Consider the following 45306-nt stretch of genomic DNA (forward strand, 5'->3'; position numbering starts at 1 on the left):
CCTGGTAAACACTGTGAGCCAGGGAAACATCCATCAAGATAATATCTGCATCTCCCGCGTGGGCAATTTTCATGACCTCCTCTACATCTTCGGTTCCCTTGACATTCAAGCCACCCCGCTTCGTGAGAATTTTGGAAAAAACGCGAAGATTAATGGGATCGTCTTCTACAATCAGAACGGTTTTCATGGGCGTTGCATCAAGAAAGTCGTCTTTTCAACAAAAGTGCGATTTGATCATCAGTCTGACAGGGACTGGGCAATGTTGCCACAAAAAAAATCAAATTTTCATCTCGTTGTGGTTAGAAATTAGGAAACAGAACTCATGGCAAAACAGTTGAATCTGCTGGCGACCGGTCAAATTATTCCCACGCCCCTCCATGCAGAGATGCAACAGTCATATCTTGAATATGCCATGAGTGTCATCGTTGGGCGTGCCCTGCCAGACGTTTGCGACGGTCTAAAGCCCGTGCATCGGCGTATTTTGTATGCCATGTACGAATTGGGTTTAACACCCGATAGACCCTACCGCAAGTGCGCTCGCGTAGTGGGTGATGTTTTGGGGAAATATCATCCCCATGGGGATCAAGCTGTATACGATGCTATGGTGCGCTTGGTCCAAGACTTTTCCACTCGCTATCCACTATTGGGGGGTCATGGCAATTTTGGGTCGGTGGATAACGACCCACCGGCTGCCATGCGTTACACAGAGACGCGGCTGTCTCCCATTAGTCATGAAGCCCTCCTATCAGAAATTGGCGAGGCAACCGTTGATTTTATCGATAATTTCGACGGCTCTCAACAGGAGCCAGTGGTTTTACCCGCTCAACTACCCATTTTACTGCTCAATGGTTGCTCTGGCATCGCGGTTGGCATGGCAACGAATATTCCGCCTCATAATCTGGGCGAAATTGTGGACGGGTTAATCGCCTTGATTGATCGCCCGGATCTGGCGGATGAAAAATTGTGGAAATTAATTCCCGGACCCGATTTTCCCACGGGGGGTGAAATTATCGACACGTCGGGAATTCGGGATGCCTATCGCAGTGGACGCGGCATTATTCCGGTGCGGGGAATCGCCAAGGTAGAAGAGCTTCAAGTTGGTCGCACTCGCCGTCATCGCCGCACGGCACTCATTGTCACAGAATTACCCTATCAAGTGAATAAAGCGGCTTGGATTGAAAAAATTGCCGATCTGGTTAACCAAGGACGCTTAGAGGGAATTTCTGATTTGCGCGATGAGAGCGATCGCCGGGGGATGCGGGTGGTTGTGGAACTTAAACGGGATGCTCATCCCAGAGATGTTCTCAAACACCTCTACAAACAAACTCCTCTACAAAGTAACTTTGGCGCGATAATGCTGGCATTAGTCAACGGACAGCCCCGCCAGCTACCCCTACGGCAATGTCTGGAAGAATTCTTACGGTTCCGGGAACAAACCCTGACCCGGCAATATACCTATGAACTTGACCAGAAACGACAACGGCGTCATCTGGTGGAAGGATTATTGGTTTGCTTAAATCAACTCACTCGCGTGATTGAAATCCTCACCCATGCGCCTGATGGCACAACCGCCAAGACTCGGTTTCAAGACCAGTTAAACCTGAGTGAGAGTCAAGCTGATGCCATCCTCGCCATGCCGATGCGCCGCCTCACGGGGTTAGAACGGCAAAAACTCCAAACCGAATTTGAGGAACTCACCGCCCGCATTGAAACCCTCCAGGAATTACTCAGTAGCCGACATGAACTCCTCAAAACCCTGAAAAAAGAACTGCGATCGCTCAAACGGAAATATGCTGATCCGCGTCGCACCAAGATCCGGTCAGCGCAATCTCTTAAAGAACCAAAACAACCCAAATCCGAAAAACAAACCCGCAAGAAAACCAAAACCTCAGACACCCCAAAAACCTCAACCTCAAAACCACCATCGCCGAGTCTGATTGACACGGAAGTCGAACAAACGGTTCTGGAGTTTACCTATCAAGGACACGTACAACGCCTACGTTCTGCCCCTGATCCCAAATCCAAACCCTCGATCAAAGATGGGAACGATTTTGTGGTTCAGACCCAGCAAACCAGCACAGCGTCAGAATTTGCCACCCTCACCAGTGGAGGCAAAGCCTACCCCTTGAAAGTACAAGATATCCCGCCAGCCGCCGGACGCAAGCAAGGCATCCCCTTGACTCGTCTCCTTCCTGATGCGGCTCAATCCGAAACCGTTATTGCCCATTTTCGACCCCAAGAACTCACTGAGTCTCTCAGCCTAATTTTGCTCACCCAACAGGGGCGCGTGAAGCGTCTACCTGCTACCGAGTTACTTAACTTAACGGCACGCGGTTTAACCGTAATTAAACTCAAAGAGGAGGATTCACTGGCGTATGTTGCTTTAGCTCAACCCACCGACGATCTGATTATTGCCACCAGTAATGGGCGCTTATTACGCTTTGAAATTAACGACCAAAATTTGCCGATTATGGGGCGTACAGCCCAAGGAAATCAGGCGTTGCGACTGCGGCGTCGGGAGCAATTAGTGGGATGTGTCGCGATCGCTCCCAACGAGAATCTTTTACTGGTATCCGAGCAAGGCTATGGCAAACGCATCGGACTCGGTGTCGTCAGACGCATCAAACGCGGTGATCTTGGCACTCAAGCCCTTCAATTTAAAACCTCAATGGATCGGTTGATAGGAGTCATCAATGCCTCTCAAACCGAGACGGCTGTGTTGCTTACCAGCGATGAGCGAGTCATGACGGTATCGTTAAAATCTGTAAAGTTGTTAGGGAAAGATGGGTGTGGCGATCGCTTGGTCAAACTCAAGTCAGATGAAACAATTATCGCGGTTACAACAATCCTGCCGTGATTACGTAGGTGCACGGCAGTGCATTGGTGTCAACTACAGGCGAGAAAACCAATGCTGGCAAGGTTTTAAGCTGTGTCTATCTACTCCTCGACATTTCCCCCTCATCCCCTAACCCCAACTCCGGACCTGGGGAGAAGGGGGATCGGATTCTCTTATTCCTCTCTTGCTCCCCTCTCCCAAGCTTGGGAGAGGGGCTGGGGGTGAGGGCTGGCGTGGGAGAGGGGCTGGGGGTTAGGGGTTGAGCTTAAGTTGACACGGGTGGGCAGTGCCGTGTCCCTACAGGTGGGTCTGATGTAACCGAAAACTTTTCGATCAGCTAGATATGGTTTTATAGTGGGGGATAAGTGTGAAGTGAATAATATTTAATCCCTAAAGCTTGGGAATTCTGGAAGCACCAGTATAGAAAATCTAACTTAAGTGATAGTTCAACCATCATGACCGATCCCAAACGACCTCCGAGTGCGCCGCCACCCCCTCCACCCCGCGTTCCTCCAGCGCCACCGCCACCGCCCAGGGGAGGAGCATCTCGGAAAGCGCCGCCAGGGGCAACCCAAGCGATGCCCTCTAAAACAATGCCGATGCCGCCTAAAGCGGATCAATCAGCATCAGATCCTACTGCCGTTAAAACAGCACCGAGTTCTCGTCAAGCTTCACCTGGCGTTAAACCCCGGACACCAGCGCCGAGTGCAGGACTTTCTCCCGGACAGCCAACATTAGCCCAATTGATCCGGGAAGCCTATGACAAGGGATTTTCTGACGTTCACGTCGGTGTCGGTGAAGTCCCTCGGATGCGGAACCGAGGGGAAATGGAACATACAGAATATCCTGTAACTGATAAACCCACGTTCATGAATTGGTTGCGGGAAATTCTCACCGATGAAGAAATTCGTCGCTTCCAAAACGAACTCGAATTTGATGGTGCGGCACAGTATGACTTTGCCCGGGTGCGGATTAATATCTTCGACTCCCTGACTGGACCGGCAATAGTTCTGCGCTTGATTCCACTCAAGATTTTGACGATGGAACAGTTGCGACTCCCTTCAATCCTTAGGGATGTCTGTAATTATCACAAGGGTTTAATTCTGGTCACGGGTCCAACTGGTTCAGGTAAGTCAACGACGCTAGCGGCAATGATTGACTACATGAACAAGGAGATGCCGAAGCATATCATTACGATTGAAGACCCGATTGAATTTGTTCACAAAAGCCAAAAAGCCCTAATTAAACAGAGGGAAGTCGGCGCTCATACCCTCCAGTTTGACAATGCTTTAAAAGCCTCCTTGCGGGAAGATCCGGATGTGATTCTGGTGGGGGAAATGCGGGATCGGGGCACCGTTAATACTGCGCTGAAAGCTGCTCAAACAGGTCACTTGGTTATGGGAACGCTGCACACGAACAGTGCGGTGAAGACTATTGAACGGATTCTCAATCTTTATAATCCAGAAGAACAACACGCCATCCGTGTGGCTTTTGCTGAATCAATGGTGGCAATCATTGCCCAAGGGTTATGTCGCACCACTGATGGCAAACGTGCCGCCTTCCACGACATTCTGATTAATACAGAAGCGATTCGGGATTATATCCGCAAGGGTGAATATGAGGAAGTTCACGAACTGATGGCGGCTAATGAATTTGACGGCATGATGACGATGAATAAGTCCTTGTTTAACCTTTATCAGGAAGGACGTATCACTGAAGAAACTGCCCTAGAACAGTCGCCGACTCAAAATGAAATGGCGATGATGTTACGGGGTCGTATTTAATTGTCATTTGTCATTTGTCATTTGTCATTTGTCATTCGTCATACTCGCTTCCCGAAAAGAAGCAAGCTACGTCTTATGTTAAGACAACAAGGCGGCAGCAAGGAAAATCTTATCTTATGATCTGCCGCCTTGATTTACTAGAAAAAACTCTAATTTGTGACGATCAACAATCAACAATCAGCAATCAGCAATGAACGAGACTCAACGCTCGTTTCCTCAGTTATTTAAGGGCATTGCCCTATTTACACCAGGGGGAGATTTAATTTATAGCGTTGACCCTAGTAAACAAGAGCATTGGCATTTGCATCTGTGTGCGAGTTTACAAGAAATTCTCGGATTACCGGAACCGCCCCATTTTTTAGTGCCGGGATATACTGGCACAATTGATCGTTGGCTCGATCCTTATACCCAGCAGATGCGAACGTCAGCAGAACTTTATCCCCCCATCCAACACCATCAGGCTTTGCTGAATGCGGTGTTTGGCGTTAGAAATCTGGTCTGGCAAGTCACTCCTTGGCGGGAAGAGTCTTGTGATCCAATGGTTTTGGAGACGTATCGCGATCGCTTTCCCCAATTGTGGCAGGATCATGATTTGATTATCCGCTGCGATCGCCCGGATGAATGTCTAGAACAGTTGTCTGATGCTAATCCTAGGCATGATCACGATTCAAGTCTGATCCAATCTCCCCAGAGTTATGCTTGGTCTTTTCCAGAACGTTGGACGATTCAACAAACACCGTGGCGAGAATCGTCCCACCTACCGTCTACAGGCATTAATACTCTAGACTCCCCGAACTCCGAGAGAGAATCGAATCCGAATCAGCCTGAATCTACACCCTTAACTACTTCTAGTTATGTCCTACGCTTATTTGTATCGGGACATAGTGGATCAACTGAACATATCCTGAAAAAACTGCATCAGTTACTCGAACAATCCCTACAACATCCTTATACTCTAAAAGTAATTGATGTATTTAAGCATCCTGAACAAGCAGAAGCTAATCAAATTTCAGCGACTCCCACACTGCTGCGAGTGTGGCCCCCCCCCGTCCGACGTATTGTTGGCGATTTGAATGACTTGGAAAATCTTTTACGTATACTTATTGCTCCTGAGGCTCAACGATAAAAGTAAGCCTAGAACTAAAGTTCTGGCTCAAAGCTTAAACCCGTTAAAACGGGTTCAAAGACTTACCAATTCAGCGATATTCTGCTTAAGTCGAATAGCACTGAAATAAGCATTTGGGGAGCGCCAAAACCCTTTATCTATCGTAGTGGCGTGGCACACCTTATTTGGTGGATTAGAATTGTAGGGGCGCAAGCCTTGCGCCCAGTTTAAATGTCAAATCTATTCCACAATTTTAGCTGTGTCAGTCCGCCATCGTGGGTTTCGACTTCGCAAGGGCCCACCAGCCTTAAGTCAACGTCATTCGATTAAGTTGAGCGACTTGAGGAGTGCGTCCTTTTAAACCTGTCATTAATTGCAGAGCATAACACTTAACAGGATACAGATGACGCAACATCCATAATCCTAGGCGACGTAGGGTAACGATGGGCAACCAGTTATTAGAAAATATTCGATCTAGGAAATCAGTAAAGCCTAAAATGACGAGATTTTCGTGTTTGCGCCACCGTTCGTAGCGCTTGAGTATCCGTTCGTCTCCGATATCTTCACCCTGTTGATGGGCGTCTTGGATGACTTGGGCAAGGGCGGCAGCGTCTCGGATGCCCATATTTAGCCCTTGTCCACCCACAGGATGGCAACAATGGGCGGCGTCGCCAATCAGGGCGAGGCGGTGTTGAGTGTAGCGATCGCTTTGCATTAACTGCACGGGAAAAACGATGCGATCGCTATCGAGTTCTAAATGCCCTAAAAGTCCACCTGTGCGGTATTCTAGGAGTTCTAGGAATTCCTTTTCATCTAAGTCTTTTAACTGGTGGGCTTCGGCGTGAGGGGCTGTCCACACTACCTGACAGCGATTTTCAGCCAGAGGGAGTACACCCATCGGACCACTCTCCCAGAAGCGTTCAAAGGCGGTATCGTTATGGGATTTCTCCGTTTTGATGCGGGCGGTGACGCAAGATTGCCAATATTTCCAGCCTTTTGTCCCGATTCCGGCGGCTGTACGAATGCGCGATCGCGAACCATCAGCCGCGACAACTAAGCGCGATCGCAAGTGCTGAGATGTTCCATCCACGTTTACCGTAACCTCTACCCCAGAGGCTTGATACTCCACATCCACCACTTCCGCTGGAGATAACCAGCTTACAGTCGGACAATCTGCCAAAAACTCATACAGCGACGTAAGCAGGGGACGATGTTCGCCCACATACCCCAAATCCTGCGTGCCTAAATCGCTGGGGTGAAATTGCACAAATTGGGGATAATCGCCATCAGAGAGGCGAATTTGCCGATAGGTGGCAATTTGCGGCTGAATAGTCTGCCAAACCCCAATTCCTTGGAAAATGCGCCCAGAAAGCAGTGATAGGGCGTAAGCTTGCCGTCTGGCTACGGCGACTGACTGAGGTTTTGCCTCAATTAATCCGATCCGTAACCCGGACTTTTTCAACGCACAGGCGAAGGTTGCACCGACAATACCGCCGCCAACGATGACCAGATCGTAGTCAAAGGTTTGATTGTATGCCTGTTCTTGCGTCATTTTCAGAGAATGTATCGAAATGATAAGCATTTTTACTTTTCTTCATTTTGACGCGGATAGCTGAAGAGGGCAAGGACTTGTCACGTCTGTAAACCAATCCACCCTTACCAGCTTCTGATACCAAATCAGGGTCATTGGTGACAAGTTAAGCTGGTACGCTAGTTGTCAAGGGAGTAGGGAAAAATATATACCGAAAGTAGTTCGCGAGAATTAGCTGCGAACAAATTCCTTTAAGTTTCCATCTGAGTTATAAATATTTCTTGAGAAAAATGTTGAGAGACATAGGCTAATAAGATGAACATATCGCTAATATGTCCTAGTCCCGAAGAAAAATTTGCCCAATTTCCGATTACTTGTTGCAAATAAACCCATTAACTTGCATCATTGATGAATAGATAGCAAAAAAACTTAATAGAGGATTCACAATGAGTACCTACGCACAAGAACTCAGAGCGACGGCACAGGCAATGGTTGCCCCCGGCAAGGGTGTCTTGGCGATGGATGAAAGTAATGGCACTTGTAATAAGCGATTAGGGAAGGTTGGTATCGACCAAACCGAAGAGATGCGTCGCACCTATCGCGAGTTAATTTTAACCACGCCTAATTTGGAGAATTACATCAGTGGCGCGATTCTCTATGATGAAACGATTCGCCAATCGACCAAAGACGGGACACCGTTTCTCAAGGTGATGACCGATGCGGGGATAATCCCTGGAATTAAAGTGGATACTGGCGCCAAAGACATGGCAGGTTTCCCTGGGGAAAAAGTAACCGAAGGACTCGATGGTCTGCGCGATCGCATTGCGGAGTATTATCAAATGGGCGCTCGCTTTGCCAAATGGCGGGCAGTGATCACGATTGGTGATGGCATTCCCAGCCGGGGTTGTATCGAGGCAAATGCCCATGGATTAGCCCGGTATGCCAAACTCTGTCAGGAAGGGGGTTTGGTTCCCATTGTGGAACCGGAAGTGCTGATTGATGGGGATCATACTCTGGAACGCTGTTATCAGGTAACGGAGGAAACCCTACGCACTGTCTTCAATCAGCTTTACACTCAGCGGGTAGCTTTCGACCAAATGATCCTTAAACCCAGTATGGTCATTTCTGGGAAGGATTGCCCCAACCAAGCCAGTGTGAATGAAGTGGCAGATGCAACGGTGCAATGTTTGATGAATTCAGTTCCAGCATCTGTGGCGGGTGTAGCATTCCTGTCTGGGGGTCAAAGTAATCAGCAGGCATCGGCTCACTTGAATGCAATGAATGTAAAATATGCAGACCAAGCGCCTTGGACATTAACCTTCTCTTATGCCCGTGCTATCCAGCAACCTGCTTTGGAAGCGTGGAAGGGGAAAGAATCAAATCTGTCTTTAGCCCAAAAACTGCTGCTACATCGGGCGAAGTGCAATGGTGCTGCCCATGAGGGTCAGTATACACCTGAGGTGGAGAAAGAACTGGAACCTGTGACGGCTTAGGTTTATTCTCAGGACTGACTCAGGTTTAACTGTTAAACCATCATCTGTAGGGGCGATTCATGAATTGCCCCTACTATGCTTAATTCCCAAATGAGTTATTCTGAAACAAAGCCTGCCTTCCCAGGCTTTCTCTTATTCAACTGGTCAAGAGGAAATACGATGACAGCGCTGGAAGCTTTGCAATCTGTCCAATTTGTCACTGTAAAAGGCAAGCGTTTAGCCGTTATCAGCGCCGATGAATGGAAAGCGCTAATTGAATGGTTAGAAACCCTCGAAGATGTACAAATTACCCGGACAGCATTTGCCGACTTAAAAGCAGCAGGGGGCAATCGCGCGGTTGCAGGTTGGTTGAAGTGGGATGAGGTGGAGAAAGAGTTGGAGTGAGTCGTTACACAGTCTATGTCACTCCTGATGCCTTTGGCGAAATCAAAAACCTTCCAGGGAATATTAAACAGCGCATCAGACGAGTAATTGGGGAATTAGCCGACAATCCCCGCCCACCTCAAAGCAAAATGCTTAACCTCCCCGATGTGGAAGCAGAGGTATGGCGGCTAGGGTTAGACAATTGGCGACTATTGTACGCGATCGCAGAAACGGACAAAATTATCGATGTATTGGCTATCCGTAAACGCCCCCCTTACGATTATGGCGATTTGGAAACCTTGCTGGAAGAGTTAGAGTAGCGATCGCGATCCCCCTTATTTAGGTTGTAGGTTGGGTTTCGACTTCGCTCAACCCAACAGAATATCGGGCTAAGGTTCCCTACTACAAGCCGAAACTAATTCATCAAATAAGGTGTGCCACGCCACTATGGTGGGTAATTAACAAATTCTGGGGAGTTGATCCCCCACTAGCATATCGACAATACGTTCCGCCCCAAACGCCGTTTGCAGTAATACTACACCCGCAGGGGAATCAATCACTTCACCAATAATAGAGGAATCCTCTCCGGCTGGGTGAGACTTCATCGCCGATAATACAGATTCGGCGTGCGATCGCGGTACAATAACCACCAGTTTCCCTTCATTAGCTAGATATAGCGGATCTAATCCCAGAATTTCACAAACTCCATTCACCTCTTCCCGAATCGGAATCGACGCCTCATCTAAACGAATCCCCACTTCAGAACTTTGGGCAAATTCATTTAATACTGTAGCGACACCACCGCGAGTTGCATCCCGCATCGCATGAATGTGGGGACAAACCTCAAGAATCGCATCCACTAACCCATTTAACGGTTGACAATCGCTTTTTATATCCGTTGATAATGCCAATTCCCCACGGGCAATTAAAATAGCTGCACCATGATTTCCCAATTGACCATTAATAATTACTGCATCACCGGGTTGAATATGATGGGCGGAAATAGAAACATTTTCTCTAATAACACCAATTCCGGCTGTATTAATAAACAGTTTATCCGCCGAACCCCGATGAACGACTTTGGTATCCCCAGTCACCACCTGCACCCCAGCAGCATCGGCGGCGTTTTTCATACTGAGAACGACTTTCCGCAAGGTTTCGACAGATAGTCCTTCTTCCATAATCATGCTACAGGTTAGATACAGGGGTTTTGCCCCACTGACGGCTAAATCGTTGACGGTTCCATTGATGGCTAATTCCCCAATATTACTACCAGGAAAAAAGAGGGGATCAACGACATAAGAATCCGTGGTAAAGGCTAATCGATCGCCCTGACTGATGAGTTGGGCGAGGGGAATCGTGGCTTGATCTTCCAGTTGGGAGAGGATGGGGTTATCGAAACTCCCGACAAAAATATCATCGATTAAATCCCGCATGGCTTTGCCACCACTACCATGGGCGAGGGTAATGGCGGTATCTTTAACTTTATTAGGGCGGCGTCGAATTTTTTCGATTTTTTGGAAGAGAGGATTTTGGTTATTTGTCATTTGTCATTTGTCATTTGTTATGTAGTCGGGGCGGGTGTAGGGTGCGTTAGCGTAAGCGTAACGCACCATTTCAAAAGATAGTAGTGAAACCCGCCTTTACACAATTTTTCCTATCTTTCTCATCTCCCCCACCTCCTTTATGTGTGATGTTTACCTCCTTTACCGGGTTTATCGGAATGTAATTCACCACCAACTGCCCAATTTTCTCGATCAAATTCATCAATGTGAATTGTTACCCATTCGGGTTTCGTGCCTAAGGTGGAAACAAGGGTATCCGTGAGGGCTTTGGCAAGTTCACGTTTTTGATCAACAGAGTGACCTTGGGCAATCTGAACTGTGACAAATGGCATAACCGTTTATTCTCCACTCTAAAACTGTGTTTTAACAGCATTGTATGAGGGAAAACAGACGGATTTTGTAGTTGAATTATCGGTTTGGTGGATAAAGTTTGGGGGCTAAACCCACCTTGACAAATGTTCTCCCGCGACTGTTTAAACTCTCAAGAAACACGTTCTGATACAGGGGGTTGAGGAGAGGGTGACCTGATGCAATTGAGTAAAGGGCGACCCGATGTCATTGAGTGGAATGGTGTTGTTAATTTATGCAGGCGGGTCGCCCCTACAGGGGGTTAATTGATGCCGACGGCGGTTTTGGTGACTTTGGATAGGCGTCCATATTTGTAATAGGCAGCACAAGCCCCCTCTGAAGATACCATACAAGTTCCGATTGGGTTTTCTGGTGTGCAAGCTGTACCAAAAACTTTACATTGCCAAGGTTTCATGACACCTTTGAGGATTTCTCCACATTGACAGGCTTTGTGATCGGCGACTTGACGATTGGGAAGGGTAAATTTAACTTCGGCATCAAATTGGGCGTAGTCGGGGCGAATTTTAAACCCCGAATTGGCAATATCACCGAGTCCTCGCCATTCAAATTTTTGCCGCACTTCAAATACGGTATTCATCGCGTCTAAGGCGACACGATTTCCTTGGGGTTGAACGATGCGATCATATTGATTTTCTACCTCGCAGCGTCCTTGAATCAGTTGCTGCAAAATCATCCACAGGGATTGCAAAATATCTAAAGGTTCAAATCCGGAAACCACTAGCGGTTTTTGGTACTGTTGGGCAATAAAGTGATAGGGTTCTGTACCAATAACCATGCTGACATGACCCGGACCAATAAAGGCATCCAGTTGTAAATCGGGATTGTCTAATAAGGCTTGTAAGGCGGGAATAACTAGAACGTGATTGCAGAACATACTGAAGTTTTGCAGTCCTTCAGCATCGGCTTGCAGGATGGTTAATGCGGTACTGGGGGCAGTGGTTTCAAAGCCCAGTCCGAAGAAAACCACTTCTTTATCCGGGTTATCTTTGGCAATTTGCAGGCTATCTAGGGGAGAATACACCATACGAATATCCGCCCCGGCTGCTTTGGCTTGGAGGAGGCTTTTCTGGGAACCGGGAACCCGCATGGCGTCACCAAAGGTGGTGAGGATAACATTAGGATAGTCTGCGATCGCGATCGCGTCATCTAGGCGTCCCCTTGGCATTACGCAGACGGGACAACCGGGACCATGGATTAATTCGATGCTATCGGGTAAGATTTCTTCGAGTCCATATTTAAAGATGGAATGGGTATGACCGCCACAGACTTCCATCACTTTTAGCGGTTGGCTGGGAGTTTTGCCTAATTGAGTGGTTAAGGTTTGGATTTCTCGCAGTAGGGCTTTGGCTTTTTGGGGATCGCGAAATTCGTCAACGTATTTCATAATTTGTCATTCGTCATTCGTCATTTGTCATTTGTCATTTGTCATTCGGCTAAGGCGAGTTCTTGGAGTAATTGTAAGGTTTCAGCGGCTTCTTGTTCGTCGAGGCGATTCATGGCGAAGCCGACGTGAACTAATACCCAATCGTTAATACAGGTGTCGATGGGATGATTTTCATCAATAATACAGGCAATATTAACTTGGCGTTGGACGCCGCCAATATTGACCATGGCGAGTTGATGTTCTCTATTCGTTATTTCAGTAATTTGACCGGGAATGCCTAAACACATTTTTCTGTTGTCCTTTGTGGGTTGTTGGTTGTTTTGGGTAAGCTGAGGGTTGAATTTGGAGGAGGGCGGGTTTTGTTGAAAGGTTATCGGTAGGGAGGGCGGGTTTTGTTGAAAGGTTATTGGTGACATCTAATTGAGTCCCTAAACCCGCCCCTACAAATTGTCCCTAAACCCGCCCCTACATCTTGCGGCGATTACGGCTTGTCCTAATGATAATCCTCCATCATTGGGTGGAACTAAGCTGTGTGTCAATACTCTCATCCCCATTCTCTCTAAATTTTCCCTAACTTGGGTCAATAAAATCCGGTTTTGAAACACACCTCCAGTGAGGATCACTTGATTGCTGATTAAATCAGGACGTAACTGCTGAACCATATTCGTGATCGCGTCGGCTAATCCTTGGTGAAATTTGGCAGCAATGAGGGACTTTGGCATAGTTTGCTGTAAATCGTCCAATAATGCAAGCCATAGGGGATAAGAGTCTAAAATTAATTCTGTTTCCTGATCTAGTTTGCCAATGTTAAAGGGATATGCCCCGACTTCTTTAACATAATTTAAGCTATCTGGGGTAACTAGGGCTTCCATTTCAATCGCCGCTTGCCCTTCATAGCTACAGTTTGTCCGACAAATCCCCAATGCTGCGGCTACTGCATCAAATAATCGTCCAGCAGATGAGGCGAGGGGTGAGTTAATTCCTTTTTCGATGAGTTGATTCAGTAAGGGATGAGGTTTTTGATCCAGAAATTGAATTAGATCTAACTCCCCATACTCTTGTTTTAACTTGTTCCAGTCCAATGCTGCCATTAAATGGGCATAGGTATTGCGCCAGGGTTGATAAATTGCCTGTTCTCCGCCAATCATGGCGATGGGTTTAAATCTGCCTAATCGTTTAAATCCCTGATAATCGGCTAAGAGGAATTCTCCACCCCAAATTGTGCCATCTTCTCCATAGCCTAATCCATCTAAGGCAATTCCTAATAGGGGAGGAGTTGTAAGTGGAATGTCATTTTCTGCCATACAAGCGGCAATATGGGCATGATGATGTTGGATAGAATGTAAGGTAAGATTATTCGCGGTAGCGAGTTCTTGTCCGAGTTTAGTCGAGAGGTATTCGGGATGTTTGTCTGTGGCGATCGCACTCGGTTTATGGTCAAATAGGTTTAGGTATAGATTTAGGGTAGTCTGGTAAGCGTTAAAGGAGGCAGCATTCTCTAAGTCTCCTAAATGTTGAGATAAAATTGCTTGTCCGTCTCGCAATAAACAGAACGTATTTTTCAGTTCACTCCCCATCGCCAGAATCGGCGGACATTTTTCAAATCCTGGGGGTAAAGGAATGGGTTTGGGGGCATATCCACGGGCGCGGCGTAGGATTTGGGTGTGGAGGGTGTGTCTTGCCATAGTTCCTTTGTAGGGGCGGGTTTCACAATTATCGTTTTTTGTCACCCTGATGTGACTAAACCCGCCCCCATCAAAGTTTTGAGGTTGTCGTTTAGAGGGAATAACTCGCACCACCGAATCATCGACACGATTGACAATATCACGGTTATGCAGCAGCAAATAATCCGCGATTTTGCCTAATTTTAAACGGGCGTCTTGATTATCGATACATTGTGGTTCATCAGAGAGATTACCACTGGTTAAAATAATCGGATAATCCAGTCGTTGCATGACTAGATGGTGTAAAGGAGTATAGGGTAGCATAAACCCCAACGTTGTTTGTCCTGGTGCGACTGAATCCGCAATTTTGGCTGTAGAGACGCGCCATGGCGCGTCTCTACAATTGGCGCGATTCGGGATAACATCAATTAAAACAATAGGTGCGGCGGGACTTTGGAATAATTCCTTTTCCTGAGCATTCAGAGTACAATACTGTTCAATCACCCCTAAATCTCGCGCCATCAACGCAAAAGGTTTATGATACCGTTGCTTGCGCGATCGCAACTGTTGTACTGTGGTTTCATTGGTGGCATCACAGGCTAAATGAATCCCGCCTAATCCTTTAATCGCCACAATTTCCCCCTGTTGCAGCAGAGTACAAACGGTATCGATGGGGTTAGATGTATCAATTTTTTCACCATTTGCCCCTTCTAACCATACCCTTGGTCCACAAACCGGACAAGCAATGGGTTGGGCGTGGAAGCGGCGATTTTCGATATCGTGGTATTCCCTATCGCAATCGGGACACATCGCAAACTCTGCCATGCTAGTCTGCTTACGGTCATAGGGAATCGAGCGAATAATGCTTAGACGGGGACCACAATGGGTACAATTAGTAAACGGGTAATTGTACCAGCGCGATCGCGAATCAAAGGTTTCGGCTTGACATTGGGGACAGGTGGCGGCGTCAGCAGGTATTTGAGTTTGAACGGTACTATTGACACTCTGGGCAATGGTAAAGTCATGGAACGTGCGATCGCCTTGATAAAAAGTACGGTCAATCGATTCAATCTTGGCAAGGGGAGGGCAGTCTGTTTGTAAGCGTTGCACAAAATCTGCGATCGCGTCTGTTGTTCCTGATACGTAAATTAAGACACCTTGACCATCATTACAGACTTCTCCTTTCAGATTACACGTCTTTGCCAAACGATACACCGTTGGGCGAAATCCCACCCCTTGTACCATACCGCGCACGCGAATTTCTTCCTGGCTGATTGGGGATAGATGATTGTTTATTGCCATGTGCCTTACGCCCTTAACGTTTCTGGGCGCAAGCCTTGCGCCCCTACCAGGGTAATGTATCAATTTCAGCTTACCAAGAAGCCGTGGTTTTATAGCAGTAGACACATTGATGAGGACGTTCGTCACCATTGTAGAGACGTTGCATGCAACGTCTCTACATCAATGATGTGTCCTAACCGCTATGTCGGTTACTATAATTTGGTTTGTCGTCAGGTAATCTTAGCCTAAATTATAGAGAAATCAGGACTGTAAAGCAAATTTATCGTATTCTAAAACACTCGTTCACCGTAATCATACAATTAGGAAAAGCCAGAATATCAATCGACTGTTGCCCTTTTAGAATTAACTGACGTTGGTAACCATCTACTTGAGGATCTCTAAAAACGTGAAGTTGCTGGGTTGTCACATTAAACACCCAATAGTCAACAATACCTGCGGCGGCGTAAAGATTGGCTTTACTTCCTAAATCTCGATTGATTGTGGTATCAGCAATTTCGACAATCAGGTAAACTTCCTCTGGGCGAGGATGATAGTCAGCATAAAAGTTAGCATTGGGATGGACGACGGCAATGTCAGGTTCTGGTTCTGAGTAGGTATCGAGTTGAATCGGATCTTGCAGTCGTACTAAGACTTGATCCCCCAGAAGCTTTTCCAAACATTTTTCAAGACGTTTACAAAGTGCGCTATGGGCAGGACCTTTGGGCATTTTCTGAATTATTTGTCCGGCGATGAGTTCAACTTTTTCATCCGCTGCTAAAATACCGACCTCTGCCATTCGATGGTAATCAGCCGTAGTAATCAGGCGAATATTGGTGAGTGGAAGGGGGGTTACGGTCATAGGTTGGATATCAGCTTAGAGCTTCATTTTATTATAAATTCTCAGTCATGAGTTAAAGTAGATTAAATGACTAATCGATCCATGTTGTGAATGTTAACACTTCGCCTCACTCAACAGGTTGAAAACCCACCCGACTCTTACCGAGTAGATGTTGTTCTAGACGACAAAGTAACGAGTCAGAGTACAAGAGTCTATTTTAAGTTCAACATCAACGAACAAGACCAAGAAAAAATCCGCTGGTATCTGGAAGACTTCCTTGAATACCCGCAAATCCCCGCGCCGACAATTGCAGCAACTATTGAACAGCAAATGGTAGCCATTGGGGTGGAACTGTTCGAGAAATTATTTCAAGCCAACGACGACACCCGCCAAATTTGGTCACAATTGCGCCACCGACTGAATCATACTCGTGTAGAAATTGTCACGGGTGTTACCGATGCGGCGGCTATTCCCTGGGAACTCATTCGTAATCCTGATCATAATTTGCCATTGGTGTTACAGACGGGGGCGTTTGTCCGCACGCACCCTAATCCCCAACAGCCTCCCCAGCTTCCCGAAACAGACAGCAGTAAAATGCGGATTCTGCTGGTCATTTGTCGCCCCCAAGGTGGCAATGATGTACCATTTCGCTCTGTCGCCACCCAATTAATTCGGGGATTGACAGATAGCGCCCGTGAGATATTTCAACTCGATGTTTTGCGTCCCCCAACTTTTCAACGGTTGGAGGAAGTGCTGCGACAAGCCAAAGCCGAGGGAAAGCCTTATCATATCGTTCATTTTGATGGACATGGGGTGTATGAAGACCCCTATGCCAAGGATTCGGGAAAGCCAGCAAATCCGAAACGGATGCGGGGCTATTTATTATTTGAGAAACCTGACTATCGGAAGAATCGAGAACCAGTACATGGCAAGCGAATTGGTCAATTGCTAGCAGAGACAGAAGTCTCGTTGTTAGTTCTCAATGCTTGTCGTTCAGCTTACACAGAAGCACCCACTCAACCGGGCAAAACTCTGGCAGATAACCAGACAAGTGCTTATGGTTCCCTCGCGCAGGAGGTGATGAAAGCGGGAGTAGTGGGAGTGGTGGCAATGCGCTACAAAGTCTATGTGATTACGGCTGCCGAGTTTGTGGCTCAACTATACGCGGCACTTGCCCAAGGTCAAACCCTTGGTGAAGCTGTCACCCAAGGACGCCAGCAATTATACGCCCAACCCCTGCGGGAAATTTCTGATGAGGCACAAACGCTACAAGATTGGTTAGTGCCAGTGGTATATGAGACTGTACCCAATGCGATTCGATTAACCTCTCCCCCAGACTCTCTCTTGCAAGGAGAGGGAAGTCTAGCTTATCTGAGTAGTAGGGGACTTGATGGGCAATTGCCCAAACATCCAGAAGCGGGTTTTTTGGGACGCGATGAAACACTGCTAGGGATTGACCGCGCTTTCGATACCCAATCTATCGTTTTGCTACACGCTTATGCAGGGAGTGGCAAAACCTCCACGGTGGCTGAGTTTGGGCGCTGGTATGCTTTGACTGGCGGTGTGAAGGGATTGGTTTTGTTTACCTCCTTTGAGCGGTATCTGCCTTTAGCGCGAGTGCTGGATAAGATGGGTCAGGTGTTTGAACGTCAGTTAGAAGCGCTGGGAGTTCACTGGCTAACATTGAGTGATGAACAACGGCGGGATACCGCCCTGCAACTGTTGCAGCAAGTACCTGTGCTGTGGATTTGGGATAATGTTGAGCCAGTCGCAGGCTTTCCTACGGGTACAGAGTCGGCGTGGAGTGCGGTTGAACAACAAGAACTGGTAGATTTTTTACGAGAGGCGCAGCAAACAAAGGCAAAATTCTTGTTAACCTCCCGCCGGGATGAGCAAGGGTGGCTGGGTGATTTGCCGCACCGAATTACTATCCTACCAATGCCGATGCGGGAACGAGTGCAGTTAGCCAAGGCGGTGGCGAAGAAATACGGACATCAGCTAACGGAGGTGGAAGACTGGCGACCTTTGTTGCGATACAGTCACGGTAACCCGATGACTATTACCGTTGTGGTCGGTCAGGCGCTACGGAATGGGTTGAGAAGTAGAGAACAGATTGAAGATTTTGTCCTTCAGTTACGTTTTGGTGAGGCTGAAATTGATGATGATGAGCGTGAAGGGCGATCAAAATCTTTGGGAGCATCCTTGAGTTACGGCTTTAGGAATGCTTTCACTGAGAAGGAACGCAAGCAGTTAGCTTTACTGTACTTCTTCCAAGGATTTGTGAATGTGGGAGCTTTGTGTCTAATGGGTCTCCCTGAAGCAGAGTGGTGCGTGTCAACTGTGCGCGGCTTGACATTTGAGGCTGGTATAGCCTTACTGGATCGAGCTGTCGAAGTTGGTATGCTTATCAGGCTTGTTGAAAACTGGTATCGTATCCACCCAGTTCTACCATGGTACTTCAAGAAACTCTTCGACCAATACTATCTATCAGATGAGGGCAATAATCCTACATTAGCTTCCCATGCTTACGTCGAAGCAATAGGTGTGTTGGCGAACTACTCCAACAATCAATATGATGGAGGCAATCGCGATCTCGTGATCCTTCTGAATCTTGAGGAAGCTAACCTACTATACGCTCGAAAGCTAGCACAAGCCAATGGTTGGTGGCTTGCGCTGATGAAGACGGTGCAGGGTTTACGAACACTCTACGAACATACAGGTCGCCGATTAGAGTGGGCAAGGTTGGTGGAGGAGCTTATTCCACACTTCGTTGAGCCATCTACTGACGGCTCACTGCCTGGACGTGAAGAAGAATGGGCACTCATTACTGAGTATCGCGTGGAACTTGCCCGCGAAGGTCAGCAGTGGGAAGAGGCAGAGCGACTGCATCGCGCTAGAATGGAATGGGCGTGTCAACAGGCTTCTTCTGCTCTCGCTGCGCCTCCAGAGACGTTAAACAGTATAGATTGCAGGACTATTCGCACACTGAGCTGCTCGTTGCATGAACTGGGGCAAATTCTGCGAGAACAAGGTAAATCTGATTGTGTTACCGCTTACGAAAAAGCACTCGCCTTGTTAGAGCGAATCGACGACAAAGCTGCTGCTGCCGTCTGCTCCCTCAATCTGGGTCATGCCTACACACAAATACCTGCTATCCGTAACCTACACAAAGCAGAGCAGTGGTATCAGCGCAGCCTAGAACTCCGCGATCAGCAGGATCGCTTGGGACGTAGCAAGTGTTTCAATGAGTTGGGGAGAGTTGCCCACGAACGCTTTCAAGAAGCTCAAACAACCAGCCAGCCAGATGAAAAATTGCGTCACCTTAATGAAGCCTTGCATTACTGCGCTCAGGCGCTTAATCTATTGCCCCAGAATGCCGTGAAAGATTTGGCGGTGGCGCATAATCAAATCGGTAACATTTGCAGAAGTGCGGGCGACTTAAATCGTGCCTTTTGGAACTATCGGGAGACCATTCGTTACGAAGAAGCGCAGAGAAATGTCTACGGTGCTGCCAACACCCGCTTCAATGTTGCCCTTGTCTTAACGCAAGCTAGTCGTTTCGATGAGGCATTGCGATACGCCCAAGCAGCCCTTTGTAACTTTCAAACCTTCGGTGATAGGGCAGCAGCGGATATACAAGATACAAAGCAGTTGATTACGTTGATTGAGCAGTCTCTGAAACCTAGAAGAGGTTAAGTGGATAGCGCTCTTATACCAAAGTCTTATTACTCTATTACTTGACAATAAATGACAAAACAAGGTTAAACATGACTACAGACAATTGGTTCGACGACTTACCCACAATTGGTGAATTACCACCGCAGGAAGCTACTGCTAAATTACGGGAGGTAGGTGAGGATGAACTTGCCGATGCTCTAGAAGCTGCCCAATACTGCCCAATACAAAGTAACGGCAGATCGACAAAGTTTGGTATTCTAGAAGATCTAAGGTTACGACCTCAACCCTGGTTGCACCCACATATTTTTGGATATTCAGTTCCTGAATTAAATAACGCAGAACTATCTATCCAATCAGCCAGCGATATTAATGCTGACCACACGCTACAGAATACCCCCATTCAAATCATACTCAAGCAGATGTATGTAGAAGCTTATCCTGGTGGCGGAACGCACCAAATATTATTTAATTTTGAGGCGACTCATCAACTCAACGATCATGTAGAATCGCTGAACTTTCCAACGACTCAGCGAGTCCGTGAGAAATCAGTAGCCAATATAAATCAACCGATTTTTACAGCACTGAATGTAGGCGTCCAAGGTGCGGCATTTCGTTGTGCCGCTGTTAACGTCAAGAATGAAGAAGATGAACGTATACTTAAACGTCTAGAGTCTCCTTTATTTCAGCCAGGACTTACCTTATTTACAATGATTGCCAACCCAGCAATTGCCCTTTTCTCTGAGCTAGGTATTGCTTTCATCAACTCATTGGCTAATCACTACAAAAATTATACAGCTCAAAAGTTTGACCTGGGACTTGACTTTAGCAAAGACAGCAGCCGCGCACGCCTTGCTGAAGGTTACTATCTGGCTATACAAATTCCTGAATCTCTACAAACTAGCTGGGATTGGGAAGACTGGGTATACAATCCAACTAACGGTCAAATAGTCAGCCAATTCGACTCCACAGAGGTAATTCCCTACAACTACCTTGTATTCAGTGTCAGCCGCCACCAAGAAAAATAAAGGGTAATAATGCTGTCCAGTTACTGAGAAATAATTACGCGATCGCAATCAACTCTAACCTGACTAAATAGGACAAGAAATAATGGTAAATAGTCTCCAAGAACTGATTAACGAGCCAGAATTTACTCAAATTGATGACCCGGAGGAGAGATTCACAACCAGTGAGGTAAGCTGGAATCAATACGAAGCCCTCCTAGTAAAACTGGGAGACAACTCTCATTACCACATCACCTATTTGGATGGAGTGTTAGAAATCGTGTCACCGTCTTTGAGACATGAAAAACTCAAAAAGCGTCTAGCCACTCTGATCGAGTTTTATTTGATAAAAAAGCGAATCAAGCACACGCCAATGGGAAGCCCCAGAGTCAAGAATCAAGTTAAAAAAGTGGGCGCTGAACCGGATGAATTTTACTGCATCGGAGAGGAGAAAGATATCCCAGATTTAGCGGTGGAAGTGATTATTATCAGTGGGAGTATTGACAAGCTAGATATCTATCGGCGCTTGAGAGTCACTGAGGTATGGCTTGGGAAAACGAATCGACTCAAATTTTACCATTTACGAGAAGCAACGCCATCTATATTTGAGGAAACCTATGGATATGAACAAATCGTAACTAGCCAATTATTGCCAGAATTAAATATAGCTTTGCTAGAACAGTGTGTTTTCATTTCTGACCAAATTGAAGCGATTGACGCTTTTGAACAAGGACTCAATGCTTAGTGAATAAAAATGTTAACACCTGTCGCAACAACCAGCCAGGGATTCAAATCCCTGGCTAAAAGCTTAAGTCGTCTAAAGACGACTAAACACGAGTTTTAAGTAGTCGGACAAAAGTTTTGGGAATTGTATAAACTTTTGTAAATGTGACTTTAATTGCCTTGAGGCAAAGGTTACAAGCATTTTTGGCTTTTGGGTACAGTGCTGTTTATTTATGTCCGACTACTTAGTCCACTTCAGTGGACTTAAGCTATAAGCCAAGAACTTGAGTTCTTGGCGGGTGAAGGGGGGTTACTAATAATTATGATGCTGACAGATTTAAGAGGAATGGTTGTCGGTTGGGTTGACCCAGGAAACCCAACATCAAAGGTTAATGTTCCTACGGCAAACTTGGAAAGGCTAAGGTTCCCTTACTACGAAGGAACCTAGATACGTTTTCCGCCACGTTGCATCAGCTTTGCGATTTGTGGGTATTTCTAATACTCGAATTCCTTTACTCGGTAATGGATTCAGTAATTGCTGTAATTGTTGCCACGATTCAATACGTTGATGTTCTACCCTGTATGTTAAACATAATTGTGCAAAGTCTATATGTTGGGGGGTGGCAAAGAATTCTTCAAAGGGTGGCTCAAAACTTGAAATGGGTAACATTTCAAAAATACCACCGCCGTTATTGTTGATTAAGATAATGGTGAGATGACCGATAAGTTTATTGTTGAGTAAAAAGCCATTGGTATCATGTAATAAGGCTAAGTCTCCGGTTAGCATTACGGCACTCTGATTCCGGTGAGCAATCCCTAACGCCGTTGATAAGGTTCCATCAATGCCATTCGCACCGCGATTAAACCAGGGCTGAATTTCTGTATTCCCTGGCGACCAAAAGAATTCGACATCCCGCACGGGCATACTATTGGCAATAAATAAAGGTGTCCCTGTGGGTAAGGATTGAGAGAGTATCCATGCGGCTTTTCCTTCAAATAATTGAGGCATTTCTGCCATTGTCTGATCAACGGCTTCCCTTACTTGCGTTTCTGCGTCACACCATTTTTTGAGGTAATTTGAGATGGAAAATGATTTGGTATTTGAGGCAATTCTCCCCGGTTCATCCATCGGGGCGGGTTTAGTTCCGTTATCAGTTTTACCAACAACGTTATCGGTAAAACCCGCCCCTACATCCCTAACTTCTCTGGGATTCGTTGTTATCCATTGTCCAATTTCTTCGATAGAAATCCGCAGATGCGTGGTTTTCCCGTGCAGGGCATCTAAGTTATGATGACTGGGGTCAATGATCCAGCGTTGGGGTTGACAAGTATTTAACCAAGCGCGTAGTTCTTTACTGGTGGGAAGTTCGCCAATTTGAATAACAATAGTCGGTTTTAGTTGTTGCGCGAGTTGGCGATTCCGGAGGATTAAATCATAAGTAGAAATGAGATAAGGATTTAGGTTGGCGTAGTTTCTCAGGGGGGAAAGCCCTTCTGCTAATAGGGGAAAGTTTAGGGCTTGCGAAAGTTGGGCAACAGCCTGACAATAGGCTTGGGGGTTTTGGGGTTGGGCTAAACCTGCAATAATTAAACCGCGATCGCACGTTTGCCAGTCTGAGTAGGGAATCGTTTGCCCAGATACAGGAGAGAGGGGATGCACAGATGCGGGAGTAACCGCCCCAAAGAAATCGTCAGCCTGGAATTGGGATTGTAACCTAGTAGCGGCTGGATCAGGAATAGGTGCTAGAGGATCACGAAAGGGGCAATTTAAATGTACTGCACCGGGAGTAGGAAAGCGCGATCGCTCCCAGGCGTGAATTACAGTTTGTCGCAGATATCTCAACATCCCGATTTCCAGAGACGGTACGGCTAATTCGGTTTGCCAGTTGGGATAATTGCCATAGAGTTTTACTTGATCAATCGTTTGCCCTGAATGACAATCACGCAGTTCTGGCGGACGGTCTGCGGTTAAAATTAATAGGGGGACACGGCTTTCTCGTGCCTCAATAATCGCCGGATAGAAATTCGCCCCGGCGGTTCCTGAGGTACAAACCAACGCCACAGGTAGCCCTGATTTTCGGGCAACTCCCAAGGCGAAAAACGCAGCCGAACGTTCATCGAGAATCGGAATTGCTTCAACTTGGCTGTGTTGGGCAAAGGCAACAGTAAGCGGGGTGGAACGTGAACCAGGACATAAGACGGCTGTGGTTAAGCCCAACCGCGTTAACGTTTCCACCAGTATAGAAGCCCAGACGGTATTGGTATTACGAAAGTCAATTAGCATCGCATCCAATACTATAGGGTCTACTGAATAAGTCTTGTGGTGAGGGGGAGCGGGGGAAGCCGGGGAAGACTTCGGCGTGAGCGCGGCAACTGAGCCTGTCGAAGTTCAGTCGAACGCTGGGGGAGCTGGGGGAGCAAGGGTACATTTTTCCTGAGCAAGGTGATGCCATACTTATGAAGAATACTACCCGATTTCCTTGAATCAAACCCTCTGTCAATAAAGCTTAAAGTATTGATGGGCTAAGGGTTTTGGCTTTGTGCAGCAAGCCCTACTATAGCAGAAGCGTTTGGTTGTTGAGATCTCAAGTTCCGTAGGGGTACGACATGTCGTACCCCTACGATTCAGCATCTGTGGGTCAGTCCTAACTATAAACGAATCTCGGCTTGGACTAAATCATTACCTGCCCGTTCCAGATGAAACCCCACTTTTTCCGCCACCTTCTGCATCGGCACATTTTCTGCCAGAATATCAGCAGTAATCCGCGTCAGTTTCTCTTGGCGACCCACTTGAATAATGCGTTTCAGTAATTCCGTCCCTAATCCGCGACGCTGATAGGGGTCACTAATTAACATAGCGAATTCCCCTTCATTAATCCCATGCATCTTACTCAATCGCGCCACACCCAAGATTTCGTGTTCTCCGGTTTGCGGATTTTTATAGTCCGCCACCAGTGCCATTTCCCGATCGTAGTCGATAAAGCAGATGCGGGTTAATCGTTCATGGGCAATCCGCCGACTCAGCTTCATTAAGCTGAAATAACGCAAATAGACACTTTCCTCCGATAGCGTTTGGTGGAATTGCACGATTAAAGGTTCATCCTCTGGACGAATCGGACGAATTGTTATCGGCGTGCCATCATTAAGCTGCCATGGGGTGACGTACTGCCGAGGATAGGGGCAAACCGCCGTTTTGGGCAGTTGGTTTTCCTCAACATCTAAGTCGTGGAGGATAATCCGGGCATCTAAGGCGATGAGTCGATCTGAAGACGCTTGCAGGGGATTAATATCAATTTCCTTGATCCAACGCTGTTCAATCACCAACTGACTAAAGCGAACCATAATCTGCTCAAGTTCGGCTAAATCAATGGCTTGACGCCCCCGCACCCCTTTGAGTGCCTTATAGATTTGCGTCTGTTCGATCATCCGTCGCGCCAGGGTGGTATTCAGAGGTGGGAGTGCGATCGCCCGATCCTTGAATACCTCAACTAACTGTCCCCCAGACCCAAAGACTAACACGGGTCCAAACTGCGGATCAACGATGCTGCCGATAATCAGTTCATAAGCACCATCCTGGCGCACCATTTGCTGAACCGTAACACCCAAGAAATGTTCAGCGCCGACTTTCTCCGTCACCGTTGATTTAATCGTGTTATACGCCCAACGCACCGCTTCTTCATCGGTAAGATTTAACTGAACCCCACCTACATCAGTTTTATGGGTAATCGTTTCCGAGAAGAGTTTCAACACCACCGGGTATCCCAGGGAATTTGCCCAATTCACCGCATCCTCTTCTGTTTTTGCCACCCCAGTATGCACAATCGGGATATTATAGGCAGCGAGTAGTTGTTTCGATTCCAACTCCGTCAGAATCGTCCGTCCCGCCTTGCGTGCCGTTTCAATCATCTGCTGCGCCAAAGCGCGATCGGGTCCGGTTTCTGCGGATGAGGGTAAAATCGGCGTTTCGTATATCCCACTCAGGTTGTAGCTGTACTGCCACATTAAATTAAATAACCGCGCCGCATCATCAGGGTAGGGATAGGTGGGAATGCTGGCACGGTTGAGTAAGGTTTCCCCAGTTTTGGTTTCTGATCCTCCCATCCAACTAGCAAACACGGGTTTACCAGCTTTCTGGGCATAAGGTTTTAACTGTTCGGCAATTTGGGTAGGATCAGTCATGGCTTGGGGTGTGAGAATCACCAGCAAGCCATCGCTGTTGGGATCTTCAACTGCAATGTCGAGGGCTTTGGTATAGCGATCGGGATCAGCATCACCGAGAATATCAATGGGGTTACCATGACTCCAATGGCGGGGCAGGATTTCGTTGAGGGCAGTTACCGTATCCTCCGAGAGTTCTGCTAATGCACCACCCGCGCTAATTAGGGCGTCTGTCGCCAAAACCCCTGGTCCCCCAGCATTAGTAATAATGGTTAAGCGGGGTCCTTTGGGACGACGGGGCTGTTTCGCCCACACCTCCGCCATATCAAACAGTTCGGAGATAGCATTCACGCGAACTACACCACAGCGGCGGAAGGCGGCATCGAGGACATCATCGCTACCTGCCAAAGAACCGGTATGGGAGGCTGATGCTTTGGCGGCGGCTTCGGTTCGCCCGGTTTTAATTACGATAATCGGCTTAGTTAATGCGACTTCCCGCGCCGCTGAAAGGAAGGATCGGGCATCGCCAATGGATTCCATATAAATAACGATGCTATGGGTGTGGGGATCATCACCGAGATAGTAAATCAGATCACCCCAACTTACATCCATCATCGAACCAATGGAAATAAAGGCGCTAAAGCCGACATTTTCCCAGAAACTCCAATCGAGGACAGCGGTACATAATGCCCCACTCTGACTAATAAACGCCAAATTCCCCGGACGCGCCATGGTACTGGCAAAGGTAGCATTTAACCCACTGCGCGGACTCATTAAACCCAGGCAATTCGGACCAATAATTCGCATCTTGCCCCGGGCGGTTTCCAGGATTTGCTTTTCTAATTCAACTCCCTTAGACCCTGTTTCTTTAAATCCCGCTGAAATAATAATCGCACTTTTGACGCCAACATCAACGCACTCTTGGACGACTCCGGGTACCAAAGGGGCGGGTATGGCAATGATCGCCAGATCCACGGGATCAGGTATGTCTTTAATACTCGAATAAGCAGGAATTCCCAAGACACTATGGCGTTTGGGATTCACTGGAAAAATGGTTCCCCCGAAGGGATTACTCATTAAATTCCATAGCAGGGTTCGCCCCACACTGCCCTCTTTATCCGTCGCCCCAATCACAGCAACGGTATCGGGGGCGAAGAAGGAGTGCAGGGGTTGACGTTCCGAACGCAGAATATCATACGCTGGATCGGTGGTTGGTTTAAGTGGCTTAACCATTGTTTTTTCCTTTCTTTATTAATACGTCTGGGGAAAAATTGAAACGGAACGGTTAACACTGAACACACAAGGATTAAAACCTAGGGTTCTCCCTGATAATCTGCCATCTCAGTTGGGGAAGGTGGGGAAGGTGGGGAAGATGGGAAGATGAGGAAGGTGGGGAAGATGAGGAAGGTGGGGAAGATAATAGTTTGAAGTTTTACCCTTCACTTCGGAAAGAGGGCGTGGCGCTTTCTTTAACTCACCATCTCCCCTATCTCCCCCGGCTCCCCCTGCTGCCCCAGCTCCCCCTGCTGCCCCAGCTGCCCCGGCTGCCCCAGCTCCCCCGGCTGCCCCATCTCGGTGCAACCTGATGATAATTGAGTCGGCGATTCCGCTTGTATTGCCAACAGGCGATGAATATGAAGCAGGGCGTCGGTAACTCCCTGTTGGGCAATGGGTGAGAGGGTTTCGCCAAACTCGAAGTCAACAGCGGGAATGGTAACCAGCCAAGCGGAGGGAGAATGATCATAAAGGGCTTGGGCTAACGCTAACAGCGATCGCGGATCACAATGATGCCCGACCGAGATTGTATCAGCATCCTCCGATCGCAGGGGAAAGACTTGCACTGTGGCTGTCTCTCCAGATACCGGATAAGCATCCACAAAAATCGCCCCCTCCACAGTGGCTAAGGTTTGTGCCAATTCTGGAGTCAGTTGGTGCAGGGAAAGCGATCGCACCCCCAGGCATCCCCACTCTTGTACCTCCATTGCCACAACTTGACCCACACCGTCATCCCGCCGCAGCGTATTCCCATAGCCAATCACCACCCATTGGTCATTTGTCATTGGTTGTATGTCCTTTGTCCTTCGTCAGGCTTGACTGGATGTTTACAGAACCTAACATCATTCCCCTTGATCTCCACTGACCTAACTTAGCAGTATTCTAACTGGACTTCTTTTTTGTGATTTTGCAAATACTTCACTACCTCTTCTACTAAATTTCGGCGGATGGAAATGTTTTTGGGTAACAGCGGATTTTGGTAAAATTCGTTAATTTTCTGCCCCACCAAGAAAAGTACCGAATCCGCCATCAAGATTTCCTTAGCTAGAAGCGCCGCACCATTGCGATCACTCGGTAAGCGATCGATATCACATTTACATTTTTTTAAGATTTCTAGGCTTTTGGAGATCGTTAATATCCCTTCAGTTACCAAGTCAATTTGGCTTAACTTCCCAATCGGTGGCAAATCTGGTCGCATCGTGGCAATATCCATTTCTACCTCTTCACCCAGATATTTGCCCACAATATTTCCCGTGGTTCCACCACAGATCACTTTTCTGCCCTCAAAGTTTAATAAGCGTTCCACATAAACCTGATCGTGACGTTGATCTAGAGGGGGTCCGGTAAAAATCATTAACTCATTACGCTTCCGCACACAGACGCCCACAAACGTGGCATCATCCCCAATTTTCCCTTGATAGAGGTTATGCGTTTCGCCAATCACTTTACGGACAATATTACGAGCAGTGTAGGTATCCCGAATATATAGGCTTTCAATGTATTTGGCAATATTTTCCCAGCCCCAGCCAAAATTTAAGACCGCACCCAGCCCCGCATACAAGACGCCATCACTAATCGCCCCCAGGAAATCTCCCCGTTCTAAATGCCCTTCTGAAATAACAATATCTTTCTCCAGAATTTTCTCGGTTCGGGTTTCAACCGGGACAGGTTTTCCTTTCCTAAAATGAAAAATGGGGGGGTTGTCAAAGTTTATAACTTTAAATTTATTAGTTTTATGATTAATCCGAATTATAGTAAACGTGGCGTAAGCAATTTTCCGGACACTACAAATTGGCAACGTACCAATCACCGTTTCAATTACCTCGGTTAGAGGCAGATCGGCATTCAACATGGTGATCAAGATTTCCGTCGTCAGCGTTGCCAGGATATTCGCCTTGACACCACTGCCCAACCCATCCGATAAAACAATCGTGGTTTTATCCTTCGTCTTGATAAACTTAACCTGGTCGCCACACAGTTCCTCTCCCTTTTTATTTAAGCTTAAATCATAGATATCTAGAAAGTGATCACGACTCATAAGCTTTTATATTATAGTGTTAAACGACATTTTAACTGTCTAGTGTATCGGCGCAAATATTGCGACTATCGTTTCTTCTCTCACCCAGATGCGCCTAAACCCGTCCCAAGTTGATGCTGCGCCCCCTCAATTTATGACAAATGACGAATGACAAATGACGAATGACAAATAACTACTACCCCATATCCTGTTCCACCATTTGAATAATCTTCAATAGACTCACCTTCGTCGTTGCCGTTGTTTCTCCCAATATTCCCGCAATTTCTTGGACAACTTTCATTTGATTATCCACCACCTCATTAACCTTTTCCACCGTTTCTCGCTTAACTTTTATCAATTCTCGCTTACGCTGTAATTCATAACTCATATTCACCAAAATAGCTGCAATTATATTTTCCTCTTTAATCGGAAAAATAACTTCTCTGACATAAAGTTGGTGATTAGCGTACTCTTTTTCCTTCCCCTGAATCACCTCATCATTATCCCAGACTCGTTGAAAATCACTGACATCTGTCAAAATAGTGGAGGCGGACTCACCCATAGCCGCCTCCTGTTCCACATTAAACATTTTGCAAAAGGCAGGATTTACCAGCTTGATTGTCATATCTTTATCCACGACAATCAAACCGTTGGGATCATACCGCCACAATAATTCCCACAAACTCTTATCATTACTTGCCATAGTATTTATTGATCAAGGTGCTATTGCCAGGTTAAGTGAAACTTATTGTTCCCTGTTCCCTGTTCCCTGTTCCCTGTTCCCTGTTCCCTGTTCCCTGTTCCCTGTTCCCTCTCCCTCTCCCTATACATCATTGAATACAAGGCAGAATCTCTTGTTTAAACTTTTGCTCAACATTGTTAGCATTGATATTGACAAAAAATTTATCCTTAAACTTCATCACAATACCAGCGCTACAAGTTTCCAAACAAAAGGAACCCTTTAATTCAACCTTATCCTCCAAATTGTAGGTGCTAATCAACTGCTGAATTTTGGGTAATACTTCATAAACACCCAATTGATGACACGCTGAACCCATACATAAATAGAGATTTTCTTTCCCGTCCATGGTCTACACCTCAATCTTACTGCACGTTCAGCCCCTGTCTTTGAAAGATGTCCATAACCTGCTGTACCTGTTGGGGCGTTGGCGAGGGTGTGTCTTTAAGCTGATAGTCATACCCTAGCTGTTGCCATTTATACTCTCCCATTTTGTGAAATGGCAGAACTTCGACTTTTTCCACATTGCCCAAGCTAGAGACAAACTGTGCTAATCCCTCGATACTCTCTAGGTTATCGGATAAATTGGGAACGAGGACAAAGCGAATCCAGGTTGGCTTTTTAATCTCACTCAGATACTGGGCAAACGCGAGTGTCGGTTCTAGGGAAACGTTGGTAATCTTAAAATAAATTTTGGGATCAAAGGATTTGATGTCCAACAAGACCAAATCGGCATGATCCAGTACAGGTTTAGCGACATCCAAGTTGACATAACCCGACGTATCTAGGGCGGTATGAATCCCTTGGTCTTGGCAACGTCGGAAAATTTCGCGGACAAATTCCGGCTGCATCAAGGGTTCACCCCCTGTTATGGTAACGCCGCCGCCAGAAAAGCGCATGTAGGAACGATACTTTGGGATCTGGGTCATCAGTTCATCAACCGTAACCTCCTGACCTTCACGAATACAGCGACTATCCGGATTGTGACAATAAAGACAACGCAGTGGACAACCCTGGGTAAAAATAACAAAGCGGATACCCGGACCATCCACCGTACCGCAGCTTTCTAAGGAGTGAATGCGTCCTTTTACAGAGGTTTTAGGAGTGGCGATTGGGGATTGAGAAATTGATGATTGCTTTACCATAGTTCAAATGTTGAGTGTTCCAAACGTGGCATTATTCGTCGGTAGGGGCAGATTTGATGACTATCGTTTACGAAAGCACCTAGATGTAACTAAACCCGCCCGTGTGTAGGGGCGGGTTTCACAACTATCGTTTACGAAAGCACCCAGATGTAACTAAACCCGCCCCGACTTGGCTTTATTCGAGGAAACCTGGTGCGTGATCCTTCGCTTTGTCGTTTTAGCTGGTGGGCAATGCCCACCCTACGCTATATCTAGGATTTCGGCGAACCAGAACTATTGCACCTAAATCCGTTCGTGGAATGTGCGATTAATCACATCCAGTTGCTGTTCGCGGGTTAACTTAATAAAGTTCACCGCATAACCCGATACCCGAATCGTTAACTGCGGGTATTTCTCTGGATGATCCATCGCATCTAGCAGAGTATCGCGATTGAAGACATTGATATTGATATGATGACCCTCATCATGGAAATACCCATCCAGCATTCCCACCAAATTAGTCACCTTCGCATCATCCGTCTTACCCAATGCTTGCGGCACAATGGAGAACGTATAAGAAATCCCATCTTGGGCATGTTCATAGGGCAGTTTCGCCACTGAAGCCAAGGCTGCGATCGCGCCATTGCTATCACGACCATGCATCGGGTTCGCACCCGGGGCAAAGGGTTCCCCAGCTTTGCGCCCATCAGGGGTACTTCCGGTCTTCTTCCCGTACACTACATTGGAGGTAATCGTGAGAATCGACTGGGTAGGAACAGCGCCGCGATAAGTCTTATTCTTGCGGACTTTATCCATAAACGCTTTCACCAAGTTGGCAGTAATCTCATCTGCTTGATCATCGTTATTGCCAAACTTGGGATAATCTCCTTCCACCTGATAGTCTACGGCGAGACCCTGGTCATTGCGAATAACTTTCACCTTGGTATATTTAATCGCCGATAACGCATCGCCAACCACCGACAAGCCAGCAATCCCACATGCCATTGTCCGATAAACATCCCGGTCATGCAGCGCCATTTCCAAACGCTCATAACAATATTTATCGTGCATATAGTGGATTACGTTGAGGGTATTGACGTAGAGTTTCGCCAACCACTCGATCATTTGGTCGAATTTCCCCATCACCTCGTCATAATCAAGGTACTCTGAGGTAATCGCTGCCAGTTCCGGACCGATTTGTTCGCCCGCTTTTTCATCCTTACCGCCATTAATCGCATAGAGTAAGGCTTTCGCTAGGTTAACCCGTGCGCCAAAGAACTGCATCTGTTTGCCAATCGGCATTCCCGATACACAGCAGGCAATGCCATAATCATCACCATAGTGCGATCGCATCAGGTCATCGTTCTCGTACTGAATCGAACTGGTTTCTACGGATACCTTGGCGCAGAACCGCTTAAAGTTCATCGGTAGCCGTTCTGACCACAAAACCGTTAAATTTGGTTCTGGTGCAGGACCTAAGTTATAAAGCGTATGCAAGAAACGGAAACTCGTCTTCGTCACCAACGGACGACCATCTTCACCCATTCCGCCAATGGCTTCGGTTACCCAAACCGGGTCACCAGAGAACAGTTCATTATAAGCCGGTGCCCGCAGGAAACGCACCATCCGCAGTTTCATCACGAAATGGTCAATTAATTCCTGCGCCTCGGATTCGTTCAGCGTGCCGTTATTTAAGTCCCGTTCAACATAAATATCTAGGAACGTAGACACCCGTCCCAAGGACATCGCCGCACCATTTTGTTCCTTCACCGCACCCAGATAGCCAAAGTACGTCCACTGTACGGCTTCTTGGGCAGTTGCCGCCGGACGGCTAATATCACAGCCATAGCTAGCTGCCATGTCTTGCAGTTCTTTTAGCGCCCGAATTTGTTCAGAAATTTCTTCCCGTTGCTGGATAACGGACTCATCAATCGCATCGAATTCCAGGGAATCTTGCTGCTGTTTTTTATCCGCAATTAAACGGGTGATTCCATACAATGCAACTCGGCGATAGTCACCAATAATTCGACCCCGACCATAGGCATCCGGTAACCCCGTAATAATCCCAGAATGTCGCGCCTTCCGCATTTCCCGCGTATAGGCATCAAACACCCCATCATTATGGGTTTTGCGATAGTTGGTGAAAATCTCTTCCGTTTGGGGATCAAGCTGATAGCCGTAAGCTTCCAGGGATTTCTTGACAACTCGGATACCACCCAAGGGCATAATTGCCCGTTTTAACGGTTTATCGGTTTGGACGCCGACAATTTGTTCCAGGTTTTGATCAATATAACCCGGTGCATGGGCAGTGATACTGGTGGGGACTTTGGTATCGACATCTAAAATACCCTTTTCCCGCTCTTGCTGCATTAAATCGCAGACGTTTTGCCAGAGTGTTTTAGTCCGTTCCGTTGCTCCGGCAAGGAAAGAGTCGTTTTGTGTGTATGGGGTATAATTCTTTTGGATGAAATCCCGGACATTAATTTCATTCGTCCATTTACCGGGATTAAAATTCTGCCATTGTTCGCATAAAACACTAGCTGTCTCATGCTTTTGTGTAGATGTGTTAGGTGCAACTGTCCCAACCATAGGCATTATTTACCTCTTTTTTTGTGCAAACTTTTGAACGTTAGACGTAGCCCTGACCATTCTTGTTTAGAAGGTTTGGTCAACAGTCTAAGGGGGTTGTGGTTCTGCTAAAAACTCGTAGCGTTTTATTTGTACCTCAGGCTCTTGACTCTAGTCATGGGTCTCTAGTAAGAACAGTAAGGTTTATCCTAACTAAATCTATTCCTTGCGGTCTATTTAGCCTGGACGTTTACCGCTCTCTCTAACTGTCTATCTCTATCGTAACTCCATGGATATTAAATCAGCAAATTTTGGAGAAGTCAATCTAATTCTTTACAAATATTTTTAATGTCAAGGTTGGGTGATTTTTCTAGAAACTGTGGGGATAATACCTACCCATTCAAATCAGTTTGGTGTTAAAATAGAAAAATATTTTTAAAAAGAATCTCCCTATATCCGGATCACCCCATCACCTTACGGATACTGCTGGCGAGTTGGAAAAACCTAACCCCCCTCATTCCCCTTATAGATCCCCCTCCCGTCCCCCTTCAAAAGGGGGAAGCCAGAGGATGCTTTGCTTTTGTTCCATGGGGGAGGACAGAGGCAGTATCTTTACGGTTTCCGGGCGTATGACCAATGACCAATGACAAATGACCAATGACGAATGACGAATGACCAATGACCAATGACAAATGACGATTACCAAGGATTACCCACCAGCGTGAAACCAGACCAGTAGTAGGGATGGGTAAAATCAATATCCTCTTGGTTCAATAAGTCTGGAGGTAAGGGAATGACGAGTTCAGGCGTAATTAATTGTCCGTTTTCAATCCGCACCTGACCCTGTTGCAACGCTAGTTGGGTGCGCCGCAAGGCTTCAGCTTTAATCGGGACTTGCTTGAGTTGTCGATAAAATTCAGCCATCAATCCTGTAGTTCCCCGATCATCCACATACCAAAGACTGGCTAATGCAGACTTGACACCAACTTGTACCGCTAACCCCGCAAACCCTAACTCCGCTTGTTCATTTCCCAAGGCGGTACGACAGGCGGATAGGACTAATAATTCCACCGGGGGTTTATTCCATCCCAACGTCCGTACCTGATCCAATCTTAATTTAGTATCACTCAGTTGAATGAACGAGTTCGAGGGATCGCCAGGAAGAAACTCCGCATGAGTAGCCAGGTGAATAATGCCAAAGGGAGTTTGCTGACGTTGAGATTTCAGGTTATCTAGGGTAAACTTTTCCGTGACAAAGGATTGGGCTGACCACAGTTGGTCAATCGTAGACAACTCTATCGGCACAAAGGGTAGCGGATCGAGTTCGGTAAACTCACTCGCCCCCATTGCCAAAACTTTCAGGCTGGTGATATCTCGGTAACGGGTATCCGTGAGGCTGATACTGGGCATTAAGCCAACACTATACCGTTCAATAATAAAGTCATTGCCGTCATGCAACGCCGCTAGGGGAACATGGCGTAACCCGGCGTCAAGAATAAAGCTTAAGGTTTCGATATTGAGTTGCTGCAAGTCCTTTTCTAGGGGACTAACTAGCCATTGATAGACTTGTTGCGCGGGAATACGATAGGCTGTAGGTCGTCTAGCATTCGTCACCGTGGCGTGAAAGTCTCGGACAGCAGAGAGGACTTGGCGACGGGTGACATTTAGGGATTTACGAATCGGCGGTTGGTCAGCCGTCACCAAAATTAATTCTAAGCGATCGCTATCTTGGGGAATCTGCGATCGCAACAGTGACAGCGAGGTATTTTCCCTCCCTTGCTTCTGAGGAATCGGCGTAATCACTTGGGGTGCAAAGATGACATAGATCACCGCTGGTTTGACACCCGTGGCGCTGTTTATCTCTTGCAATAGGCTTTGGGCTTGGTTTAGGGTAATGTCTGAGGTGTTGTCTAAGCCCAAATAATCGGCATACTCTTGACTGATTGATTGGTCAAGTTCTCCCAGTCCACTGGATTCCAGTTTGGGATTAGATACCACCAGTGGTTTGGGTCGTGTCAACGGGTTGGTTAGGTCTACGGGATTAACATCGCCAAGGGTAATAATTTGAATATTACCTTCACCATAGCTTCTAGAAAACAATTGAACGGGTTCAATGGTAAACTCACCACTGGTCAGAGAACCCGCCGTCCCATTCTCCTCAGCATCACCCACGGTAAAGGGAATATCCCGCAATCCCCCTTGATGTGAAATCGTAATCGCACCCCCACCGCTTCCGCCAGATGTAGAGATACTCGCCTCTTTATCTAAGGTATCGGGTATTTCCTCTGGTTCCAGTCCCCCCGCTGGAATCTGCGACAAGGCGTCTTGAGTCACATCGGTAGCCGTGAAAAGACCCGTGGCTGTCGCCTCAACATCCCCCCCTGTACCGATATCCAAGGCTTGAGAATTAATGATGGAGACCTGAATATCACTTTCATTTTCCGTCACCGTCAACTCCACAGTCCCCGCATCTCCATTGAGAGAACTGGACACCAGAGGACCGGTAATAATATCTTGACCCGCCTGGAGGGTAATATTGCCACCCTTACCCGTTCCCGCTGAACCGGATAGTAAGACTCCAGGATTAGCAATAGTGTCCCCTAAAAATCGCACCTCACCCCCAGACGTATCAATCATACCCCTAGTGCTGGTTAGGCGAATATCTCCGCCATCCCCCATCGCCGACCCAGAACCCAGAGACCCTGTGGTAATATTTCCCTCAGCATTCATGGTAATATCTCCCCCTCGACCCATTCCCCCCGCAAAGGTAAACACCGCCCCATCCACCGCCAGTAAACCACTCCCGGTTTCCAGGGTTAATTCTCCCCGCATTGGATCAATAAAAATGTTTCCTGTGATACTGGTTAGCGTAACCGAACCCCCATCCCCATGGGTCGAACCGGAATCAATCCCGCCTGTGATAATATCTCCCTGTGCCTGTAAACGGATATCTCCGCCTTGACCTTCAGAGGCTAAGGAGAAGAGAGTTTGAGTGCTAATCTGGTCAGCCGTGGCGGTGAGATTAATCGCACCTGCATCAAAATCACTAGACGTATCAATTGTCCCCACGGTGACAGACGCGCCGGAAATGGTCACATCTCTACCCTCAGCCGTAATCGATTGACTTTGATCCATCAAAAAAGACCCCGCCAAATCCCCATCTGAGTCAGCAGTAAATGTAATTGACCCACCACCGGGACTAAAGTTTAGGGATACGCCATCAGCTAGGGTAATATTGTTTGTCGCCTCTAATCTGACATTCCCAGTTTGATTTCCTAGGATGGCACTGGATAGGGTAAAGTCTACATTACCCCCATCACTGGCGAAAATCGTCCCGGCTGCATCACCACTACTGGGACTATTGGGATTCAGTCGGTTATCGTCTGCACCTGTCTCCACAATCATAATATTGGTGGGATCAAGGAGAACTGTGCCATTCACGCCATTGGTAGCCCCAACATTCACCACTCCCGAAAATGCCAAGTTATTCTTCCCAGAGACTTCCACAAAGCCGCCATCTCCAGCATTAATACCGCCACGGGCGCTAATCGTGCCATAAAATGCAGTGGTATCATCCGCCCCGACCATCACCTCACCGCCATCCCCTGTGATTCCTGCATCAGCCCGAATTAGCGAATCCTGACTAATAAACGTGTGAGTTGCATTGGGTATCATTCCTTGACCCTGAACATTCCCACCAATTCGCACCTGACCCCCGCCATTCATCCCAGAGGCGTTAATGTCTGCACCGAAGAGTCCAATGCGATCGCCAATTATCGTGATTGATGGAGGATTCGCTGTTGGCGCATCAGCAAATACATCCAGGGTTCCAGAGACAATCGTTGTATCCTGAGTGGGAATTGCAGAATTAGAGTCCGTTAAGGTGACAGTTCCATCCGGTTGAACCGCTAACCCGGTTTCCATTCCCTCCCCTGAACCCGTCAGCAATACGGCTAAATCCAGGGGAGTAATAGGGAGAAGCTGTCCGGAACTATCAGTGAGGAGTTCGAGTTCCAAACTCAGGACATGCCCAGGTTGACTGATTCTAACTCGATTCTGTCCCGGTATTGACGCGATCGCAATCTGTCCACCGGAGGCTATTAGGTTCCCGGTATTAATCACCGGATTCCCCAGTAAGATTAAATTCCCCTCGGTTACAGCTAAGTTTCCAGCGTTGACAATTGCCCCCGGTTGTGCTAAATCAAACCTGAAAAGATTGGGTGTACCAATCAAATCCTGGTAATAATTGTCACCCCAAGCCTTAAACCAAAGCGTTTCGCCAAAGCCAATTCCCGTAGCCGTTGTCGCGGTAAAGTCAGCCGGAGCATTCAGTTGAGCATTCGTACCAAAAATAAACCCGGCGGGATTCATTAAAAATAGATTCGAGGTTCCCCCGGTGACTTGCAGCAAACCATTAATCACAGAAGCGTCACCACTAACAATTCGCCCCAGGATATTCTCAATCGTAGGTGAACTGATAAAATTAGCAACTTGGTCAGCATTCAAATTTAATTGCTCAAAACTCTGAAAGAGATTCGCGCCATCTCCGGAATAGCTACCCCCGGTAATCGTAAACTCATTTCCCGTTTGCGTGACTTGGGTTCCAGTCCCATCGTTAGCAGGTGTCACCCCTTCAGTATTGGCGGGTGCTGAATAAAAGACACTCAGCCAAAAAACAGAACTACAAAGCCAGTACAGAGAAAATCGACTCGATTGCATGGTTGGTATAGCACTTGTCTTTCAGCATTGTGGCACAATTTTTGACCTGAAACTGACACATCTGCATCAGACTGAACGGTTATAATCTGAATGACGCAACCCTTCGACTTCGCTCAGGGTATCAGGAAGAGGAACCAAGGACGTATGACATGGACGCCGGGACACCCGTTAAAAAAGCGCCCCTTTGTGGTGGATTGTGTCCTAGGGGAGGGCGGATTCGGAATCACCTACAAAGTCCATCATCAGTGCCTCGACCAGGATTTTGTGATTAAAACGCCCAACGCCCGTTTGATAAATGACCCCGATTATCCAAAATATCTGAACCGCTTTATTAAAGAAGGACAGATAGTCGCTAAAATTTGTCATGACCCCCATCCCCATATTGTCCGGGTGACGGATTTGTTTGAAGAAGCGGGGATTCACTGTCTGGTGATGGATTATGTCCCTGGGGAGAGTTTATGGAAATACGTGCAGAATCAAGGCGCGTTGTCAGAAGCCCAGGCGGTGCGATACATTCGCCAGATTGGGGAGGCGCTGCGTGTGGTGCATCAAGCAGGATTAGTGCATCGGGATGCGACACCTTTGAATATTATGGTGCGGAGTCCGGAAAAAGCGGTATTAATTGATTTTGGCATTGCCAAGGGATTAATCCCCACCACGAGTACAACCACGGATAAAGCTGGGAATCGGGGATTTGCCCCCTATGAACAGATGGTGCGCGGAAGTCGTAAGATTACGGTTGATGTGTATACCTTAGCGGCATCCTTATATTATGCGGTGACAGGTCAACGTCCGATGGATTCCTTTTCTCGCAAGTTAGATGATGCCGAATTAATACCACCGCAACAGCTTATTTCTGGGTTAAGTGATGCCACAAACCAGGCTATTTTATCGGGAATGGCATTAGAAGCCAAAAACCGCCCCCAATCAATCGAAGCGTGGTTGGCATTATTAACGTTTGAACCGCCAATTATCTTGTCGGTGACATCTCCATCCGTTGAGAGTTCAGCCACGGTTCAGCCGGCAAAAACTGCCAAAACCCTACCCGTGTCAGCATTTGACTTCCAGGTGGTGACGGTAGAGGTTAAACCGGGGGTGTTGGGGAAGGAAAGAAAACTAACGCTGAATCGTCGCCCCCATCAGGCGTACCACTACATAGAAACCCTTGGCGATGTCCCTCTGGAAATGGTGGCGATTCCGGGGGGTACATTCCTAATGGGTTCGCCAGAGACTGAGGACGAACGCCGTAATAATGAAAGTCCTCAGCATTGGGTGACGATTAAACCCTTCTTCCTGGGGAAATATCCTATCACTCAAGCGCAATGGCAAGCCGTGGCTCATTTTCCGAAGGTTGAGCGAGAACTTGACCCTGACCCCTCTTACTTCAAAGGAGAAAACCGCCCTGTAGAGCAGGTATCATGGTTTGATTGTATGGAGTTTTGTGCGCGATTGTCGCAGTACACAGGTTGGAACTACCGACTTCCTAGCGAAGCGGAATGGGAATATGCCTGTCGTGCTGGAACAACAACACCGTTTCATTTTGGCGAGACGATTACCACCGATTTAACCAACTATGACGGGAATTATACCTATGGTGCAGGTGCGAAGGGTAAGTATCGTAAGGAAACCACTCCGGTGGGCAGTTTCCAGGTAGCGAATGCCTTTGGCTTGTACGATATGCATGGAAATGTGTGGGAATGGTGTTTTGACCAGGGGCATGATAGCTATGAAGGTGCGCCGTCAGATGGTCAAGCTTGGATAATTAATGATAATGATAATCATTCTCGGCTGTTGCGCGGTGGTTCGTGGCGCCTCGATCCCAGGAACTGTCGTTGTGCCATTCGCAACAGGCATACCCCAGGCAACTGGGGCAGCCGCAGCGGGTTTCGGGTTGTCTGTGGTGCGGCGTGGACTCTTTAGCACTTGACACTTTTGCCCTTTTGCCCTATGCCCTATTCTCTTTTCCCTCTTCCCGCCGTAGGCGGGTCGATTTTTTTTCAACAGCTAAGTTCGTAGTTGCGCTGTCTTCGCCATCAGCGCTTGTATCGCTTACTACTAGCATTGTACAGATAAAATCGTAATATAGATATTACCATAAAATCGGGCGCACGTCAGATGTAGGTTGGGTAGAGCGTAAGCGTTACCCAACAGGTTCTATGGGGAGTTGGGTAAGTAGTCGGACTTTCATTAAAGTTAACGGTTGAGATTAGGCAATAAGCTGTTTGGCATTTAAACCTTAATGTCAATAATGGTGAAAGCCGTGTAGTGCGTTAAGCGAAGCCATGCCGCAGGCTTTGCATCTTGCTCGCTACTAATACCCCATTTAAATGCATGACAGCTTAAACTAGAAAAACTCTGCTAGAAACCGGATTAAAAACTACTTGGCTAAATCGAGGAAACCCCCATGTCTAGTAACATCCAAATCCATCCCCTAATCACCACCAATAAACCGCAAATTCTAGCCATTTCTGCAAAGTATGGAGCGTATAACATACGACTATTTGGTTCCTATGCTAGAGGGGAAGCAACAAACAATAGTGATATTGATTTTTTGATGGATATTGAAACAGGAAAAAGCTTATTGAATCGCATTGCCCTTAAACAAGAACTCGAAGACCTACTCGGTAAAAAAGTAGACATCGCCAAGCCAGAAAACCTGCATGAATCAATACAATCCCAAATCCTTAAAGAAGCTATTCCTTTATGAAAAATCAAATTCTTTACCTAACCAATATCCAAGACTGTATTCAAGCCATTGAGAATTACACCCATGAAGGTAAACAAGCATTTTTCACCAATAAAATGATGCAAGATGCCGTGATTCGTAATTTGGAAATCATTGGCGAAGCGACAAAACGACTTTCCGAAGAAATTATTACAAACTATCCGAATGTTCCCTGGCGACAAATGGCAGGGTTAAGAGATGTATTAATCCATGACTACCTTAAAGTAGATTTGGAAGAAGTTTGGCTAGTAGTAGAAACAGATATTCCACCTCTAAAAGTCCAAATTCAACAAATTCTCGACACTCTCACTACCTAAATGAATAGGGACATGAATTATAGTAATCGCCATAGCGGTTAGGACGCATCATTTGGTAGAGATGTTCCGGCGGAACGTCTCTACACGCTATATTTTTGGGAAAGTTATACTATCAAGTTTAGAGGTGTTAAATCGGGCGCACGTCGGTGCGCCCCTACTGTTCTGAATCCGGGTCAATACCCATCGCTCTTAATCGTTCTGCCAATCTTGCCGCTTTTTGCTCGGCTTGTTCAGCGCGTTGGCGTTCTTGTTCGGCACGTTGACGTTCTAATTGGGCGCGTTCTTCACCAATTAACAAAAGATTGCCTTCATTATCCCACCAACGCAGCCAAAATTGGGTTTGATTTTGATAAGTCCCCTGCCAAAGTCCCAGTTCTACTCCTAAGGGCGTAATCGGATAGTGACCCCGTTCATTGGGTTGTAATTTTTGATAGGAAAAATTCAGTAAATTATAAACTTCTAGCTTTCTAGTTTTGATTTCAAAAATGCCATAGTAGGGAATGCGGATAATCCGTTCATAAACCCAGAATTTACCCGGTTTCGTAGTTTCTCCTTCAGCGGAAACCGATAAGGGTGTCGTATCCCGTTCCTCATCTCCATTCCCACTGGCAAATTCTAAAGCAATCATCGGTGCCATTAATTCCCGCCAGAGGACATAAGAACGGCGAATTTCACCATTCAGTAATGGGGGAACATTAGGAACATAGAACCAATCGGGCGCTTCTGCACCTTTTTCTGGGGGGTCAGTTTCGCGCCAATAAATACCGCAGTCTTGTCCAATGGCGTATTCTCCATCGGGATGGAGTTGCTGCAAAACTGAACCAATGGAATCGGTCAAAATGATACTTTGAGGATGTTCTTGAAAGTTTTTCACAAATGTACCATCGGACTCAGGGAGTTGGGTATGGTCAGGAAAGGGAGGGGGTAAGTCAATTTTAGTTTGGGTCATTTGTTATTGGTCATTGGTCATTTGTCATTAGTCATTAGTCATTAGTCATTAGTCATTTGTCATTTGTCTTATGGTCGGGGCGGGTGTAGTGGCGTGGCACACCTAAAATGGTAGATTAGAATTGTAGGGGCGCAAGGCTTGCGCCCAGTTTAAACGTAAAATCTATTCCACAATTTTAGCTGTGTCAGTCCAGTAGGGTAGCGTAACGCACCATTTCAAAAGATAGTAGTGAAACCCGCCCCTACACATAGACGCGCCATGGCACGTCTCTACATGATTCTATCTCCCTACCTTGATATCAACCTGTCACCACAAAATTAACCAGCTTTCCAGGTACAACAATCACCTTTTTCACCGTCTTACCCGTGATATAACGCTGGGCAACCTCTGACTCCCTGGCGTACTGTTCCAACGCTGATTTATCAGAATCAGCGGGAACCTGAATTGTGCCACGGGTTTTGCCCATGATTTGAATGACCAACGTAATCTCATCAGCGACTAATGCTTCTGGTTCAAAGGTAGACCAAGGTTGTAGGTGTACTGAATCGGTATGACCAATTCCATGCCATAACTCTTCAGCAATATGGGGGGCAAAGGGGGCTAATAATAGAATCAGGGTCTCGATTCCTTCGGCGTAAACGGGGGAGTCTTTACACTTAGTATCACCGAGGGCGTTGCTGAGTTTCATTAACTCGGAAACCGCCGTATTAAATTGATACTCCCCATCTAAATCATCGGTGACTTCTTTAATCGCCGTGTGAACTGCCCGCCGCAAGTCTTTTTCCGGTTTACTTAACTCAGGGGGAGTGGTAGTGGAACGGTTAGTTCCTTTTGCGGTAAACTCCTCCACCAACCGCCAAACCCGATTCAGGAAACGGAATTGTCCTTCCACATCTGCATCATCCCATTCCAGGTCTTTTTCTGGAGGGGCTTTAAATAGGATAAACATCCGGGCGGTATCCGCACCATATTTGTTAATTACCTCTTCGGGTGCGACACCGTTATATTTAGATTTGGACATGGTTTTGTAGGACACCTCCAGGGTTTCCCCGGTTTCTGGGTCTTTGGGGTCACTGGGGTTGACGTCCACCGAGGGAACCCATTTCCCGGTTCTGGGGTTCATATAGGTTAACCCCTGTACCATTCCCTGAGTTAACAGACGCTGGAACGGTTCATCAAAATTGAGTAAACCGCGATCGCGCAAAACTTTGGTGAAGAAACGGGAGTACAATAGGTGCAAAATCGCGTGTTCGATGCCACCGACGTACTGGTCTACAGGCATCCAGTCATTAGTTTTACTAGAGTCAAACACCTGCTGGTCATTATTCGCATCCGGATAACGCAGGAAATACCAGGACGAATCAATAAACGTATCCATCGTATCCGTTTCCCGTTTCGCCGCTGTACCACAGGTGGGACAAGGCACATCCGCCCATCCCTCCACCTGGGATAACGAGGCGACTCGCCCCCCACTCATGGCTACATTCTCCGGTAATGCTACAGGCAAATCCTGCTCCGGAACCGGAACAATGCCACAATCAGGACAGTAAATTACCGGAATCGGTGCGCCCCAATAGCGTTGGCGCGAAATTAACCAATCCCGCAGGCGGTACTGTATCCGGGCTTTCCCCCATCCTTTCCGTTCGGCGTATTTAACAATCTCTTCTTTGGCGGAAATAGATTCCATCCCATTAAACAGGTCAGAATTTACCACCACACCGGGTTCAGTATACGCCTGTTTCGGTTCAGCTTTCGGGTCAGCCGCATCTGCTGCTACAATCACCGTCTTGATGGGTAACTTCTGTTCCGTGGCAAATTGGAAATCTCGCGCATCATGGGCGGGAACCCCCATCACCGCCCCTGTGCCATATTCATAGAGGACGTAATCGGCAATCCAAATCGGGATTTCTTCCCCCGTAAACGGATTAATCGCCTTACCGCCAGTGGGAATCCCGCGTTTCGGCTTATCCTCAGCCGTGCGTTCCAGTTCGCTTTCCTGAGTTACCTCCTGAATAAAGGCGTCAACCGCAGCTTTGCGGTCAGAAGTCGTCACCTTTGGGGTTAAGGGATGTTCCGGCGCTAACACCACATAGGTGACGCCATAAACCGTATCGGGGCGAGTGGTAAACACACCGATTTTTTCATCCAAGTCGATTATGGGAAACTCTAAATAAGCGCCGACGGATTTGCCAATCCAGTTGGCTTGCATCAACTTCACCCGTTCGGGCCATCCCTCCAGCTTATCTAAGTCGTTGAGTAATTGTTCGGCATAATCAGTAATTTTCAGGAACCACTGGCGCAAGAGTTTCCGTTCCACTTTCGCACCAGAACGCCAGGAACGCCCCTCACTATCCACCTGTTCATTTGCCAGTACGGTTTGGTCAATCGGGTCCCAGTTGACGGCGGCTTCTTTCTGATAAGCTAATCCGGCGTGGAGAAACTGCAAGAAAATCCACTGCGTCCACTTGTAATAATCTGGCGCACAGGTTGCCAATTCCCGGTTCCAGTCGTAGGACAAGCCCAGACGCTTTAACTCAGACCGCATCTGAGTAATATTTTGGTACGTCCACTTAGCGGGATGGACACCGCGTTGAATCGCGGCATTTTCCGCAGGTAACCCAAACGCATCCCACCCCATCGGATGAAGGACGCGATAGCCCTGCATCCGGCTTTTGCGGGCAATAACATCAGTAATCGTATAGTTACGGACGTGACCCATGTGCAGGTTGCCCGATGGATAGGGAAACATCGACAGGGCATAGAATTTGGGCTTATCTGCCTTGTCCTGGGTTTGGTCTAAGTTGTGGTGTGACCAACGGGTTTGCCACTTTTCCTCTATCTCGACGGGGTTATAACGCGACTCCACAAAAGAATCTCCTACAGGGTTGAACTCTATCCGTTTTAACAATTTTGGCACATCATCAGGGGAGATGAGGAGTTTGTATGTAGTAAGGGCTTTACCCGCATTTCTCACGAAAGGCGCGATTGCGAATAGCAGAAACCTTACCAGACAAGGATTTAAGCCCATTTATTCACCCCCAGTTGCACAGAACAGTGTGTTGCGCCTTCAAGCCTCTGAATAATCATTTTTCTCAACCTA

General features: G+C 47.1%; 31 protein-coding genes. 12 read left to right on the forward strand and 19 right to left on the reverse strand.

Features of this window, described 5'->3' with window-relative positions:
- A partial coding sequence (locus tag RIG66_RS11260) for a response regulator (RefSeq protein WP_446374458.1) occupies nt 1-187 on the reverse strand: 187 nt, incomplete at its 3' end.
- A 135-nt stretch (nt 188-322) separates the two neighbouring features.
- Between RIG66_RS11260 and RIG66_RS11265 the strand changes: the two genes are divergently transcribed.
- The 3 genes from RIG66_RS11265 to RIG66_RS11275 all read left to right on the forward strand — a co-directional run bounded on the left by RIG66_RS11265 (nt 323) and on the right by RIG66_RS11275 (nt 5746).
- On the forward strand, nt 323-2857 hold the full coding sequence (locus tag RIG66_RS11265) for a DNA gyrase/topoisomerase IV subunit A (protein ID WP_446378030.1): 2535 nt from the start codon (nt 323-325) through the stop codon (nt 2855-2857).
- Between the two features lie 434 nt (nt 2858-3291).
- The gene (locus RIG66_RS11270; RefSeq protein ID WP_446378032.1) at nt 3292-4620 is read left to right on the forward strand and encodes a type IV pilus twitching motility protein PilT; all 1329 of its coding nucleotides are present in this window, start codon (nt 3292-3294) and stop codon (nt 4618-4620) included.
- 190 nt (nt 4621-4810) lie between these two features.
- Nucleotides 4811-5746 carry a circadian clock KaiB family protein gene (locus RIG66_RS11275; protein ID WP_446378034.1) on the forward strand — a complete coding sequence of 312 codons (936 nt, stop codon included), beginning with the start codon at nt 4811-4813 and terminating at the stop codon, nt 5744-5746.
- A gap of 286 nt (nt 5747-6032) precedes the next feature.
- Here the strand turns inward: RIG66_RS11275 and RIG66_RS11280 are convergent, their stop codons facing one another.
- Entirely contained in the window at nt 6033-7307 is a 1275-nt protein-coding gene (locus RIG66_RS11280; RefSeq protein WP_446378036.1) for an FAD-dependent hydroxylase, read from the reverse strand.
- Nucleotides 7308-7702: 395 nt separating this feature from the next.
- Between RIG66_RS11280 and RIG66_RS11285 the strand changes: the two genes are divergently transcribed.
- The 3 genes from RIG66_RS11285 to RIG66_RS11295 all read left to right on the forward strand — a co-directional run bounded on the left by RIG66_RS11285 (nt 7703) and on the right by RIG66_RS11295 (nt 9432).
- Nucleotides 7703-8749: a class I fructose-bisphosphate aldolase gene (locus RIG66_RS11285; protein WP_446378038.1), complete on the forward strand. Its 1047-nt coding sequence runs from the start codon at nt 7703-7705 to the stop codon at nt 8747-8749.
- A 159-nt stretch (nt 8750-8908) separates the two neighbouring features.
- A complete protein-coding gene (locus RIG66_RS11290; RefSeq protein ID WP_446378040.1) occupies nt 8909-9133 on the forward strand; it encodes a hypothetical protein in 225 nt (74 codons plus the stop codon).
- Nucleotides 9130-9432, forward strand: a complete 303-nt coding sequence (locus tag RIG66_RS11295) for a type II toxin-antitoxin system RelE family toxin (RefSeq protein WP_446378042.1) — start codon at nt 9130-9132, stop codon at nt 9430-9432. Before RIG66_RS11290 ends, RIG66_RS11295 begins: the two co-directional genes overlap by 4 nt.
- A gap of 138 nt (nt 9433-9570) precedes the next feature.
- Here the strand turns inward: RIG66_RS11295 and hypE are convergent, their stop codons facing one another.
- The 6 genes from hypE to RIG66_RS11325 form a co-directional block, all read right to left on the reverse strand.
- Nucleotides 9571-10659 (reverse strand): hydrogenase expression/formation protein HypE, encoded by a 1089-nt coding sequence (hypE, locus tag RIG66_RS11300; RefSeq protein ID WP_446378044.1) that lies wholly within the window; start codon nt 10657-10659, stop codon nt 9571-9573.
- A 137-nt stretch (nt 10660-10796) separates the two neighbouring features.
- Nucleotides 10797-11009 (reverse strand): tautomerase family protein, encoded by a 213-nt coding sequence (locus tag RIG66_RS11305; RefSeq protein ID WP_446378046.1) that lies wholly within the window; start codon nt 11007-11009, stop codon nt 10797-10799.
- A 278-nt stretch (nt 11010-11287) separates the two neighbouring features.
- Nucleotides 11288-12430: a hydrogenase formation protein HypD gene (gene hypD, locus RIG66_RS11310; RefSeq protein WP_446378048.1), complete on the reverse strand. Its 1143-nt coding sequence runs from the start codon at nt 12428-12430 to the stop codon at nt 11288-11290.
- Between the two features lie 41 nt (nt 12431-12471).
- Complete coding sequence (locus tag RIG66_RS11315; protein WP_446378083.1) at nt 12472-12717, reverse strand: HypC/HybG/HupF family hydrogenase formation chaperone; 246 nt, start codon at nt 12715-12717, stop codon at nt 12472-12474.
- A gap of 153 nt (nt 12718-12870) precedes the next feature.
- The gene (hypF, locus tag RIG66_RS11320; RefSeq protein ID WP_446378050.1) at nt 12871-15396 is read right to left on the reverse strand and encodes a carbamoyltransferase HypF; all 2526 of its coding nucleotides are present in this window, start codon (nt 15394-15396) and stop codon (nt 12871-12873) included.
- Nucleotides 15397-15655: 259 nt separating this feature from the next.
- Nucleotides 15656-16234 (reverse strand): Uma2 family endonuclease, encoded by a 579-nt coding sequence (locus RIG66_RS11325; protein WP_446378052.1) that lies wholly within the window; start codon nt 16232-16234, stop codon nt 15656-15658.
- Between the two features lie 90 nt (nt 16235-16324).
- On the opposite strand from RIG66_RS11325, the gene RIG66_RS11330 reads away from it, so the two are divergent.
- From RIG66_RS11330 to RIG66_RS11340, 3 genes are all read left to right on the forward strand, one after another.
- On the forward strand, nt 16325-19909 hold the full coding sequence (locus tag RIG66_RS11330) for a CHAT domain-containing protein (RefSeq protein ID WP_446378054.1): 3585 nt from the start codon (nt 16325-16327) through the stop codon (nt 19907-19909).
- 71 nt (nt 19910-19980) lie between these two features.
- The gene (locus RIG66_RS11335) at nt 19981-20916 is read left to right on the forward strand and encodes a hypothetical protein (RefSeq protein ID WP_446378056.1); all 936 of its coding nucleotides are present in this window, start codon (nt 19981-19983) and stop codon (nt 20914-20916) included.
- 82 nt (nt 20917-20998) lie between these two features.
- On the forward strand, nt 20999-21637 hold the full coding sequence (locus tag RIG66_RS11340; RefSeq protein WP_446378058.1) for a Uma2 family endonuclease: 639 nt from the start codon (nt 20999-21001) through the stop codon (nt 21635-21637).
- Nucleotides 21638-22033: 396 nt separating this feature from the next.
- Here the strand turns inward: RIG66_RS11340 and menD are convergent, their stop codons facing one another.
- The 9 genes from menD to RIG66_RS11385 form a co-directional block, all read right to left on the reverse strand.
- Entirely contained in the window at nt 22034-23899 is a 1866-nt protein-coding gene (menD, locus tag RIG66_RS11345) for a 2-succinyl-5-enolpyruvyl-6-hydroxy-3-cyclohexene-1-carboxylic-acid synthase (protein WP_446378060.1), read from the reverse strand.
- Between the two features lie 365 nt (nt 23900-24264).
- Nucleotides 24265-27006: a bifunctional acetate--CoA ligase family protein/GNAT family N-acetyltransferase gene (locus tag RIG66_RS11350; RefSeq protein WP_446378062.1), complete on the reverse strand. Its 2742-nt coding sequence runs from the start codon at nt 27004-27006 to the stop codon at nt 24265-24267.
- 236 nt (nt 27007-27242) lie between these two features.
- On the reverse strand, nt 27243-27833 hold the full coding sequence (locus tag RIG66_RS11355; RefSeq protein WP_446378064.1) for a hydrogenase maturation protease: 591 nt from the start codon (nt 27831-27833) through the stop codon (nt 27243-27245).
- 86 nt (nt 27834-27919) lie between these two features.
- Nucleotides 27920-29086, reverse strand: a complete 1167-nt coding sequence (locus RIG66_RS11360) for a SpoIIE family protein phosphatase (protein ID WP_006106165.1) — start codon at nt 29084-29086, stop codon at nt 27920-27922.
- A gap of 175 nt (nt 29087-29261) precedes the next feature.
- A complete protein-coding gene (locus tag RIG66_RS11365) occupies nt 29262-29768 on the reverse strand; it encodes a PAS domain-containing protein (protein WP_446378067.1) in 507 nt (168 codons plus the stop codon).
- Between the two features lie 127 nt (nt 29769-29895).
- The gene (locus RIG66_RS11370; protein WP_006106178.1) at nt 29896-30153 is read right to left on the reverse strand and encodes a (2Fe-2S) ferredoxin domain-containing protein; all 258 of its coding nucleotides are present in this window, start codon (nt 30151-30153) and stop codon (nt 29896-29898) included.
- Nucleotides 30154-30169: 16 nt separating this feature from the next.
- Nucleotides 30170-30949 carry a pyruvate formate-lyase-activating protein gene (gene pflA, locus RIG66_RS11375; RefSeq protein WP_446378069.1) on the reverse strand — a complete coding sequence of 260 codons (780 nt, stop codon included), beginning with the start codon at nt 30947-30949 and terminating at the stop codon, nt 30170-30172.
- A gap of 282 nt (nt 30950-31231) precedes the next feature.
- Nucleotides 31232-33517: a formate C-acetyltransferase gene (gene pflB, locus RIG66_RS11380; protein ID WP_446378071.1), complete on the reverse strand. Its 2286-nt coding sequence runs from the start codon at nt 33515-33517 to the stop codon at nt 31232-31234.
- Nucleotides 33518-34195: 678 nt separating this feature from the next.
- Nucleotides 34196-38215: a CHAT domain-containing protein gene (locus RIG66_RS11385; RefSeq protein WP_446378073.1), complete on the reverse strand. Its 4020-nt coding sequence runs from the start codon at nt 38213-38215 to the stop codon at nt 34196-34198.
- Between the two features lie 144 nt (nt 38216-38359).
- Between RIG66_RS11385 and RIG66_RS11390 the strand changes: the two genes are divergently transcribed.
- From RIG66_RS11390 to RIG66_RS11400, 3 genes are all read left to right on the forward strand, one after another.
- Nucleotides 38360-40135 carry an SUMF1/EgtB/PvdO family nonheme iron enzyme gene (locus RIG66_RS11390; RefSeq protein ID WP_446378075.1) on the forward strand — a complete coding sequence of 592 codons (1776 nt, stop codon included), beginning with the start codon at nt 38360-38362 and terminating at the stop codon, nt 40133-40135.
- A gap of 484 nt (nt 40136-40619) precedes the next feature.
- Nucleotides 40620-40922 carry a nucleotidyltransferase family protein gene (locus tag RIG66_RS11395; RefSeq protein ID WP_446378077.1) on the forward strand — a complete coding sequence of 101 codons (303 nt, stop codon included), beginning with the start codon at nt 40620-40622 and terminating at the stop codon, nt 40920-40922.
- A complete protein-coding gene (locus RIG66_RS11400; RefSeq protein ID WP_446378079.1) occupies nt 40919-41257 on the forward strand; it encodes a HepT-like ribonuclease domain-containing protein in 339 nt (112 codons plus the stop codon). Before RIG66_RS11395 ends, RIG66_RS11400 begins: the two co-directional genes overlap by 4 nt.
- Nucleotides 41258-41411: 154 nt before the next feature.
- Here the strand turns inward: RIG66_RS11400 and RIG66_RS11405 are convergent, their stop codons facing one another.
- The gene (locus RIG66_RS11405; RefSeq protein WP_446378081.1) at nt 41412-42206 is read right to left on the reverse strand and encodes a Uma2 family endonuclease; all 795 of its coding nucleotides are present in this window, start codon (nt 42204-42206) and stop codon (nt 41412-41414) included.
- Nucleotides 42207-42504: 298 nt separating this feature from the next.
- Nucleotides 42505-45072: a leucine--tRNA ligase gene (gene leuS, locus RIG66_RS11410; RefSeq protein ID WP_446378085.1), complete on the reverse strand. Its 2568-nt coding sequence runs from the start codon at nt 45070-45072 to the stop codon at nt 42505-42507.
- Nucleotides 45073-45306: the final 234 nt, after the last annotated feature.

This window comes from Coleofasciculus sp. E2-BRE-01 (assembly GCF_040221695.1).
GTDB lineage: Bacteria > Cyanobacteriota > Cyanobacteriia > Cyanobacteriales > Coleofasciculaceae > Coleofasciculus.

Excerpts from the sequence above, each read along its gene's own strand:
- RIG66_RS11265 (WP_446378030.1), top strand. The coding sequence starts at position 323 with ATGGCAAAACAGTTGAATCTGCTGGCGACCGGTCAAATTATTCCCACG.
- RIG66_RS11270 (WP_446378032.1), top strand. The coding sequence starts at position 3,292 with ATGACCGATCCCAAACGACCTCCGAGTGCGCCGCCACCCCCTCCACCC.
- RIG66_RS11275 (WP_446378034.1), top strand. The coding sequence starts at position 4,811 with ATGAACGAGACTCAACGCTCGTTTCCTCAGTTATTTAAGGGCATTGCC.
- RIG66_RS11280 (WP_446378036.1), bottom strand. The coding sequence starts at position 7,307 with ATGCTTATCATTTCGATACATTCTCTGAAAATGACGCAAGAACAGGCA.
- RIG66_RS11285 (WP_446378038.1), top strand. The coding sequence starts at position 7,703 with ATGAGTACCTACGCACAAGAACTCAGAGCGACGGCACAGGCAATGGTT.
- RIG66_RS11290 (WP_446378040.1), top strand. The coding sequence starts at position 8,909 with ATGACAGCGCTGGAAGCTTTGCAATCTGTCCAATTTGTCACTGTAAAA.
- hypE (WP_446378044.1), bottom strand. The coding sequence starts at position 10,659 with ATGACAAATAACCAAAATCCTCTCTTCCAAAAAATCGAAAAAATTCGA.
- RIG66_RS11305 (WP_446378046.1), bottom strand. The coding sequence starts at position 11,009 with ATGCCATTTGTCACAGTTCAGATTGCCCAAGGTCACTCTGTTGATCAA.
- hypD (WP_446378048.1), bottom strand. The coding sequence starts at position 12,430 with ATGAAATACGTTGACGAATTTCGCGATCCCCAAAAAGCCAAAGCCCTA.
- RIG66_RS11315 (WP_446378083.1), bottom strand. The coding sequence starts at position 12,717 with ATGTGTTTAGGCATTCCCGGTCAAATTACTGAAATAACGAATAGAGAA.
- hypF (WP_446378050.1), bottom strand. The coding sequence starts at position 15,396 with ATGGCAATAAACAATCATCTATCCCCAATCAGCCAGGAAGAAATTCGC.
- RIG66_RS11325 (WP_446378052.1), bottom strand. The coding sequence starts at position 16,234 with ATGACCGTAACCCCCCTTCCACTCACCAATATTCGCCTGATTACTACG.
- RIG66_RS11330 (WP_446378054.1), top strand. The coding sequence starts at position 16,325 with ATGTTAACACTTCGCCTCACTCAACAGGTTGAAAACCCACCCGACTCT.
- RIG66_RS11335 (WP_446378056.1), top strand. The coding sequence starts at position 19,981 with ATGACTACAGACAATTGGTTCGACGACTTACCCACAATTGGTGAATTA.
- RIG66_RS11340 (WP_446378058.1), top strand. The coding sequence starts at position 20,999 with ATGGTAAATAGTCTCCAAGAACTGATTAACGAGCCAGAATTTACTCAA.
- menD (WP_446378060.1), bottom strand. The coding sequence starts at position 23,899 with ATGCTAATTGACTTTCGTAATACCAATACCGTCTGGGCTTCTATACTG.
- RIG66_RS11350 (WP_446378062.1), bottom strand. The coding sequence starts at position 27,006 with ATGGTTAAGCCACTTAAACCAACCACCGATCCAGCGTATGATATTCTG.
- RIG66_RS11355 (WP_446378064.1), bottom strand. The coding sequence starts at position 27,833 with ATGACAAATGACCAATGGGTGGTGATTGGCTATGGGAATACGCTGCGG.
- RIG66_RS11360 (WP_006106165.1), bottom strand. The coding sequence starts at position 29,086 with ATGAGTCGTGATCACTTTCTAGATATCTATGATTTAAGCTTAAATAAA.
- RIG66_RS11365 (WP_446378067.1), bottom strand. The coding sequence starts at position 29,768 with ATGGCAAGTAATGATAAGAGTTTGTGGGAATTATTGTGGCGGTATGAT.
- RIG66_RS11370 (WP_006106178.1), bottom strand. The coding sequence starts at position 30,153 with ATGGACGGGAAAGAAAATCTCTATTTATGTATGGGTTCAGCGTGTCAT.
- pflA (WP_446378069.1), bottom strand. The coding sequence starts at position 30,949 with ATGGTAAAGCAATCATCAATTTCTCAATCCCCAATCGCCACTCCTAAA.
- pflB (WP_446378071.1), bottom strand. The coding sequence starts at position 33,517 with ATGGTTGGGACAGTTGCACCTAACACATCTACACAAAAGCATGAGACA.
- RIG66_RS11385 (WP_446378073.1), bottom strand. The coding sequence starts at position 38,215 with ATGCAATCGAGTCGATTTTCTCTGTACTGGCTTTGTAGTTCTGTTTTT.
- RIG66_RS11390 (WP_446378075.1), top strand. The coding sequence starts at position 38,360 with ATGACATGGACGCCGGGACACCCGTTAAAAAAGCGCCCCTTTGTGGTG.
- RIG66_RS11395 (WP_446378077.1), top strand. The coding sequence starts at position 40,620 with ATGTCTAGTAACATCCAAATCCATCCCCTAATCACCACCAATAAACCG.
- RIG66_RS11400 (WP_446378079.1), top strand. The coding sequence starts at position 40,919 with ATGAAAAATCAAATTCTTTACCTAACCAATATCCAAGACTGTATTCAA.
- RIG66_RS11405 (WP_446378081.1), bottom strand. The coding sequence starts at position 42,206 with ATGACCCAAACTAAAATTGACTTACCCCCTCCCTTTCCTGACCATACC.